Origin of the sequence: Janthinobacterium sp. NKUCC08_JDC, from assembly GCF_019345575.1 — a bacterium.
GTDB lineage: Bacteria > Pseudomonadota > Gammaproteobacteria > Burkholderiales > Burkholderiaceae_D > Janthinobacterium > Janthinobacterium aestuarii.
The window spans coordinates 1-57,671 of the sequence record NZ_JAHKQW010000004.1; the positions used below are offsets into that span (position 1 = coordinate 1).

Consider the following 57,671-nt stretch of genomic DNA (forward strand, 5'->3'; position numbering starts at 1 on the left):
CAGAACCGTTGCGATTGCAGCGGTCAGCGTGGTTTTACCGTGGTCGACGTGGCCGATGGTGCCGACGTTGACGTGCGGCTTGGTCCGTTCGAATTTACCTTTTGCCATTTTGAACTCCTAATGATTTGATTAGATTGCTCAGGCACACGCCCGACGGTCTGGTTTGAATTGCTTCTGTGCTGCCTGCTGCGAATTCTGGTGCCCTTGACGTGGATCGAACACGTGGCCTCTCCCTTACCAAGGGAGTGCTCTACCACTGAGCTACAAGGGCTGTAATTTGTTGCATGCGATGCATCAAGCATCTGAACGGAAACTGGAGCGGGTGAAGGGAATCGAACCCTCGTCGTAAGCTTGGAAGGCTTCTGCTCTACCATTGAGCTACACCCGCGAGGTATCGTTCACTTTTCTTCACTTGCTTTTTGCTACTACCCAGTTTTCCTTGCAAAAACTTGGTGGAGGGGGCTGGATTCGAACCAGCGTACTCATAGAGAACAGATTTACAGTCTGTCGCCTTTAACCACTCGGCCACCCCTCCGCGGGAACCGCAGAGTATGAAGCATCTACTCACAACTGTCAACCTTATTTACTGATGCCTGACTGCTGCATTTGCGTATAAAGAAGAAGTTGGCTGCTTCGGGGCGTGATTATAAGCTCCCGATTTGAGAATGTGCAAGGGTTGGCGCGAAAAAGTCGACTTTTTTCGCATTTTTTTTATCCATCCTACCTGTAAGCCGCATTTTCCCGTCATTCGCCCCGCATTTTCCTGTTTATCTGGCGTCAGGCGGATGCATCCAGGAGTTGCCCAGGGGCTTATATTTACGCAACAACTGCTGATGCAGGCCCGACAGCACGGGCAATTTGGGGTTGCGCGGGTCCAAACGGCGCACGCCGGCGATAAATGTCAGCGCCTGCTGGCCCATGCGCTCATCCCAGCCCTCGTGCTCCAGGCATTTCAGCACAGCCACGGCCGCATTGAAGACTACTTGCGGATTATCGGGCAGGCGCGTGACGGCCTCGCCCATCAGGTCGACGGCGCCGCGGAAATCGCCCTCTCCCGCGCGGGCGGCGCCGGCCGCCACCATGTCGGCCACTTCCTGGCGGCTTTGCCGCGCCAGCGCCTTGGCCAGCTCTTCGCGTCCCGCCTGTTCGAACACGGCCATGGCGCGCGTCATGGCGGCGCTGTCGGGCGCGTTGCGCATGACTTCGCGCATCACCTCGGCCGCGCCATCCTCGCGCCCATGCGCCAGGCAGTGGCGCGCCAGTTCGGTTTTCAGCATGTTCGAGCCGCCCACGCTGTGGCGGTTGGCGGCCAGCGCCGCGTCCAGCGATTGCTGCAGGCGCTCTTCGTTGCCCGTATGCGCATGCAGCATGGCGCTGCACAGGGCGCTGCACAGTTCCGCATTCTTTTGCCCGCCCATCGACTTGTCGAGGTCGCGGATCACGGCGCCCGCCTGCAGCGGGTCGCCCTTGCGCACCAGGGTCTGCACCAGGCGCACATGGTCTTCCGGATCGCGGAATTCCGAATACTTGGCCTTGCTGACCACCAACTTGAGGGATTTTTCCGCCATCTCGATATCGTCGGCCGCCAGGGCCGCCTCGCCCAGGCGGCGCAAGCGGCGCACGGCGTGCGGCGACAGGGCCACCGCTTCGCTCAGGGCTGCCTGCGCCAGTTCCGGCTTGCCTTGCGCCAGGTGCGTGCGCGCCAGCCAGTCATAGGCGTCGAGAAAACGCTTGTTGTTTTCCAGCAGCCCTTCCAGGGTGCCCTGCGCCGCTTCGTATTCGCCCAGCAGGAACTGCGTCTTGGCCTGCCCCAGGCGCGCCCAGCCGATGGACTTGCTCTCGTACAAGGCTGCGTAGATCGGTTCGGCGTCGGCCGCCTCGCCCAGCAGCAAATGCAATTCCGCGCGCAGGCGCAGGAAATCCGTGGCGTAGCGCGGATACAGGCTGGCGCCCTCGGCGCAGGCGGCGATCGCCGCGCGCTCGTTGCCCACGTCGATCAGTTCATACACGGGCACGAAGGCATTGCGTTTGTCCAGCGCGCGGCCGATGCGCTCGAGCATGTTGTCAGCGGTGAATGGCTTGAGGATGTAATCGGTGGGCAACAGCTCGACGGCGCTGACCACCTTGGCGAAGCTGCCTTCGCCCGTGACCATGAAGAACATGGTCGATGCGTGCATCAACTTGTGGTGGCGCAAGTCTTCCAGCATCTGCTGGCCATCCTGCCCGCCGTCGAGGTCGTATTCGCACAGGATCAGATCATACGATTTGCTGCCCAGCATGCGGATCGCCTGACCCGAGCTGGCCGCGTCGTCGATCTTCGCCAGGCCGCACAGGTTGAGCATATTGTGCAGGCTGGCGCGCATGCCCGGATGCGGTTCGATGATCAGTGCGCTGAGGCCCTTGAGTTCTTTCATGTCGTGATGTCCGAAAACTCCGCGGCGCGCCACACTGGTGCGTGGCGCCGGCCAGCATGAGGCTGCCGAGTATATGACGGCGTTGCGCGCAAGGGAATGGCGGCGGGCCGAAAAGCGCCAACGAAGTTGCTGCTCAAGCCGTGGCGTGCTCCGGATGCCACAGTTGCGGCTCGTTGTCGATCAGGTCCAGCAGTGCCGCCACTACTTCCGGATCGAACTGGCTGCCGCTGCGCTGTTCGATGTATTCGCGCACCTGCGGATACGGCCACGGCTCCTTGTAGGGCCGCTCATGCAGCAAGGCATCGAAGACGTCGACCACGGCAACGATGCGCGCGGCCACGGGGATGTCGCGCCCTTTCAGGCCATTCGGGTAGCCGGCGCCATCGAAGTGTTCGTGGTGGCCGCCGGCGATCTGCGCGCCATAGGTCAGGTAGCTGACGCCGTCGACCATGTTGGCGGCCCGCTCGAGGATGGTGCGCCCGACGCTGGCATGCAGCTGCATCTGCGTGCGCTCCTCGTCCGTATGCTTGCCTGGTTTCAATAGCACGGCGTCCGGCGTGGCCACCTTGCCCACGTCGTGCAGGATGCTGGCCAGGCCAATCATGTCGAGCAGTTGCGGGCTGAGCTCGTCGGCATACGCGCCGCGCTGCTGCATGCGCTGGGCGATGGCGTCGGACAAGAGCTGCACGCGCCGCACGTGGCCGCCCGTGTCGCTGTCGCGAAATTCGGCCAGGTCGGCCAGCGCCACGACGGTCGCTTCCTGCGCCTTGCGCAACTGGCCGAACATGTACAGGTTGTCGAAGGCGGCGGCGATGCGCTGGCAAAACACTTCCAGCAGATCGCGCTGGATCTGCGCCAGCGGCCACGGCGGTGTGACGGAGATGGCCAGTTCGCGGTTGCCTTCCGTGTGAATGAACAGCACATTGGCGGGATGCTCGAACTGGCTGCGCTTTTCCGCGAACGCCTTGTCGATGGTGGACGTGAGCGCGTGATCCGCCGGCATCGCTTCGGATTCGGCCAGCACGGCATATGTGCCCGTGGCGGCCACCACCTCGGGCCGTCCGGCGCCGCCCTGCATCAGGCACAGCACGCCATCGGCGCCCACGTCGAGGATGGCGCTGACCTGGTTGAGCACGCCGGACGCGAATTCGCGCAGCGAATGGATCTGGTACAGATTGGTGGCGCCGGCGAGGATCTTGCCCAGGCCGATGCGGCTGCGCTCGAGCATCATCAGGCTCTCGTAGGCGCGCAGGGCCGAAATGACGGTGGTAAACAGCTTCTGTGTCGTCAGTTCCGTCTTCGCCTTGTAATCGTTGATGTCGTATTCGATGATGACGCGCTGCTCGGGCGCCTGGCCCGGCTGGCCCGTGCGCAGCACGACGCGCACGATGGAGTTGTTCAGGTCGGCGCGGATGCGCTTGGCGAGGATCAGGCCTGCGTCATCCGTTTCCATCACCACGTCGAGCAGCACCAGCGCGATATCGGGCGTGTCGCGCAGGATCTCGTATCCTTCGCGGCCGCTGTAGGCGGAAAACAGTTCCAGTTCGCGGCCCTTGAAACTGACATTGCGCAGCGCCAGCCGCGTGACCGCATGCACATCGACGTCGTCATCGACGATCAGCACACGCCACAGGCGCTGGTCGGGCGCGGCCAGCCCGGAGGGACTGGCCACCGGCTCATCTTCGTCGAGCAGCCAGTTATCATCTGCATCGGCTTTGAGGTCGGTCATGAATACTCCTAAGGGATAAGTTCGATGTGGACGCTGCGTTGACGCATATCAAGCATAATCAGATTAGATGCTGCTTACAACAGGATTCTGCGTACCGCCCTCTCCCGCGGCAGGCGCTGGCGCCGGTATCGACGCGCCGCTGCGCGGGGCGCCGCCGCAGTTGTCCTGGCCTGGCCCGACGGCCTGGTAGCGCACTTCGTACTTGCCCGCGCTGAGCTGCTCCACCGTCAGCTTGTCATTGCCCAGGATGTACAGGTAGCGCACATTCGAGCGCCGCTCCTGGTCATACAGCTTGACGAAGACGGGCGCCGTGTTGCTGCTGTTATCGATGGTCAAACTCAGTTCGTCGCCTTTGTTGCCGATCGGGAAGCCATCGACATAGCCGGACCGCACCGGCCAAGGCTCGCCATTCGGCGCCACCAGCGTTGCCGACTCGGCCTGGCTGGCACCATCGCAGACGGGCCGGCTGGCTTTCAGGCTCAGCTGCGCCACGGCCAGCACGCGGATCTCGGGCGCCTTCGCTTGCGCGGGCTCGGCCGCATACGGCTTGCCTACCGCCCAGCTATCGATGGCCACGGCTTCGTTTTTTGCCGGCGGCGTGGCAACGCTATCCGCCGTTGCCGTGTCCGGGTGCGCCTTGGCGCCATCGCGGGCCAGGCCGCTCCAGGCCGAGGCCAGCGCGGCAGGCACGGGTTGCGAGGTATCGAGCATCAGCAAGGCGCCCAGCCAGCCCAGCAGCAGGCAGACAAGTAAACTCAGCCACCAGCGCCAGTTGCGCCAGATGGGCTGCAGGCCGCGCTGCGCCTTGCCCTTTGGCGGCGGCACATCCTGCGCCCAGGCGTGCTCATGCGATTGCGCATGGCCTTTCGCGCGGCCATCGCGGGTCTTGCCTTCTTCCTGGTGGGTGCTTTCCAGCCATTCGATTTCCCACTCCTCGGCGGCGATCCACTCGTCGTGTTCCTTGCGGCGTTGTGGATCGGACAAGGTTCCATAGGCGCTGTTGAGGATCGCCATGATGCGGGCGGCCTTCTCGTCGCCGGGATTCTTGTCTGGATGGTATTTCTGGCTGAGGGCTTTGTACGCGGCACGTATGACTTCCTGCGGCGCCAGGCGCGCCACTTTCAGGTTGTCATAGTGTGTATGTATCTTTCCCATCGTTCTATCTTGAAATCGGTGCGCGGCGACGGGTTCTTGCAGGATGGAACCGTGCTGTGTCGGTCATCATATACGATATGACAAGATAATAACCACCGGCGGACAGGAAATTGCAGGGCGGTACGGCCCTGCCTTGATATTGCCGGCGCTTACAGGCGGTGACTGCGGTCACTGGACAACAGCGCTTCCGGCAACTCCACGCGATGCCCCACCACCAGCACCTTGAACAATTCCCCCATCTCGGCCGGCGACACCAGCTTTTGCACGGCGCTGGCCTGCGGCAAGTACGTCTTGACCTGCTCGGGGTCGGTGCGCAGCAGCAAGTCGCCGATACCGGAGCCCAGCAGGAAGGATGCCTGGTTCATGTAGGCGAGCACGTCAAGGCCCGCATCCTGCGCCGCCACCGCCATGGCCGTAAAATCCACGTGGGCCGTGATGTCCTGCAAGCCGGGCAGATAAAACGGTTCCGCATGGGCGTGATGGCGGTAATGGCACATCAGGGTGCCCGTGGCGCGCAAGTCCAGGTAATACTCGTGTGCAGGAAAACCGTAATCGAACAGCACGGCCGCGCCGCCCTGGCCATTCGTCAGCATCTGCGCCAGCGAGCGCATGAAACCGCAGGCGACGCCATGAATCTCGCTGACATAGCCGACCGGCAAGTCATCGGCGCCGGGCACCTGGGCGGCGATCTGCGCGGCCACGTCGGCGCCGGCCGGGCGCTCGACAAACACGAACTGGCCATCGGCAATGCTGACGTCGAGTTCGCACCAGCCGGCCGGTGTCTTGCTGATCAGGTTGACGGGCATGGCGTCGAGCACTTCATTGCCGAACACGGCGCCGTCGAAACTTTCGGGAAAGCCGTCGAGCCACACCACTTGCGGGAAGGCGGCCAGCGCCAACTCCTGGCGCGCGCGCAATTCGCCGGACAATTCGACGATCGCATACTGTTCGATCGCGATGCCGGCCTGCGCCGCTTCCGTCAGGATATCGAAGGCCAGCTTGCCCGTGCCGGCGCCGAATTCGAGGATGCGCGGGGCCGTTTGCGCCATAATAGCGGCTGCCACATGGGCCAGGGTGGCGCCGAACAGGGGCGAAATCTCCGGCGCAGTTGTAAAATCGCCATCTTTACCCAGCTTGGCGGCGCCGCCGCTGTAATAGCCGAGGTCAGGCGCATACAGCGCCAGCTCCATGAAGCGGACAAAGGGAATGGCGCCGTCATTGCGCGCGATTTCGGCGGCAATCTGGTGCTGCAAGGCATGGGACGCGGCCAGCGCGTCGCTATCGGGTGCGGGAAGAGACATTCCCGCATTGTAGCGAATCGGCGGCGCATGCCGCCAGTGTGGCGTCCACCGAATATCTCAACCATAGCAAAGACATGACAGAAGCAACGACAACGCCCTTCGACAGCACTCCCCGCGTCGCCCTCGTCACGGGCGCGGCGCGCCGCATCGGCCGCGCCATCGCGCTGGGCCTGGCGCGCGACGGCTGGGATATCGCCGTCCATTACCGCGACTCGCGCGAGGAAGCGCAGAGCCTGGTGGCGGAAATCACGGCGCTGGGCCGCCGCGCGCAAGCGTTCCCCTGCGACCTGGCGCAGGAAGAGGCCGTGCGCCAGCTGTTGCCGCAGGCACAGGCGGCGCTGGGGCCAGTGACTTGCGTGGTCAACAACGCATCGTTGTTTGAATACGACAATGCGGGCGATTTTTCCTTCACCGCGCTCGACGCCCACATGCACGCCAACCTGGCCGCTCCCATCCTGCTGGCGCAAGCGCTGTACCAGGCCACCCCGGCAGGCGGGCAAGCCGTGGTCATCAACTTGCTGGATCAAAAACTGTACAATCTCAATCCTGATTTTTTGTCGTACACCCTGTCCAAGGCGGCGCTGCTGTCGGCGACCACCATGCTGGCCCAGGCGCTGGCGCCGAAAGTGCGCGTGGTGGGCATCGCCCCCGGCATCACCATGGTCTCCGGCGAGCAGACGGAAGCGAACTTTGCCAAGGCGCATGAAAACACGCCGCTGGGCCGCTCCAGCACGCCCGAGGATGTGGCCGACTGCGTCTGTTACGTGGCCGGCGCGCGCGCGCTGACGGGCACGACCCTGCTGGTCGATGGCGGCCAGCATCTGATCGGTTTGCCGCGCGACGTCATGTTTTTGACCAAATAATCAGCAGCCCTGCCAAACAACCAGCATTCCAGCATCCCCGAAAAGGTAAAACTATGTCGTCCGCCCTGTACCACCCTCGCCTGGCCGATTGCCGCCGGCTGTTCCTGCGCAATTACGAAGTCCTCATCAACATCGGCGTCTACGACTTCGAGAAAAAGGGCGAGCAGCGCGTCCTCATCAACGTCGACCTGTACATTCCCCTGGCCCTGTCGACGCCCAAGGATGACCAACTGGAAGAGGTGGTCGATTACGACTTCATGCGCGAAACCATCGCCAAGCGCATGGCGCAAGGCCACGTGCAGCTGCAGGAAAGCCTCGTCGACGACGTGCTCGCCGCCATGCTGGCGCACCCGCGCGTGCGCGCCGCGCGCGTGTCGAGCATGAAACCGGACGTGTATCCCGACTGCGAAGGCGTGGGCGTGGAAGTATTCAAAATCAAGGATGAAGTATGAGCAACATGAACGACACCGCAGTCATGGAAACCGCCGTGGAAATTCCGGCCAACGTGGAAGCGCAGAAACTGGCGCGCAAGAAGGCGGAAAAGATCGCCCTGGAAAACAACAAGCTGCACAAGCGCCTGTGCCGCCTGGTGGGGCAAGCCATCGGCGACTTCAACATGATCGAAGACGGCGACAAGGTGATGGTCTGCCTGTCGGGCGGCAAGGATAGCTATGCGCTGCTGGACATTTTGATGACCTTGCGCGAACGCGCGCCGATCCACTTCGATATCGTCGCCGTCAACCTGGATCAAAAGCAGCCGAACTTCCCGCCGGAAATCCTGCCCGCCTACCTGACGGAACTGGGCGTGGCTTTCCATATCGAAAACCAGGATACCTACAGCATCGTCAAGCGTTTGATCCCGGAAGGCAAGACGACGTGTTCGCTGTGCTCGCGCCTGCGCCGCGGCATCCTGTACCGTGTGGCCGACGAGCTGGGCGCCAACAAGATCGCCCTGGGCCACCACCGCGACGACATCCTGGAAACGTTCTTCCTGAATATGTTCTTCGGCGGCAAACTGAAAGGCATGCCGGCCAAGCTGCAATCGGACGACGGCAAGCACATCGTCATCCGCCCGATGGCGTATGTGAAGGAAGAAGACACGCAGCGCTATGCGGAAGTCAAGGGCTTCCCCATCATCCCGTGCGACCTGTGCGGTTCGCAGGAAAACCTGCAGCGCAAGCAGATCAAGGGCTTGATGCGCGACTGGGACAAGAAGTTCCCCGGCCGCGTGGAAAGCATCTTCTCGGCCCTGTCGAACGTGGCGCCATCGCATCTGATGGACCCGAAACTGTTCGGCTTCAAGGACTTGAAGGCGGACGGCGTGGCCAACCCGATGGGCGACATCGCGTTTGACGAGGAGCCATGCTCGACGCCGACGACGTTCGGCACGATCCCGCTGCAGCAAGGCTGACCCTGACGCACGGCGCCATCATGACGATGGCGCCGTTTCTGTATTAACCTGCCTTAAAACTCTTCCCAGTCGTCGCCGGCCAGCGCTTTCGCGGGAGCCGGCGGCTTCGCCTTGACGGCAATGCTGCGCGCGGCAACACGCGGCGCCGGCGCAGGACGCGCGGCTGCCGGTTGTGGCGCCGGGCGGCGCAGCAAGCCTGGCTGCTCGCGCAGCTTGAATACGCTGACCACTTGCGCCAGGCCATGCGCCTGCTCCTGCAGCGAACCGGCCGCTGCCGCCGCCTCTTCCACCAGCGCCGCATTTTGCTGCGTCACCTGGTCCATCTGGGTAATCGCCTGGTTGACTTGCCCGATGCCGTGCGTCTGCTCCTGGCTCGCGCTGGAAATCTCGCCGATGATGTCGGTCACGCGCTTGACGCTGGACACCACTTCATCCATCGTCGCGCCGGCCTGGTCGACCAGTTTGGCGCCTACGCCCACCTTGCTGACGGAATCGTCGATCAATCCCTTGATTTCCTTGGCCGCCGCTGCCGAACGCTGCGCCAGGTTGCGTACCTCGCCGGCCACGACGGCGAAACCGCGGCCCTGCTCGCCGGCCCGCGCCGCTTCCACGGCCGCGTTGAGCGCCAGGATATTCGTCTGGAAGGCGATGCCGTCGATCACGCTGATAATGTCGACGATCTTGCGCGACGATTCGTTGATCGAACCCATGGTCTCCACCACTTCGGCCACCACCGCGCCGCCGCGGCTGGCGATACCGGCCGCCGCGATGGCCAGCTGGTTGGCCTGGCGCGCATTGTCCGCGTTCTGCCTGACGGTGCTGGTCAGTTCTTCCATCGAGGAGGCGGTTTCTTCCAGCGAACCGGCCTGCTGTTCCGTGCGCGACGACAGGTCCAGGTTGCCGGCGGCGATTTCCGACGAGGCCGTGGCGATGCTGTCCGTGCCGCTGCGCACCTGGCTGACGATGCCGACCAGGTTGTTGTTCATATTGCCCAGGGCCGTCAGCAGCGCCCCCGTTTCATCCTTCGCCGTCGTGGCGACGGTCTGCGTCAGGTCACCGGCGGCCACCGTTTCGGCCAGCGCCAGCGCCTGGCGCAGCGGACGTGTGATGCCCGTCGTCAGCAGCCACGAGCACAACACGCCGAACGCCACGGCAAACAGGGTCAGCAGGCTGATGACGGTGGTGTCATGCACGGCGGAAGCGTCGATCTGCTTGGCCGTCGCATCGATGCTTTCGCGCTGCATGGTCACCAGTTCCTGCAGCAAATCCTGGTAGACCTTGGCGGCCGGGGTGAACGCGGTGTCGAGAATGTGCGCCGCGCCTTCCACGTCGCCATCGGCCTTGGCCTTGACGGCGCCATCGCGCGAGGCGCTGTACACCTTGCGCTGCTCGAGGATCTTGGCGAACAGGGCTTTTTCCTTGTCGCCCGCGACCAGCGGCTCGATCTGCTTGAGCAATTCGGCCGCCTTCTTCACGGACGCGGCCGAGTCTTCCTTGAAATACGGTCCCAGCGCCGGGTCGCTGCTCTTGACGATGGCGGCCGTGCGGCGGATCGAGGCAAAGTTCAAACCATACCAGTCGGTAATCAGGCGTTCCTTGGTCAGCGGTTCGGCCATCATGGCGCGCGTGGACGTCGCCACTTCATTGAGGCGCCACACGCCTACGGTAGCAATCAGAACGGTCATTGCCAGGATCAGGACAAAGCCGATGCTCAGGCGCTTGCCGATCTTGATATTTGCGATAAAGCCCATGGTGTCTTTTCTCTCAATAAGTGCATCGAAGATATATTTAATTCCATATGGAATTTTTTATATTGCAGATTATACATTGTTGAAATATATGTAGCTGATTTATTGATTTTGAGAAATGTTTCTGTTAAGTTAAAAGTCTCCTCAGCAATCACAGGCGCGCAGTGCGTGTCCGCCCGTCTGTCTCTCAAAGAAACCTATGAAATTTTCCGCATTCCCCCTGAAACAAATCACTTTCGCCGCCGCCCTCACCTGCGCCGGCAGCGTCCACAGCGCGGCCTTGCCACCCGCCATCGCGGCCCAGCTCGCGGCCAATTACCCGGCCGTCGAAAGCCTGTACCTGGACTTGCACCGCCATCCGGAACTGGCGTTCCAGGAAGTCGAGACGGCAAAGAAGCTGGCCGAGAAGGTCAAGGCGCTCGGTTTTGACGTGACCACAGGCGTCGGCGGCACGGGTGTCGTCGCCATCCTGCGCAACGGTCCCGGTCCCGTCGTCATGCTGCGCACGGAGATCGACGCCCTGCCCGTGCTGGAAAAAACCGGCCTGCCGTTTGCCAGCAGCGCAGTGGCCAAGAACGCGGCCGGCGAAACCGTGCCGGTGATGCATGCCTGCGGCCACGACGTGCACATGTCGGCCTGGTATGGCAGCGCCAAGCTGATGGCGGACAACCGTCAGCACTGGAGCGGCACCCTAATGCTGGTGGGCCAGCCGGCCGAAGAGCCGCTGCTGGGCGCGGCCGCCATGCTCAAGGACGGCTTGTTTACGCGCTTCCCGAAACCGGACTACGCGCTGTCCTTCCACGATGAAGCGACGCTGCCATCGGGCACGGTGGGCTACCACGCCGGCTACTTCCGCGCCGCCGCCGACACCATCGGCATTACCGTGTACGGCCAGGGCGGCCACGGCGCCGCGCCGCACGACACGCGCGACCCCGTCGTCATGGCCGCGCGCATCGTGCTGGCATTGCAAACCCTGGTCTCGCGCGAAAACAATCCGATGGACCCCGTCGTCATCACGGTGGGCAGCATCCATGGCGGCACGCAGGCCAACATCGTGCCCGACCAGGTCACCATGCAGCTGACGGTGCGCACCTTCAAGGACGCCGTGCGCAAGCGCGTGCTGGCCAGCATCGCGCGTGAAGTCAAGGGTGAAGCGTTTGCCGCCGGCGCGCCGAAAGAGCCGCTGGTGGAAGTTCGTCCCGGCACGGACGCCGTCTACAACGATCCGGACCTGACCCTGCGCATGGTGTCTACCCTGCAAAAATCGCTCGGCGCGGCCAACGTGACGGAAATGCCGGCCAAGATGACGTCGGAAGACTTCGCCAACTACGGCCAGGCCGGCGTGAAAGCCGTGCTGCTGCATATCGGCGCCGTGGAGCCAGCCAAGCTGGCGGCGGCCAAGGCCAGCGGCAAACCGCTGGCCGGCCCGCACTCGCCGCAATGGGCGCCCGAGTACCAGCCGACCATCAAGGCGGCGATCACGGCGGAAACGTCGATCCTGCTCGATTTGCTGGGCAAGAAGCAGTAAGCATGGCGTACGCGGGGAAGCCAGCCTTCCCCGCTGCCCCCAACGTCCGAAATGCTTTCCTTCATCCCCCTGCTGCAGTAAGCTCGGTGTCTGCCGCCACGCCCGTGCCGGCATCCTTTGCAACCAGACCATGAACGGATACTGTATGCCGACACCCGCGCTCAAACGCCCCGTACTGACCCTGCTGGCCCTCGGCTTTGCCCTCTCCGCCGCCTTTGCCGCTCCTGCCCCCACCGACCGCCAGGCCGACCGCTGGGATTTGACGGCGCTGTATCAAAACGATGCCGCGTTCGACGCCGACGCGAAAAAACTGTCGGCCCAGCTGCAGCAGCTGGGCGCCTGCAAGGGGCAGTTGAGCACCTCGCCGGCCCGCCTGAAAAGCTGCCTGGACTTGTACGCCGAGGCGCGCAAGCGCGTCAACACGCTCACCACCTATGCGGCGCAGTATTACGACCAGGATACGGGCGACAGCAAGGGCAACCAGCTGAATCAGCGCGCTGCCCTGCTGGGTAACGATTTCAGCCAGGCGACGACCTTTCTGCAGCCGGAAATCCTCGCCCTGGGCGCCAAACGCATCGATGCCATGCTGGCGAAGGACAAGGGCTTGCAACTATATCGTTTCCAATTGAGTAACATGCTGCGCAGCGCGCCGCATACGCTGGACGCGGCCGGCGAACAGCTGGTGGCGCAGTTCGGCCTGGCAACTGGCTCGGCCGCCAGCGTCTACCGCACCTTGGCCAATGCTGAAATCCCGTGGCCCACCGTGAAACTGTCGGACGGCAAGGAAGTGCGCCTCGACCAGGCGGCCTACACGAAATACCGGGGCGACGACCAGCGCGCCGACCGCAAGCTGGTATTCGACGCCTTCTTCGGCAAGTGGAAGGAATATGAACGCACGTTCGGCGAGACCCTGTATGGCCAGCTGAAGACGGACGCCGCATATGCGAAAGTGCGCCGCTATCCCGATTCGCAAAGCGCCGCGCTCGACGCCGACAATTTGCCGCCGGCCGTCTACCAGACCCTGATCGCGCAAACCAACGCCAACCTGCCCACCTTGCACCGCTACTTCAAGCTGCGCGCGCGCATGCTGGGTGTCAAGGACCTGGCCTACTACGACATCTATGCACCGCTGCTGAAAAGCGACCGCACGTTCCCGCTGACCGAAGGCAAGCAGATGATGCTCGACTCGGCCGCGCCGCTGGGCCCCGACTACGTCAAGGCATTGAGCGCCGCGGTGGAGGCGCGCTGGATGGATGTATATCCGCGCCCGCGCAAGGTGGCGGGCGCCTACATGAATGGCGACGCGTACGACGTGCATCCGTTCGTGCTGCTCAACTACACGGACAACTACGAAGCCGTCAGCACCCTGACGCACGAATGGGGCCACGCCATGCACTCGGTGCTGGCCAACAAGGCGCAGCCATCGATCTATGCGCCGTACAGCATCTTTGTCGCGGAAATCGCCTCGACGACGAACGAGGCACTGCTGCTCGACGCACGCCTGAAGCAGGCCAAGGATGACGACGAGCGCCTGCTGTACCTGGGCGCGGCGCTGGAAAACCTGCGCGGCACCTTCTTCCGCCAGGCCATGTTCGCCGAATTCGAGGCGGCCATCCACGGCAAGGTGGACCAGGGAGTGTCGCTGACGGGCGAAGAGATCACGGCCATCTACGCCGGCATCCTCAAGCGCTACCACGGCGAAGCGCAGGGCGTCATGACCATCGATCCCGCCTACGCGCTGGAATGGGCCTACGTGCCGCATTTCTATCACGGCTACTATGTGTTCCAGTACGCCACCTCGATCGCGGCGGCGCAGGATTTCGCGCAGCGCATCCTCGACAAGGAACCGGGCGCACTGGCCGCCTACCTGAAGATGCTCAGTGCGGGCGGCTCGGCCTACCCGTATGAGCTGGTGAAGGCGGCCGGCGTCGACCTGGCCTCGCCGAAACCGTACCAGGCGCTGGTGGCGCGCATGAACGGCATCATGGATCAGATCGAGGCGATTGAAGCGAAGCGGGGGAAGTAACCCGAAAAGCAAAGGCTGGGGTCAGACCCCCACGCGCGTTGGCGCAAGCCTCTGCGTTAGCGGTGTTGAGGGTCTGACCCCGGAATTTCAGCTTCCGCCGCCGCAAACGCCGCCGCATCGCTCTCGAACATGTCTTCCAGCTCCTCGCGCGCCTGGCGCGTGAGGGACATGACTTTTTGCTGGTCTTGGAAGTGCGGCGCCACTTCCAGCAAGGTCTTCAGGTTATGCCGGCCAAAGATGCCGGCCGCGCGCTGCGCCCGCTCCTCGCTGAAGCCCACCTGGCGCAAGGTCTGCTCGCCCAGCAGCAGGGCCGCGGCAAACGTCTCCCGCTCGATCAGGGTCACGCCCCGCTTCATCAATTCATAGTAATGCGTGACGTTGCGCGCACGCGCCAGTATCGTCAGTTCGGGCAGGCGCAGGCGCACGGCGTCGACCAGGGCCAGACTGTCGTCCACATTGTCGATGGCGATCACCAGCGCCCTGGCCTTCTCGATGCCGGCCGCCACCAATAAATCCACACGCGTTGCGTCGCCATAAAACACCTTGAAGCCGAATTTGCGCAGCAGCTCGATCTGGTCCGGGTCGTGATCGAGCACCGTCACGCCGATCTTGTTCGCCGCCAGCAGACGGCCGATGATCTGGCCGAAGCGGCCGAAGCCGGCGATGACGATGGGGTTGTCCTGCGCCTCGATATGGTCGTCGGGACGGCGCTTCTTGTCGCCCTGCAGGCGCGGCGCGACGAATTTGTCGTGCGCCAGCAGCAGCAAGGGCGTGGCCACCATCGACAGGGTCACCACCACGACCAGCAGCGCGGCCGTCTCCGGCGCAAACACGTGCGCGGCCTCGGCGGCGGCAAACACGACGAAGGCGAATTCGCCGCCCTGCGACAGCAGCAGCGCAAAGAACAGCTGCTGGCCGCGGGGAATATCGACAAACTTCGACAGCAGGTACAGCAAGGCGATCTTCACCACCAGCAGCCCCGCCACCAGGGCCAGGATCAGCAAGGGCTGGGCGCGCAGCACGCCGAAATCGACGGACATGCCCACGGCGATGAAGAACAGGCCCAGCAGCAGTCCCTTGAACGGTTCCAGGTCGCTGATCAGCTCATGCCGGTATTCGGAATCGGCCAGCAGCACGCCCGCCATGAAGGTGCCCAGTGCCATCGACAGGCCCACCGATTCCATCAGCACGCAGATGGCGATCACCAGCAGCAGGGCGAAGGCCGTGAAGATTTCACGCAAGTCCGTCCGGGCGATGAAACGCAGGATGGGGTTCACGAGGAAGCGTCCGCCGATCACCAGCGCCGCCAGCACGGCGGCCAGCTTGGCCACGCGCAGCCAGCCCGGTTCGCCGCTATGCGTGACGAGGCCGCCCAACAGCGGCACCAGCGCGATCATGGGAATGGCGGCGATATCCTGGAACAGTAGAATCGAAAAGCCGGCGGAACCGGCCGGCGTGCTCATCAATTTTCGTTCACCCAGGGTGGCCAGCACGATGGCCGTCGATGACAGCGATAGCCCCAGCGCGCCGACCAGCGCCGTGCGCCAGTCCACGCCAAACGCCATGGCCACGGCGCACAGCCCCGCGCTGACGACGCCCACCTGCGCCCCGCCCCAGCCGAAAATCGGCCGGCGCAGCAGCCACAATCGCCTCGGCTCGAGCTCCAGGCCGATCAGGAACAGCAGCAGCACCACGCCGAATTCGGAAAAGCTGAGGATCACCTCGACATTCTTGATCAGGCCCAGGCCCCACGGTCCGATGACGACGCCGGCCACCAGGTAACCCAGCACGGCGCCCATGCCCAGGCGCTTGGCCAGCGGCACCATGATGATGGCCGCGACCAGGTAAAACAGTATGTTGATGAGAAAGCTGTGGTGTTCCATGCGGATTCCGGGCAGATGTGTGGATGAGACAACATCATGCCTGAAGTGGCGCGCCAGCGTGAAGTGGCTGCCGCGCCACGCCGGCTATTTGCGCGCAGCCACCCGTGCCCGCAGGGCGTCGAACATTTTCGGGATGCTGTCACGGCTCATGCTGTCGACGATCCAGCCCAGGCCCATCGGTACCGGGCCCGGGTCCGTGTACACCTGGTACTTGACGGCGGCGCCACCCGCGTCAAACGGATCAGGCGACAACTGCCAGTAGCCGCTGGTGTCGGCGATGGTGTCTTCCACCTTCAGGCCCTCCATCGGTACCAGCTTCCAGGCCAGGCTGCAGCTGGCGTCGAGCACATTGGGCGTCATTTTCAGGCGGTACTGCTTGATTTTCCCCATCGGCAGCTTGAGCGTGGCGTCGACCAGCGAAGCGCCGCCGCCGGCGGCCGACACCTTGATCTTGTCCACGTTGGGCATGAACTGCGGATAGGCGGCGAAATCCTGGATGGCCGCGCAGACGGTGGCCACGCTGGCCGGCATGCTGGTCGCGGCGGCAAAAGTCTTGCCGGGCATGCCAGCCTTGCTGACGTCGCGCACCTCGAGCGCCGGCGCGGCCGCCACGGTGGCCAGCGGATAACAGGCGTAGCAGGCGGCCAGGGCGAACAGCAAGGTCTTCATGGTTTTTCCTGCTCGATCTGCGCGCGCAGTGCCGCCACGTCGACGCGTTTGAGGTAGCTTTCGATATTTTTCCACACGGCGTGGTAGCCGTAACCGCCGTTTTTCAGCTCGTCGATCGCCTTCTCGCGCGGCCAGCCCTGGTACAGCATGCGGTACATGGCGGCCATCATGCCCGTGCGGTCGGCGCCGTGCAGGCAATGCAGCAGCACGGGTCCCTGCTGCTCTGCGGCACGGATACTGCGCATGGTCTCGACCACGTGCTTGTCGCGGATGGCCCAGGTATTGATGGGAATGCGCACGGCGCGGATGCCGCTGCCTTCGAGCACCTGCGTATCGGAGTGGAAGGAGCGCAGGCTGATCACCGTCTTCACGCCCAGCGCCTGCAGCTGGGCCACGTCGCTGCTATCGAGCTTGGCGCTGCGGTACAGGACGGGCGTGACCTGGTGCAGGTTCGACACCTGCGGCAGCGGCGTGGCCCACTCGGCATTGCGCTCGGGCGGCAGGGGCGCCTGCGCGCCGGCGGAACCGGCCGCCAGGGCCAGGGACAACAGCAGGAGATACGGCAAGGTCATGACTTCCTCTTGTATGAAAACCACAGCAGTACGCTGGCCAGCAGCAGCGATACCCAGTAGTCGGTCGGTGCCCACCACAGCCAGTGCTTGTGCCAGGCGATGTGGGCCGGATTGAAGTGCGCCACGCCATAGGCGGGATTGAGCACGAACCACAGATAATCCTCGATGATCCAGAACAGCATGATGCAGCCGATGGCGCGGCATTCGAGCCGCAGCGACCATTGCGCCAGGAAGATCATGGGGAAATGGAAGAACAAGGCGATGAAGGGAAAGACCCAGGCATGGTAGCCGGTCATCGGCCGCCCGCCCCAGAAGATATCGAGCAGCCAATGGCTTTCGATACGCCAGGTGGGCAAGTTCGCGGCCCAGCCGGCCGCCCCTTCGATCTGGATTTCCACCTGCGCGAAAAATAATCCCAGCAAGGCCACCCAGGCCAGGGTCAGGCCGATCTGCCAGGGTTTTGCCACGGCGCCCGTCAAGCCAGCACCTGCGCCAGTACCTCCAGGGCGGCGCGCGGACGGCCCAGGGCCAGCGCTTTCGCGCGCATGGCTTGCAGCTGCTCGGGATGGTCGAGCAACAGGCGCACGCGGTATTCCAGGGTGACGGCGTCGAATGCCTTCAGGGCCACGCCCTGCTCCAGCAGATAGTCGGCATTGCGCTCTTCCTGGCCGGGAATCGGCGAGTTGACGATCATGGGCAAGCCCAGCGCCAGGCATTCGGACGTGGTCAGGCCGCCCGGCTTGGTGATCACCAGGTCGGCGCACGCCATCAGGCGCTCGACTTCACTGGTAAAGCCTTGCGCCAGCAGACGGCCCGGATACTGGCCGGCCAGCGCCTGCAGCGCCGCCAGCGCGGCGGCGTTTTTCCCTGCCAGCACGATCAGCTGGAAGTCGCCTGGCAAGGCCAGCAGGCGCGCGGCAACCGTTTCCAGGCTGCCCAGCCCCGCCCCGCCGCCCATCAGCAAGATCGTCGTGCGCCGCGGGTCGAGGCCAAACGCCTGCGCGCACTGCACGCGCTCGGGCAGCTGCGCGAACGCGGGCATGATGGGAATGCCCGTCACGTGGATGCGCTCGGCGGGAATGCCTTCGTGGCACATGCGGAACGCCACTTCGTCGGTGGCGGCGAAATAACCTTCCATCTGCTCGTGCACCCACATGCGGTGCAAGTCGAAATCCGTGACCTGCACCCACACGGGGCAAGCCAGCTGGTGCTGGCGCAGGGCGCGCGACAGCAGTTCGGCCGGCAGGAAATGCGTGCAGATGATGGCGTCGGGCTGGAAGGCGGCGATCTGCGTCATCAGCGCGCGCGTGTTGAGGCGCTCGACGGCGCGGCGCAAGCGCTGCATCGAGCTGTCGCGCGGCGCGTCGTGGGTGGCGTGATACAGATAGCCCCACAGTGCGGGCGCCTTGTTGACCAGCTTGATATAGAAATCCGTGTACAGCTTGCGGAAGGCGAGCGTGACGAAATCCATCACGTCCAGATGCAGGGCCAGCGCCGCGGGGCCGCCACCGCCATCGCGCGCCGCATACGCCTCGATGGCTTGCGCCGCGCGCATGTGGCCGGCGCCGGCCGAGACGCTCAGGAGAAGAATTTTTTTTGTCATGGAAAACCGATGCGTGAAACGGGTTGGCGCGGACGCGGAAAATTTATTGGCAGGATAACATTGCTGCAAGCGGTGCGGCTTGATCTGGCCATGCGCGCGTGCAGGCCGGCGCTAGCCAATCACGGGGATGGGCAAGGCCGACACTTTCCAGCTGCCTTTGAGCTTGCGCTCGATCAAGGCCGGCAAGGCGCTGGCGCCGGGCGCGCCTTTCTTCGTGTACACCACCGGCACCAGCAGATAAATGGTGACCTTGTCATCGTCGGCAATGTCGTCTTCCTCCGGCTCGGGATTCCAGCGCTTGTCGATGGCCAGCAGCGCATCGACGCCGTCCGGCCACGCCAGGTCCGCCAGGTACGGATCGTCGCGCCGCAGCAGCTCGCCCGCCGCCAGGCTGGCCTGGTCGAGCGTGCGCCGTCCCAGGCGTGCCAGCAGCGCCACGGGAAAGCGCCACGGGCTGTGCTCGGCGAAGCCGTTGACGGTCAGCGGCCAGCGGGCCGGCAGGCAGATGGCCAGTTCGGTCATCGGCGATTGCTGGAACAGGCCAACCGTAAACAACAGCTTGAAATCACGCTTGCCGCCAATGCAGCTGATGCCCAGCGAAAAGCGCGCGTCGCCGCTGTCCGGGCTGAACACGGCCGGCAGCACCCAGCCGGCGCTGTTGTGCATGAAGGTGCGGATAGCGTCCTGCGGCGACGCGGCCGCCTGCTGCGGCACGTCGAGTATGCTGACGCCGCCGGCAGCGGCCAGCAATTGGGCGATCGCGGGAAAGCCCCAGCCGGTGGCGATATCGACCGGCGCCTGGTTCCAGCGTGTATGCAAACGGTTCGGATTGGCGCCCCGCTGCAGCAGCAATGCGGCCACGTCCTCGTGGCCGCCAACGCAGGCGCTGTCCAGCGGCGACAGTATATTGTCCGGCAAGCCATCGACGGCAGCGCCCTGCTCGAGCAGCCAGCGGCAGGTATCGAGGTGGCCATGGCTTGCCGCCGCGTCCAGCGGCGTCAGGTTGCGGTAACCGGGCAAGGGCAGATCGACGTCCATGCCCAGCGACACGAGCAGCGCGCAGACCTCGCGGCTGCCGCCGGCCGCGGCCAGGTGCAGCAGCGATTCGCCGTCTTCCATGTTGTAGCGGCGCAAGGTCAACAGCAGCGGCGTGGCCTCGAGCAGGCTGCGCACCTGTTCCAGCTGATTCTCGCCGACGGCGTCACAGAGGCGAAAAAACGCCTCGCGGTGCTGGTTAAAGAGTGTCTTGTTGACCATGCATGTTCTCTGCTCGTGGTGGCGGCGCCATCATCGAGCGGAGAATAGCATTTTCTTTCGATTAATCTGCGCGATTTGACAACTTCGGTGTGCGCGTCGGCGGCACTGCCAGGCCGGCCGGCGCGGCATCCGTGCGCAGGACCGGATACAGGTTCAGACGCTCATCCCAGGAAGCATGGCGGCGGGCGAAGAATTCCAGGCGCGCGGCCGGGCTTTTGGCAAATGCGGGATCGCTGGCCAGCTTTGCGTGGAACTGCGCCGCCAGCGCCGGGTCGGCCGCCAGCTGCGCGCGCGCCACGTCTTCGGCCACGTATTCTTCCATGTACTCCTTGCGCTCGAAGGCCGTATTGAAACTGCCCCAGGCCAGCAGGGAATCGGGCGCGCGCGGCTCGAGCAGGGCGACGACCAGGCGCGCCTTGGCCTGGTTGACGGGCACGTACAGGTCACCGGCGCCAACCACGCGCTCCTCTTTCTGCCACTCGCCCTGCACGGCCGCCGTCTGGCGTCCCTCGAACGACTGCGCGCCGAATTTCACAGCCGTGGCGCGGAAGGTCTCGACCGGCAGCCTGCCCGGCGCGCCAGACAGCACCTGGTAGGACACGCCATGCTGGCGCAGCTTGGCCGCCACCATCTGCGCCTGCGCGGCGGGCACCAGGTAGCCGGCCTTGGGCGCTGCCTGCTGCAGGTCGGGCACGATCTCGTCGCGCAGGGGCACGTTCCAGATCTGCGGCGTGGTTTCGTCGTAGCGCGTCATCAGCGCACCCGACACTTCGGATGGCGTGCGCGTGTAGGCGTAGCCGCGAAACGCGATCATGCGGCTCTTGTCCGTCGTTTTATACGTGAGCGGCAAGGTCGTGCCGGCCAGCTGGGCGGCACGCGCGTCCGCCTCGAGCGCCGTTTGCCGCCACTGCGTGCCATGCTGCGCCACTTGCGACAGCAGCGAAACGATGGTGTTGCGCGTGATGCGCACGCGGGTCGGGTAGTCTTTCCACGAATGGGTTTCCACCAGCATGCCGAAGCGGTTGCGCAGCTGGAAATAGCCATGCGAGAAGCGTGGATTCGGCGCCGAATCGACAAAACCCGATTGCGGATTGTCGTTCTCGGCAAACGAAATATAGAACGGTTTAGGGTCCGAGCCCTGCTTGGCCAGGTCGGCCAGGACCTGATCGCGCAAGGCCGTGCCGGCCACGCGCAGGGCCGCATCGCCCGCATGCACGGGTTCGACCTGGATCGAGATATCGGGTTCGAACTGGGCGCCGTCGGTAACGTGCAGGTCGACATAGGCCAGCGGATCCCAGGCGTTCACCAGCGCCAGCATGTGCTGCATCTCGGGCGTATCGGCCTTCATGTATTCGCGGTTCAGATTGTAGTTTTGCGCCGTGCTGCGCCAGCCCATTTCCACGGGGCCACGCTGGTTCGGACGGTTCCACTGGCCGAAGCGTTCATGGCCGTCAACGTTAAACACGGGCACGAACAGCAGCACCTGCTTGTCGAGCGCGCCGGGTGCCGCCTTGCCTTCCAATACTTCGCGCAACGCGAGGAAACCCGCATCCTTGCCATCGATTTCGCCCGCATGGATGCCGCCCTGTATCAGCAGCACGGGCAGCTTGCGGCGCGCCGCTTCGGCCGGCGTCAGGGCGCCCGTATTCGAGACGGCCAGCGCCAGCATGGGGCGGTTTTCCGGCGTGCGGCCAAATTCCACGCAGCGCACCTGCTTCGGATAGCGCGATTGGAACTGGCGGCACAAGGTTTCCACTTCCGCATAGCGGCCCGTATGCAAAAAGCCCGAGCGTTCGGCCACCGTGGTCAACGGCGAGGCGGCATACGCAGGCAAGGCAAAGGTGGACAACAAGGCGGCGGACAGCAGGGCGTGGCGTAGCATGGGTCAAACTCCATCGAGAGAGAACAAGCGGGCAATTATAGGGTGGTGGCGCGTGTAAAACTGCAGCGGAAAATAAAAAAGCCGGAACAGCGTCAGCTGCTCCGGCCTTGCTCTGGCAAGCGTGAATTATGAGCCAAAGTGGTAGTTGAATTCTACCCAGCCCTGGCGTCCCTGCGGACTGTAGCTGCCCACCGGGTAGTACGGCCAGCCGCCGCTGTCGTCGCGCTTGATCTTGTCGAACACGTTGTTGACGATCAACGACAAGGTGGCGCGGTCGTTGATGCGGTACACGGTGCTGATATTGGCCAGCGCCGTCGGCGTCAGGTAGCCGGTGCCGGCGGCGTTCGGTATCTTGCTGTAGCGGCTGACCAGCAAAGTGTTCGACCAGTCGCCCGCAGCCCAGTTGACGCTCAGGTTCAGCTTGTCGCGCCAATCCGAATTGTTCAGCGATTTGAGCTCGTCGATTTCTTCGTCGCCGGCAAATTGCTGCGATTTATTGCTCAGCACCTTGGCGTAATTGGCCTTGAAGGCAAAGCGGCCATAATCCGCCGTGCGCAGCAAATACTTGACGCTGACGTCGATGCCGCTGCTGCTTTGCTTGGCCGCATTGATCGGATTGACGGTGATGGTCTTGATCTCGCCGGCGCGGTTCAGGGCATTGGCCGCGAAACGCTCGACGCGGCCCAGGGTATCGGCGCAGGTAGGCGAGTTGATGTCGAGCTTGCCCAGGCGGCAATCGGCTTCGTCGCGCAGTATCTTGTCGGCGCTCAAATTCGTCACCAGGTCGTCGATCTTGATGTTCCAGTAATCGACGGAGACGTCGAAATTCGAACTTGGCGACCAGACGGCGCCCACGCCGAACGACTTGCCCTTCTCCGACTGCAGATCCTTGCTGCCGTTCTGCACATAGTCGGCGCCCGGCGATTTATTTGCGTAGTCGCAGTCCTCGATGGCCTGTCCGGCAGCGCCGCAGCGGTAGTAATCGGTGGTACTCGAATAGTAACCGGTGCCGCGCGCCTTGTAGATGTAGTTCATGTCCGGTGCGCGGAAGCTGGTGGCGTAATTGGCGCGGAACAGCAGCTCCGGCGCGGGACGCAGTTCCAGGCCGCCGTTGTAGGTGAACTTGCCATCGCTGCGGCCGGCAAAGTTGTAGCGGTCATAGCGGCCAGCCAGGGTACCGGTCAGCTTCTCGTGCAGCGGCAGGTTGATCTCGGCACCCAGCGCATAGCGGGTACGCGTGCCGGCCGTGATATCGGATTTGGTGGCGACGTTGAAGTAACCGTCGTTCAGGCGCGCATCGGGCACATTGCTGAAGCCCTGCTTGCCCAATTCGGCAATGGTGGCGATCTTCGCCACGCCAGCGGGCAGCTGGAACAGGTCGCCATTCGTGGCCAGGCTCAGGGTATTCGTCCAGGCCTTGTCATCGCTGTCGGAATTGCCCGTGATGCTGTCGAATTCGGCCGCCGTCACGCGGCGCGACAGGCGCGCCGGGTCCGGTGCGTAGATCGGCACGCCGGCGGTGTCGGTACCCAGTTTAGGGCCCAGGAAGAAGCTGTCGATATTGGCCAGCGCGCGCGGCGTATGGCTTTCGCTCTTGTACACCGAGGCGTTGTAGTTCGCTTCATACTGCCACGACGACGTGCCGGGAATGCGGCCCTTGGCGCCCAGCGAGATGGCCGTGGCCAGGTCGTCCCACTTGCGGTTGTAGCGCTCCACGCCGCCCATTTCCTCGGGCGAGATATAGCGCGTCCACGCTTCGTAGCGGTTCGTATTCTGGTTGCGGAAATAGCTGCTGCCCGTCGACGACGACGTCCACGTCGGGCCACGCGTATTGTTCTCGGTCGAGTTCTTGCCGATCAGGAAGTCGGCGAACAGCGTCGTTTCCGGCGACAGCTCATAGTTGGCGCTGCCAAAGACGTTCTGGCTGCGGTTCTTGGTTTGCGTGGTCCAGTAAGTGGGACCGACTTTCGGGCTGGCGCAATAGCTGCCGTTCTTCGCCTGGTACTTGACGACGCTGCCGCCGAACAGGTCGCCGAACTGGTTGCAGGTGTCGCCCAGGTCCACGTAGCTGCCGGAGGTGCCCGCTTGTACCACGCGGCGCGAGGCGATATTCGTCGGCGTGCCCGAGCGCGTGGCCATGAAATCGCGCTGCAGGCTCGACAGCGGATCGCGCTGGCTCAGCTCCACGCTGAACAGGGTATGCAGCTTGTCGAAATTGCCGCCGCCCGTCAGCTGCACGCGCTGGTTGCCGGCGCCGCCGCGCGAGGTGCCGCCCGCCTTGACGTTGATATCGAAACCTTCCGTCTGCTTTTTCAGGATGACGTTGACCACGCCGGCGATCGCGTCGGAACCATAGATGGCCGAGGCGCCACCGTTGAGGATCTCGATGCGGTCGACTATGCTCGACGGGATATTCGCCAGATTGGTGAAGTTGACCGTGCCTTCGTAGGCGACGGGGAAGTCGGCCAGGCGGCGGCCATTAAGCAGGATCAAGGTGTGGTTCGGGCCCAGGCCGCGCAGGCTGATGGTATTGGCCGAAGGCGTGAACGTATTGCCGAAGTCCTCGCCTTGCGTAAAGCCGCTGTTCTGTACCTGGTTGGTCAGCGCATCGAAGACATTCTTGTACCCTTGCTTGGTGATTTCATCCCCCGTCAGGATGGTGACGGACGATGGTCCTTCCAGGCTGGCGCGGGGAATCCGCGAACCGGTGACCACGACGGCTGGCGGGGTGGCCGCCGGCTGCTGATCCGCTGCGGGCGCTTGCGTTTGCGCGTGCGCCTGCCATGCGGAACCGCCCAGGATGGCCAGTACGGCGACAGTGAGCGGTGGTAACTTGAATTGTATAGGCATCTTTGCGCTTCTCAAGGTTAGGGAGAAGGCGAAAGATATCAAAATGCCAGTAATTGCAGAACGAATGGATTCATCTTTCTATATATCAAAATTGTTATATAGAAATATTTCTGAGCAGAAATCTCCCCCTCCTTCGCCCAGGAAGGGGAGCAAAATGGGGCTTTAGCGTTTCAATACAGCAATTTCCTTGTAGGCCGGGCGCAGCAGCCGCGTGGCCGTGTCGGACGGGTTTTCCATCGAACTCAACAGCCTGAGCGCACCCGTGGCCGGGCTACAGCTGCCGCTGCTGCGGTAACGCAGCGCCGCCGCCAGCATGCCTTCGGCCGGGTCGCCCAGCGGGTTCCGGTAATCATCGGCCACATCGCAGGTCGGCGCCATGCCATCGGCGAAGTCGCCAAAGCCCTTGGCGTTGACGCCCTGGAACTGCACGGCGAAATACGTGGTGCCGCAATTGGGCGTGGGATAGAAACCGTAGGGCTTGCCGCACGTCGTGCCGCCGATCAGATTGACCTGCACGTCCACGCCGCGCAAGCCGTTGATGATCGCTTCGCTGGCCGAGCAGGTATTGCCCGTCGTTAGCAAAGTCACGCGCTTGAGGCCCAGCGAGGGCAGCGGCGTGCCCTTGGGCAGAGGGTTCGGCCCGGCAAAGCCCAGGCTTTGCGCATGGAATGGCACGGGTGCCGCCGGCCGCGTCTTGTCATTGGCCAGCACCTGCTCGAAGGTCTTGCCGGTGGTGACTTGCGGACCGGCAATCATGTAGGCAAGCTCGCTGGCGACATCGAGGTAGCCGCCGCCGTTGTAGCGCACGTCGAGCACCAGGTCGCTGATGCCGGCCGCCTGGAAGCGGCCCATGGTCTCGGCCAGCTGGCGCTCGGACACGTTGTTGTGGGTGTTGAAGGTCAGATAGCCCACCTTGCCCGTGGGCGTGTCGATGATGCGCTCGTTTTGCACGGAACTCGTGCTGACATCCACCGCCTGCAGGCTCGCGGAGATGGGCGCGCCGTTGCGGCTGAACGCCAGCGTGTGCGTGCCTTGCGCCGAAGGGAACAGGCCCGCGTTGATGATACCCACGCTGGCAGTGTCGGGGGCATTGACGAAATCGACGCCATCGACGGTTTGCAGCTCATCGCCGCGCCGCAAGCCCGCCAGTGCCGCCGGCGAGCCTGGCTCGACGATCGTGACCACGGCCTTGCGCGGCGGCGTGGTGCGCGTCAGCGCCAGCAGCATGCCGTAGCCCAGTTCCACGCCATTGAGCGAGGCTTCCCATTCGGCCGTCGTATACGTGAAATGGAACTGGTCCTTCGGCTTGCCGGACGCCGTCGTGGCTGTTGTCTTGAGCACATCGAAATACGCCTTCGCCGTGGCAAAGCTTTGCGGCAGGTAGGTGGTCGGCACTTCGCGGTACCACAGATACGTTTCATCGATCCAGCTGCGCACCCATGTCTGCTCATCGAGCAAGGTGCCCGGCTTGTCGATGCTGCTGCCGCTGCGCGGTGCCTCGCAACGGTTCGCCACCGTGGAGGAAGCGACCAGCGCCGTCGGCCCGGTCGGCCCGGTTGGCGTCAAGGGCGGCACGACGGGCGCGCTGTCGCTGCTGCTACCTCCTCCTCCTCCGCCGCAGGCACTCAACACGAATCCGAGGGAAACAACGAGGCAACGCAGGCGCAGGGAATGCATGAGAAACTTTCCAAGAAGAAATTATCGAAAAATTATAATGCGTTTTGCCAGCAAGCGTTGTTTTCTTTGACACAAAAAAATGGCGCCCGCAGGCGCCATTGCTACAAGATCATGCGCAAACCGTTACGCCACGGTGGCCGCCACAGGTGCTGCCACGACGGGCGGCAGCGGCGTCGGCGCGTTGAAGGCGATCAGCAGACTCGCTTCCTTCTCTTTCGCCGCCTTCAAATGACGCTCCTTCACGTGGCCATAGCCGCGGATGTCTTCCGGTATGCTGGCGATGGCCACGGCTTGCGCCAGCTTGGCCGTCGTCAGTTTCGGCAGCAAGCCGCGCACCGTCGCGCGGTATTCAAGAATCAGCGCGCGCTCCATCTTGCGCTCGGCCGTGTGGCCGAAGATGTCAAACGCCGTGCCGCGCAAGCCCTTGAACTTGGCCAGCACGCCGAACGCCTTCATCATCCACGGGCCGAATTCCTTCTTCACCAGATGGCCCTGGGCATCCGTTTTCGCCATGATGGGCGGCGCCAGGTGGAACTTGAGCTTGATGTCGCCTTCGAACATGGACGCGATCTTTGCCTGGAAGGCGCCGTCCGTGTACAGGCGCGCCACTTCGTACTCGTCCTTGTACGCCATCAGCTTGTAGAAGTAGCGGGCCACGGCTTCCGTCAGGCGCAAGTGCGGGCCATTCAGGGCGCTTTCGGCGGCGCGTACCTGGCCGACGAAATCGATGTACTGCTGCGCATAGGCGCGGTCCTGGTAAGCCGTCAGCAGGGCCACGCGCTTTTCGATGATGTCGTCGAGCGTGTCGATGCGCTTGAATTCCACCACCTTGGCCGGTGTTGTCATGCGTACCAGGCTGGCCGCGTCATGCGCACCGGCGCGGCCCCAGTTGAAGGCCGCCTTGTTGAACGCCACCGAGACGTTGTTCAAATCGATGGCCTTCATGATGGCAGCTTCCGACAGCGGCACTTTGCCCTTTTGCCATGCGTAGCCGAGCATGAACATGTTCGTCGCGATCGAGTCACCCATCAGCGCCGTGGCGATCTGGCCCGCGTCGATGAAGTCCACGTGGTCGCTGCCGCACGCCTTTTCGATTTCCATGCGCGCGGAAGCGCCGGGAAATTGCCAGTCCGGGTTCTTCACGAACGCGGCCGTCGACGAGCTGGTCGAGTTGATCATGGCCCAGCTACGCCCTTCTCCCATGCGCGACAGGGCGTCGCGGCTGGCCGTGACGATCAGGTCGCAGCCAATCACGAGATCGGCCGCACCCGTGCCGACGCGCGTCGAGTGGATATCTTCCTGGCGGTCCGCCAGACGCACGTGCGACATGACGGGGCCGCCCTTTTGCGCCAGGCCGCTCATGTCCAGCACGGAACAGCCCTTGCCTTCCACGTGGGCCGCCATGGCCAGGATCTGACCGACGGTGACGACGCCCGTGCCGCCGATGCCGGTGACCAGGATGCCGAACGGCTCGGCCGTCGAAGGAATCTGCGGTGTCGGCAAGGCCGGCGCGGCTGGCGCGTCCTTGTCGGCGGCAGCCGCCTTCTTCGGCTTTTTCAAGCCGCCGCCTTCCACCGTCACGAAACTGGGGCAGAAACCCGTCGTGCACGAGAAATCCTTGTTGCAGGACGACTGGTTGATCTGGCGCTTGCGCCCCAGTTCCGTTTCCAGCGGTTCCACGGACAGGCAGTTCGATTGCACGGAGCAGTCGCCGCAGCCTTCGCACACGGCTTCGTTGATGACGGCGCGCTTGGCCGGGTCCGGGTATTCATTGCGTTTCCGGCGGCGGCGTTTTTCCGAGGCGCAGGTCTGATCGTAGATCATGGCCGACACACCGGGCATGTCGCGCAGTTCGCGCTGCACGTCCATCAGTTCCGAACGGTGGCGCACGGTGACGCCTTCCGCCCAGGCGTAATCGTCCGGGTATTTTTCCGGTTCGTCCGTGACGACGATGATGGGACCGACGCCTTCGGCGGCGATCTGGCGAGAGATAATGGCTGGCGATAGCGGACCGTCGAATTCCTGGCCGCCCGTCATGGCCACCGCATCGTTGAACAGAATTTTATACGTGATGTTCACCTTGGCCGAGACGGCCGCGCGGATGGCCAGGATGCCCGAGTGGAAATACGTGCCGTCGCCGAGGTTGGTAAACACGTGCTTCTCGTTCGTGAACGGCGCCTGCCCCACCCAAGTCACGCCTTCGGCGCCCATGTGGGTAAACGTCGACGTTTCGCGGTCCATCCATAGCACCATGTAATGGCAGCCGATGCCGGCCAGCGCGCGCGAGCCTTCCGGCACTTTCGTGGAACTGTTGTGCGGGCAGCCGGAGCAGAAGAACGGCGTGCGGTCCTTCTGCGGATCGGGTTTCACGCTGATCGCTTTGAGCACATTCTCTTTGGCTTCCAGGTAGGCGATGCGTTCCTTCACGCGCTGCTCGACCGGATGGCCTGCGTAGTAGCGCGAGATGCGGCTGGCAATGGCGCGGGCGATCATGGCCGGGTTCAGCTCATACGTAGCCGGCAGCAGCCAGTCGCCGTGACCGGTACCCTTCTGGTTGCTCCATTCGCCCGTATCGTCGAACTTGCCGACCACGCGCGGACGCTCGCCATCCTTCAGGTTGTACAGTTCTTCCTTCAGCGCGTATTCGAGGATTTGCCGCTTTTCTTCCACCACGAGGATCTCGTCGAGGCCCTTGGCAAATTCGTGCACGCCATCGGCTTCCAGCGGCCAGGTCATGCCGATCTTGTACAGGCGGATGCCGATGTCGGACGCCGTCTGCTCGTCGATGCCGAGGTCGGCCAGCGCCTGGCGCGTATCGAGATACGATTTGCCGGCCGTGATGATGCCGATGCGCGCCTTCGGGCTGTCCCAGATGATCTTATTGAGCTTGTTGGCACGCGCATACGCCAGCGCCGCATACCATTTGTAGCTGTTCATGCGCACTTCTTGTTCCAGCACCGTGTCGGGCCAGCGGATGTTCAAGCCACCGGCCGGCATCTCGAAGTCGGTCGGCAAGGTGATCTGCACACGGTCCGGGTCGAAATCGACGGCGGCGCCCGATTCGATGATGTCGGTCACGCATTTCATCGACACCCACAAACCCGTGTAGCGGCTCATGGCCCACGCATGCAAGCCGTAGTCGATATATTCTTGCACCGACGACGGATACAGCACGGGGATGCCGCAGGCGTTCAGGATATGGTCGGACTGGTGCGCCGTGGACGAGGATTTGGCCGCATGGTCGTCGCCGGCCAGCACCAGCACGCCGCCGTGCTTGGCGGAACCGGCGTTGTTCGCGTGCTTGAACACATCGCCGCAGCGGTCGACGCCGGGGCCCTTGCCGTACCACATGCCGAACACGCCATCGTATTTCGCGTCTTCGAACAGATTCGTTTGCTGCGTGCCCCAGACGGCCGTGGCGGCCAGGTCTTCGTTCAGGCCCGGGTGGAATTTGACGTGGTGTTCATCGAGATATTTTTTGGCCTTGATCGCCGTCATGTCGACGGACGTCACAGGCGAACCGCGGTAACCGGTGATGTAACCGGCCGTATTCAGGCCAGCCTTCAGATCGCGCTCGCGCTGCAGCATGGGCAGGCGGATCAGCGCTTGCGTGCCCGTCATGAAGGCGCGGCCACGCTCGAGCGTGTATTTGTCGTTCAGGGAAATCTCGGACGCGTGCGCGCCCGGCTCAAGACTCGAGCCCTTGATTGGTGCATTCATTACTTGTCTCCATTATTCTCTGTGCTACGCGTGCAAAGTCGGTTGAACTCACACGTACCGGCCGCGCTTTGTGGGCAATGCCGGTGCGGAAAAATGACTTGTTTGTCGTAGACTACCACAGGAAGGCGCACAGTTCTTTTGCTGCACTGCACTCCTGCGTTCGTACCTTTTGCTGCTTTTTAGTGCTTCTTTTTGCGGCATGTCGGGTTACGCCATTCTGGCTAACCCGACCTACATTACTGGCACCAGTTGTAGGTCGGATTAGCGCAGCGTAATCCGACATCCCGGGTATAAGTCAGCTTACGCCGCGCTCGTATCTTTCAATACGCCGCGCTTGATCTGGTCCAGCTCGATCGATTCGAACAGGGCGCGGAAATTGCCTTCGCCAAAGCCCTGGTCGCCCTTGCGCTGGATGATCTCGAAGAAGATCGGGCCGATCACCGTCTGCGTGAAGATTTGCAGCAGCAATTCGCGTTCGGTTTCCGTGCTGTGGCCATCGATCAGGATGCGCAAACGGCGCAGTTCTTCCAGCTGCTCGCCGTGGTTCGGCAGACGGCGGTTGACCAGCTCATAGTAAGTTTCAATCGTGTCCTGGAAATCGATACCCGTATCGCGCATGCCTTGCACGGAAGCGTAGATATTGTCCGTGCCCAAGGCGATGTGCTGGATGCCTTCGCCGTGGTACTGGTCCAGGTATTCGGCGATCTGCGACTTGTCATCCGACGATTCATTGATCGGGATGCGGATCTTGCCGCATGGCGAAGTCATGGCTTTCGACTTCAGACCCGTATGCTTGCCTTCGATATCGAAGTAGCGCACTTCGCGGAAGTTAAACAGGTTTTCATAGAAACCGGCCCATTCCTTCATGCGGCCACGATGCACATTGTGCGTCAGGTGGTCGATATAGGTCAGGCCATGGCCGACCGGGTTGGCGACGGCGCCGGGAATGGCGACGAAGTCGACGTCATAGATGCTGATGTCGCCGATGCCGCCTGGAGCGGCCGCGTCCGGCTTGTCAGCGCCCTTGCCGCGCCAGCGGTCAACGAAATACAGCAGCGAATCGCCCACACCCTTGATGGCGGGGATATTCAGTTCCATCGGGCCTGTTTTATTGTCGAAACCCCAGGCGCCCAGTTCCAGCGCGCGGCGGTAGACGAAAGCAGCGTCATCGACACGGATGGCGATGGCGCACACGGACGGGCCGTGATGGCGGGCAAAACGCTGCGCGAACGAATCTTGTTCGGCATTGATGATGAAATTGATGTCGCCCTGACGGTACAGGGTCACATCCTTGTGGCGGTGGCGCGCGATGGCCGTGAATCCCATGTTCTCGAACAGCTTGCCCAATGCTTTTGGGTCTGGTGCTGCATACTCGACGAACTCGAAACCATCGGTACCCATCGGGTTATCCCAAGGCTGAAATTGCATGATGTCTCCTCCAAGAAGTAGCGCACAGTATAGGCGCGGTCTGTGGGCATTAAATGCCAAAGATCTCCCGAACAATCATGATTTGCGCAATAATATTGCGTGAAACACGAACCACCGGAGGAAGCATGAGCAAAATTACGCTGGATAAAACGGACCGCAAAATCCTCGCCGTCCTGCAGGCCGATGGCCGCCTGTCGAATCAGGACGTGGCCGAGCAAGTCAGCCTGTCGCCGTCGCCATGCTTGCGCCGCGTCAAACGGCTGGAAGAAGCGGGCGTGATCCGCCAATACGTGGCCCTGCTGGACCCGGAAAAGATCGGCCTGGGGCTATTGGCTTATGTCAACGTGCGACTGGAAAAGCACAGCGACGCCACCGCGCACAGTACGGCAAGAGTGCTGGCGCCGAATCTGGTGACGAACACGTCGCCGCGCGCCGACTTCGCCGTGGCCGTCGCGCAATGGCCGGAAGTGGTGGCTTGCTATGCGATGACGGGGGAAATGGATTACCTGCTGCGCGTGCACGTGGAAGACATGGAGCACTTTTCACGCTTCATGATGGCGACCCTGCTGCGCCACCCGGCCGTGCTGGATGTGAAATCAAGCTTTGCCTTGCAGCGCATCAAGGATACGACGGCCCTGCCCTTACTGTGACGGCGGTGATGGCGGCCCGGGCTTCTTCTTGCGCCCTGGCAAGCGGTCCCACAGTTTGAACGCGGCGCGCGCGTTGGCCTTGAACGTGTAGTCGAACATGGCGAACTGCTCCTGCACGGCTTCCTGCAGCATGCTGCTCGGGTTCGGCGGCAACAGTTTCAGATATGCATCGGCTTCGCCATAGTCGCGCTGGATTTCCATGCCCGCCTTCTTGGCGATATGCATCATCGTCTTGTTTGACGACAAACAATGCATGTACAGGGTATCGACATCGTTGTTGCGGCAGTGGATCGCCGCCCGCTCGAACAGTTTTGACCCGACCCCCATGCCGCGCATGGATTTCGATACGGACACGCCAAACTCGGCCACCTGCTCCTTGTCCGTCACGACGCTTTTCGCCGGCGACGTGTCCTTCGGCGCGAACGCCAGATGCCCCACGCCCACCAGCTTGAACAGGCTGTTGTAGACGCCGTAGACCATGTCGCGCGAGAAATCCATCTTTTGCACGTACTGGGCGACGAGCTCATCGGGCAAGGCGCTGCCGAAGCGCAGCAGGCGGTCGCTTTTCTCCAGATTCAGGAAATGCTTCATCATGCGGCGCCGGTCGCGCTCATGCAATTGCTTGACGAGCACGGTCGGACGCCCGCCGCCGCTACGGCTGAGCCAGCGGCGAAACGGGTTCTGGAACAATTTGGGCAGGGTCATGGCAGCTCCGTGCTGCTGATCGCGTTCGTGACGGCTTCGACCCGCGCCGCATGGATGAGCTCGGGAATGCGCTTCGGTTCGTGTGCGCAAGCTTGTGCCAGCGCGCCCGCATCGACGCCGCGCACGGCCACCAGCATGGCTTGCAGCCAGGCGGACTGCGAGAACACCGGATTCTGGGTCTGCACGTCGCAGGCGATGGCGTCCAGCATCTGCACGAAGCGCTGCGGCTTGCGCAGTCCGTCGCAGCGTTCGCACAAGCGCACCAGTTCCTCGGCGCTCAAGGCCAGCGCACCGGCAACGGCAGCCTGCTCGCGCGCCGCCATCACGGCCAGCTCGCGGCAATCGTTGGGCACGCGCAGGCGCTCGCTGAGCGCATTGATCTGCTCAAGCGGCACGGCCAGCATCAGCACGGCAAAGCGCACGCACAGTGCGTGGCCCGCGCCCGCCGCCCTGTCGATCACGCGCAGCAGATGGTCGTTGATTGCCAATTCCGGCAGGATGCGCGCCAAGGCGCCGCACTCGTGCAACACCGTCAGCATGCGCGACGGCCGCGCTTCCATCAATCCTTTCGCCACTTCCTGCCACACGCGCTCGGCCACCAGGGCGTCGACTTCGCCGTCCAGCACCATTTGACGCATGAGGGCCATCGTGGCCGGCGCCACCGTAAAAGTATCGAAACGGGCGGCAAAGCGGGCCAGGCGCAAGATGCGCACGGGGTCTTCGCCGAACGCATCGGAGACGTGGCGGAACACTTTGTTTTGAATATCGTCAATGCCGCCGAACGGGTCGGTCAGGCTACCGTCCTCGGCCTGCGCGATGGCGTTGATGGTCAGATCACGGCGCACCAGGTCTTCTTCCAGGGTGACGTCGGGCGCCGTGTGGAAGACAAAGCCCCGGTAGCCGGGGGCAGTCTTGCGTTCCGTGCGGGCCAGCGCGTACTCTTCCTGCGTCTTCGGGTGCAGGAAGACGGGGAAATCCTTGCCCACGGGCCGGAAGCCCCGACGCAGCATGTCGTCCGGCGTGGCGCCGACGACGACGTGGTCGTGGTCTTTCACGGGCAAGCCCAGCAGTTGGTCGCGCACCGCGCCACCGACCGTGTATATCTTCATAACACTCTTTTCTTAGTCAGGCAGTTCCGCGTCGTGCTTGGGCGCCGTTTCCGTTTCCGCCAGCGCTTCCGCGATCCAGCGGGCCACGGCCGGGTGCGCCTGCACGCGCTCGCAATACGCGTTCAGGGCCGGCGCCAGGCTCACGCCATACGTGCGGAAGCGCATGACGACGGGCGCGAAATACGAATCGGCGATGGAAAAGTCGCCGAACAGGAACTGGTGATGGCCAAAGCGCAATAAACACTCTTCCCAGATTTCGCTGATGCGGCCGATGTCCGCCTGCGCGGCGGCCGTACGGCCACGCCCCGGCAACTTGGCCTTGATATTCATCGACATGTCCGTACGCAAGCCCGTGAAGCCGGAATGCATTTCCGCGCAGACACAGCGCGCCATAGCGCGCGCGGCCACGTCTTGCGGCCACATGTGTTTGTCAGGGAACTGCTCGGCCAGGTATTCGCAGATGGCCAGGCTGTCCCAGATCGTGATCTCGCCCGCCAGCAGCACGGGAACCCGGCCGCAGGCCGAATACTCGGCGATTTTGGTGGCCGTGTCGCTCTGGTCGAGCAGCACGCGCACTTCCTGGAATGGAATGCCGAACGCCGTCATGGCCACCCACGGGCGCATCGACCACGATGAATAATTCTTGTTGCCGATGATGAGGGTCAAACCTGGCTCGCGCGCGGCGGCCAGGGTTTGCGTCAGGCTGGGATCAAGGATGGTCGTTTGCATGGTCGGCTATCTTTAGTTGGATGATGGCAAGTCGGCCGCGATGGCGCTGTTTTTTGGGCCGACGGTACCCAGGCGCGCTTTCAGCGATTGCGGGCTCTTCTCGAACAGGGCCGCGTAATACGTGGCGTTGGCCATCACGTTTTTCACGTAGCCGCGCGTTTCCGTGTACGGAATGATCTCGGCGAAGACGGCGCCTTCCAGCGGACGCGTCATGGTGGCGCGCCAGATGCGCAAGCGCCCCGGCCCCGCGTTGTAGGCGGCGCTGGCCAGCACTTGCGAACCGTCGAGACCGCCAAGCACCATGTTCAGGTAATTCGTGCCCAGCAAGACGTTGGTGCGCACATCGCTCAAGGTTTCCGTGACAAAATCCGTCAAACCGATCTTCTTGGCCACATAGCGGGCCGTCGACGGCATCACCTGCATCAGGCCGGACGCGCCCACGTGCGACTGCGCATCCATGATGAAGCGCGATTCCTGGCGGATCAGGCCATATACCCAGGCTTTGTCGAGACCCAGGGTTTGCGTGGCCGGGTGCATGACGTCGTCGTGCGGCGTCGGGTAGCGCTGCGTATAGTCCACTTCCAGGCGCGTGCGGTCCGAGGTGTTGACCATGCGGTCGAGCACATTATTCTGGCGCGCAAATTCCGCGGCCGCCAGATGCTGGCGGTCCGTCATCGAGCGCAATTCCCAGTTCCATTCGCGCGTGCCTTCGAAGCGCAAGCGCATGTTGAAGAATTTCAAGGCGCGTTGCAAGCCTGGATTGGCGGCCATGGCGGCGATTTCCGCCGGCGTGATGGGCTGGCCAGGCGGCGGCAGCACCAGGTGGTTGCCCAGCTCTTCATTGGCCAGCAAGCCATAGAAATTCGATTGTTCACTGATCGTGCGGTACAGGGCATCCGCTTGCGCGTTCGGGCGGCCCGGCGTTTCCGCCTGCTGCGCGCGCGCCAGCCAGTAGACCCAGGTAGGATCGGCGCGCAAGGACGCCGGCATGGCCTGGATGGACGCCTTCACCACGGGCCAGTTGCCTTCACGCAAGGCGATACGCGCCTTCCACTGCATCTGTTCCAGGGTCAATGGCGCGCCATTGGTTTTTTGCCAATATTCGAACGCTTCCGGCGCCAGCGAATACGACGCTTGCAGGGCCAGGCTGGCCCAGCCGATGGCCTGTTCCTGCGCCGTCAGCTGCGCACTCGCCTTTTGCAGGGCGACGACGCCCAGCTTCAAGGTGCTTTTCGCCATGCGGCCGACAGCCACCAGATACATCTCGTGGTCGGCGCGACTTAGACCCGCGCCCTTGGCCAGCACCAGCGCCGGCAAGTCGATCGCTTGCGCCATCTTCGCGTCGGACGCGCCCAGCAGCAGCGCGATGCGGCGCGCCGGGCCCGTGGCGTTGGTCTGGCCCGCCAGGCGGATCTGCGCCCACAGGTCGTTCGTGTCGAACTGGCCGTTTTGCGCCAATGCCGCGATCAGGCTGCCGCACGCTTCGCCATAGCCGGGCGGCGAGACGAGCAAGTTGCGCGCCTCGGACGCCACGTTCTGGCCCTTGGCTGCGCGCGACATCAGCGCGTAGCACTTGAGCTGGGTGTCGTCGTCGAGGGCGAATTGCGGGTATTGTTCATCGAACACGACCCAGTCGCGCTTGCGGCCCAGTTCCAGCAGCCAGTCGTTGCGAAAACGGTCGGCGATGGCGCTGCCCTTGTAGCGGTTCAGGTAATCGCGAAATTGCGCCTCGGTCAGCAGTTTGATGCGCGGTTTCAGCCGATAATAGTCAACATACGATGGAATCTGGTAATTCGTCAGGCGCCCCGCATAAAAGTCGGCTTTTTCGACGTCATCCTTGCGCGCGGCGTCGCGCAGCAAGAGGAAGGCATCGTCCTCGCTGCGCGTGTCGGGGGCGGCTGGGGATACGGTGGTGGAAACCTGGGCCAGGGCGGCCAGGGGAGACAAGGCCGATGCAACACACAGCATCGTGCCGGCAATCCATTTCAGTGGGGAAATCAATGTACGACTCTCAATCTTAACTTGATGGTGATATGAATAGCGACCCTAGAATAACATGCGATCCGGCTACACGGCCACCCATTGCGCCACAGGAAAAAGCCGGCTTGCGCAAAGCCTTGCTGGCGGCCCGGCGCGCCCTGCCCGACGCCACGCGCGCGGGGTGGGATGCGGCCATCGCGCAGCGCCTGCTGGACTGGTGCGCACAGGAAAACGTCAAGGAACTGGGCGTGTACTGGCCCCTGCACGGCGAGCCGGACTTGCACGGCGCGTATGCGCAGCTGGCCGCGCGCGGCGTGGCGCTCAGTCTGCCCGTGGTGCTGGAAAAACATGCGCCGCTGGCCTTTTCCGCCTGGACGCCGGGCGAGCCCATGGTCAAGGATGGCATGGGCGTGGCCGTGCCTGCGCGGCTGCGCCTGCGCCCGGCGCCCGCCACCCTGCTCGTGCCCTGCCTGGGATTCAATGAGCAACGGTACCGGCTCGGCTATGGCGGCGGCTATTACGACCGCACCCTGGCGGCCACGCCGCGTCCACGCACGCTCGGTATCGCCTATGCGTGCCTGGCGGCCAGCTTTCCCAACGGCGAATACGACATCGCCCTCGATTACGTCGTAACCGAGGGCGATCTGTACTGACGAGTCAGGACGGTTTATTTCACCAGGCGCTGCCACAAGGCCGTAGTGGGCGCCGCCTGGTTCATGCTATAGAAATGCAAGCCTGGCGCGCCGCCTTCCAGCAAACGCTCGCACAAGCCCGTCACCACGTCCAGGCCAAAGGCCTTGATGGACGCGCTGTCGTCGCCGAAGCTGGCCAGTTTCAGACGCACCCAGCGTGGAATTTCCGCACCGCACATGTCCGAAAAGCGCATCAGCTGCGTGTAGTTCGTGATCGGCATGATGCCGGCCACGATGGGCACGTTGATGCCCATCTTCTGCGTCTGCTCGACAAACTGGAAATACGCGTCGGCATTATAGAAGTACTGGGTGATGGCCGCATTCGCGCCAGCCTGCACCTTGCGCGCGAACGCGTTCAAGTCGTCCTGCGGCGAACGGGCTTGCGGGTGCACTTCCGGATAGGCGGCCACTTCGATATGGAAATGGTCGCCCGTCTCGGCGCGGATGAATTCCACCAGCTCGTTGGCGTAGCGGAACTCGCCCGAAGCGCCATAGCCGCTGGGCAAATCGCCGCGCAAGGCGACGATACGCTTCACGCCAGCCGCCTTGAAGTCGGCCAGTACGGCGCGGATCGATTCGCGCGAACCACCGACGCACGACAGATGCGGTGCGGCCTGTTCGCCGGCCGCCAGGATCTCGCGCACGGTGTCCAGGGTACCCTGCTGCGTGGTGCCGCCAGCGCCAAACGTCACCGAGAAATACTTCGGGTGCAATTCAGACAACTTGACACGCGTGGCGCGCAGCTTTTCCGCCCCTTCCGGGGTTTTCGGCGGGAAAAACTCAATACTGAAATTATGCTTTTCCATCGTCATTACTCAAAAGTAAGGTCGACAGGGCCCAGGAAATGACGCTGTACAGCAATGCACCACCCACGGCCGACCAGAAACTGGCGACATGGAAACCATCGATCACCTGCGCCACCAGCCAGAACATGAAGCCATTGATGATAAAAATGAACAGGCCCAGCGACAAGAACGTCACAGGCAGGGTCAGCAAGATCAGCAAAGGACGGATCAGCGCATTGACCAGCCCCAGCACGGCAGCGGCCAGCAGCGCGGTCCAGCCGCTGCTCATCGTCACCGAGTGCATCAAATAAGGGACGGCAAACAGGGCTGCCGCATTGATAAACCAAATCAGTAGCAAGCGCATTTCTCTAGCCTGTCAAAGAAAGTCAGGCCGGCAACAGCCGGCACAAAAGATATACCGATCAGTCTTGTTGCCTCAGGAACCGTAGCGAGCGGATGCGCGGCGTGGCCGAGAAGCGCAGCTGTGCTTTAGCACAGTGAGCATCGCCGGCCGCGCCCCGCGCCGCGCCGTAGGTTCATGAGGCAACCATCTTAATAACGGTAGTGCTCTGGTTTGTATGGACCTTCCGTGCGCACGCCAATGTAGTCGGCTTGCTCTTGCGTCAGTTCCGTCAGCTGCGCATTCAACTTTTTGAGTTGCAGGCGGGCGACTTTTTCGTCCAGGTGTTTTGGCAGGGTGTACACGCCGACCGGATAGTTGGCCGTGTTCGCGTACAGTTCGATCTGAGCGATCGTCTGGTTGGCGAACGACGAGCTCATCACGTACGACGGGTGGCCCGTGCCGCAACCGAGGTTGACCAGGCGGCCTTCGGCCAGCAGGATGATGCGGCGGCCCGACGGGAAGATGATGTGGTCGACTTGCGGCTTGATGTTTTCCCACTCGTATTGCTTCAGCGAAGCGACGTCGATTTCATTGTCGAAGTGACCAATGTTGCAGACGATGGCCTGGTCTTTCATGCGCGTCAGGTGATCGTGCGTGAGGATGTGATAGTTGCCCGTGCAGGTGACAAAGATGTCGCCGTGTTCGCAGGCGTAATCCATGGTCACGACGCGGTAGCCTTCCATCGCCGCCTGCAGTGCGCAGATCGGATCGACTTCCGTCACCCATACTTGCGCCGACAGGGCGCGCATGGCTTGGGCCGAACCCTTGCCGACATCACCGTAACCGGCGATAACGGCGACTTTGCCGGCGATCATCACGTCGGTGGCGCGCTTGATGCCGTCGACCAGGGATTCGCGGCAGCCATACAGGTTGTCGAATTTCGATTTCGTGACGGAATCGTTCACGTTGATCGCAGGGAAAGCCAGCTTGCCTTCCTTGTGCATCTGATACAGACGGTGCACGCCGGTCGTCGTTTCTTCCGTCACGCCGAGGATTTCCGGCAGACGCTTCGAATACCAGGTCGGGTCCGCCAGCAAGTGTTTCTTGATCGAGTTGAACAGGCAGATTTCTTCGTCCGAACCAGGGTTGGCCAGCACCGACAGGTCGGTTTCCGCGCGCACGCCCAGGTGCAGCAGCAGGGTGGCATCGCCGCCATCGTCGAGGATCATGTTCGAGTAGACCGCCTTGCCGTCCACACTAGGCCATTCGAAGATGCGGTGCGTGTATTCCCAGTAGTCGTCGAGCGACTCGCCCTTGACGGCGAACACAGGCGTGCCGGCGGCGGCGATAGCGGCGGCGGCGTGATCTTGCGTCGAGTAAATGTTGCACGATGCCCAACGCACCTGCGCGCCCAGTGCTTCCAGGGTCTGGATCAGCACGGCGGTCTGGATGGTCATGTGGATGGAACCGGTGATGCGCGCGCCTTTCAGAGGCTGCGCTGCCGCGAATTCTTCGCGGATGGCCATCAGGCCAGGCATTTCCGTTTCAGCAATCTTGATTTCTTTGTCGCCCCATGCGGCCAAGGTGATATCGGCGATGGTGTAGTCGTGTTGCGATTTGAGTACGGCGTTCATCACGCCCTCCTTTCAGTTGAAAAAGGTACGTGAGCGCAGTTGCAGGATATTCCGAGCCTGGCGAATTTCTTCGTCGCAACGCTCCTCGGACGGGGGATTTTAACATTGTCAAGGCCGGTACGCCAGCTTGTTCGCCATACATTGCCATGTAACAACACATAAAAAAAGCGCCCGCGGCCAGAAGGCCGGGGCGCTTTTCTTGCAATTTTGACTAGATTACTTCAGGCCGGCGGCGTCGCGCAGCAGGGCGACCTTGTCCGTACGCTCCCACGTGAATTCCGGCTCTTCGCGGCCGAAATGGCCGTAGGCGGCGCTCTTCTGGTAGATCGGGCGCAGCAGGTCGAGCATTTGCACGATGCCTTTTGGACGCAAATCGAAGTGCGCCAGCACCAGCTTGGCGATTTCCGCGTCGGGAATCACGCCCGTGCCTTCCGTGTAGACGGTGATGTTGATCGGCTTGGCCACGCCGATGGCGTAGCTGACCTGCACCTGGCATTGGCGCGCCAGACCGGCCGCAACGATGTTCTTCGCCACGTAGCGGGCCGCGTAGGCTGCCGAACGGTCGACTTTCGATGGGTCCTTGCCCGAAAACGCGCCGCCGCCGTGCGGGGCTGCGCCGCCGTAGGTGTCGACGATGATCTTGCGGCCGGTCAAGCCGCAATCGCCTTGCGGACCGCCGATGACGAAACGGCCCGTCGGGTTGACGAGGAATTTGGTCTCCGTCAGCCATTCGCGCGGCAGGATCGGCTTGATGATTTCTTCGATGACGGCTTCTTCGATCTGCTTGTGCGAGATTTCCGGCGCATGCTGGGTCGACAGCACGACCGTGTGCACGCCGACGGGGCGGCCATCGACGTAGCGCAGGGTCACTTGCGATTTCGCATCCGGACGCAGCCATGGCAAACGGCCATCCTTGCGCAGCTGCGACTGGCGCTCGACCAGGCGGTGCGCATAGTGGATGGCGGCGGGCATCAGCTCGGCCGTTTCATCGCAGGCGTAGCCGAACATCAAGCCCTGATCGCCAGCGCCTTGATCCAGGTCAATGCCTGCACCTTCATCGACGCCTTGCGCGATGTCCGGCGACTGCTTGTCATAGGCCACCAGCACGGCGCAACCTTTGTAGTCGATGCCGTATTCCGTGTTGTCGTAGCCGATGCGTTTGATGGTTTCGCGCGCAACTTGAATATAATCAACATTGGCGTGCGTGGTAATCTCGCCAGCCAGCACCACCAGGCCCGTGTTGCACAGGGTTTCGGCAGCCACGCGGGCGGCTGGATCCTGGGTCAGGATGGCGTCAAGGATGGCGTCGGAAATTTGATCGGCAACCTTGTCGGGATGGCCTTCCGAAACGGATTCGGAAGTGAAGAGATAGTCGTTTGACATTGCAAGCTCCTGTTTACTATGTGAATGTTCTGTCGCAGTAAAGAGGATTTTGCCTGCGACGCTTTAGCGATATTTATATTCCGCTTCGCAAGTTGTCTATTAACTCAGCGGTTACTGCATACGTGGTATTTTACGCTTCTTAAAAAATTTTGGCACAGCAACACGCCATTCCTGGAAACCGCTTATACATGTTAGTCCCAATTTTTCGCTTCTTGTCCGTCTTTCCCCTGCCCGTCCTGCATGGCCTGGGCGCTGCGCTCGGCTGGGTGATTTACGCCATTTCGCCGTCCTACCGCCGCCGCATGCGCGAGAACATGCAGGGTGCGGGGTTTTCGCAACACTTGCACACGGCCGTGGCCGAAGCGGGCAAGAGCGTGCTGGAATTACCGTTCATCTGGTGCGCGCCGGCCGAGCGCGTGGCGCGCCATGCAACGGTGGAAAACTGGGAACTGGTGGAAAAAGCGCTGCAGCATGGCCGCGGCATTGTCTTCCTGACACCGCACCTGGGCTGCTTTGAAATCGTCGCCCAGCAAATCGCGCTGCGCACGCCGCTCACCGTGATGTACCGCCCGCCCAAGCGCGCCGCCCTGAAACCGCTGATCGAAGGGGCCCGCGCGCGCGAAAACCTGATGCTGGCGCCGGCCAATATGTCGGGTGTGCGCATCTTTGCCAAATGCCTGAAAAAGGGGCAACCGATCGGCCTGCTGCCCGACCAGGTGCCGCAGGAGGGCGAAGGCGTGTGGGCCGACTTCTTCGGTCGTCCCGCCTACACCATGACCCTGCCGGCCAAGCTGGCACAGATGGGCGGCGCCGAAGTCATCATCACCTACGCGGAACGCCTGCCGGGCGGGCGCGGTTATGTCGTGCATTTCGTGCCGTTCACCGAATCGCTCGACAGCACCTCGGCCGAGCAGGCGCGCACCATCAATGCGGCCATGGAGCAATTGATCGCGCGCAGCCCGGCGCAATACCTGTGGAGCTACAACCGCTATAAAGTGCCGCGCGGCGCACCGCCGCCCACGCCGGCCACGTCCGATGCCGCCGGGGAGCAGGCATGAGATTGCTGATCGCCTTCATGTGGCTGCTGCACTGGCTGCCTTTACCCATTCTCGGCCGCTTCGGCGTGGCCGTCGGCAGCGTGCTGTTCATCGCCATGCCCACGCGGCGCAAGATCGCCCTGACGAATCTGCGCCTGTGCATGCCGGAATTGACGGAACAACAGCGCGTGGCGCTGGCGCGCCAGCATTTCCAGGCCTATTCGCGCAGCGTGTGGGAACGCAGCATCCTGTGGTGGTCGTCGGAAGCGCGCCTGAACCGTCTGATCAAGAAGGTGCCCGCCTTCCCGGGCCAGCAGATTGCGGCCAAGCCCACGATTTTGCTGTGTCCGCACTTCGTCTGCCTCGACGTGGCCGGCGCCGCCACGGCCATGGAAATTTCCGCCTCGTCGATGTATGTGCAGCAAAAGAACGCCGCCTTCGACCAGGCCTTGCGCAACGGCCGCTCGCGCTTCAAGCCGCCCAAGCTGTTTACGCGCCAGGACGGCATCAAGACGATTTTGCGCGCGCTGCGCGACGGCTTGCCGTATTTCATGCTGCCGGACATGGATTTCGGCGAAAAGGATGCGGAATTCGTGCCCTTCTTCGGCGTGCCCGCCGCCACCCTGACGGCCACGGCGCGTCTGGCGCTGGCCGCCAAGGCGCAGGTGATTCCCGTCATCGCCACCTTCCTGCCCAACTACCAGGGCTGGCAAGTGACCTACTATCCGGCCTGGGACGACTATCCGGGCGATGACATCACGGCCGCCACGCGCCGCATGAACGAATTCATCGAGGAGCGCGTGCGCGAAGCGCCGGCCGAGTATTTCTGGACGCATAAACGCTTCAAGACGCGTCCGGAAGGCGAAGCGTCGTTCTATAACCAGCACAAGTGATACGGCAGACCATGAAACTCCACTTTACCAAGATGCATGGCGCCGGCAATGACTTCATCGTCATCGACGCCATCAACCAGGATATCGATTTCACGCCGGCCCAGTGGCAGCGTTTGGCCGACCGCCGTTTCGGCATCGGCGCCGACCAGATTCTCGTCGTGGAAAAGCCGCGCCTGCCCGGCTGCGACTTCCGCTACCGCATCTATAACAACGATGGCGGCGAAGTCGAGCAATGCGGCAACGGCGCGCGCGCCTTCGTCAAGTTCGTCAGCGAAAAAGGGTTATCGAACAAGGCCAGCATCCGCGTGGAAACCATGGCCGGCGTCATCGCGCCGCGCCTGGAACTCGACGGCAGCATCACGGTCGACATGGGCGCGCCCGTGCTCGAACCGGCGCTGGTGCCGTTCGATGCGGCTGGCTTGACGGGCGTGGCCGAAGGCGCCGATCTGCTGTGGCCGCTGGACCTGGCTTTGCCGGGCCAAACCTCTCCTGTGCTGGTGTCCGTCGTCTCGATGGGCAACCCGCATGCCGTGCAAGTGGTCGACGATGTCGACGCCCAAGACCTGGAAGTGACAGGGCCGCGCATCGAGCACCATCCGCGCTTTCCCCGCAGGGTCAACGCCGGCTACATGCAGGTCGTCAACCGCCAGCACGTGAAACTGCGCGTGTTTGAGCGGGGCGCCGGTGAAACACTGGCGTGCGGCACGGGCGCCTGCGCGGCCGCCGTGGCCGGCATCCGCCGCGGCTTGCTCGATTCCCCCGTGCGCATCAGCGCGCGCGGCGGCGAACTGTCGATCGCCTGGCAAGGCCCCGGCCATCCCGTCCTGATGACGGGCCCGGCCGTAACCGTGTTCGAAGGCACGATCGAGCTGTAATCAACGCTGCATCATGCCGCCAGGAACTGCTGTTCCTGCGTGGCATCGAGCTCGGCCAGGTAGCACTTCAGGCGGTACAGACGCTGCCGGTAATTGCCTTCCGGCCCCGCCACGCTACAATCGACGCGCTCGAACAGCCGTACCACCTGATCGAGCAACTGGCGTTCCTGCGCCGTGCGGATCAGCACGAGGCGCCGCTTGCCGCGCCCATGCGTGGCACTGATATCGATCAACAGGCAATGCCCCTGGTCGGCCGCATGGATATCGAGCAACAGCGCCTCGGCACGCGACAGATGAAAGCAGCGTGCCAGCGCCAGGCGCGCCGCCAGCAGGGGGTGGCTCTGGCCCAGCTGGCGCAAATGTTCATCGGCGTGCATGGCGGCGCACTGGCCCCAGTCGCCGGGCTCGCCTTGCGGCGCGATTTTCGCCAGCGCCGCTTCCGCTTCACTGCTGCCTTGCGCCTGCGCCTGCAGCAGCCAATACGCGGCACGTACATCATTGTTGACACCGTCGCGGCGGTTACGCCACGCATGCATGCCGCATTCGAGCTGCGCCGGGCCATGCCCCAGGTCGGCAGCACGCTCCAGGCAGAAATGGGCTTCGACCACATTGCGCTGGGAAAATTCCGGTTTCGTATAGATGCGCGACAGCACGAACCAGGCTTCGGCCAGTCCCTGCTCGCCCGCCTGCGTCAGCCAGCGCACGGCACGCTTGAAATTGGCCGCGCCATTGCGCGTGGCCAGGCGCCGGCCATGCGCATCCATGCGCGCATAGCCGAGCCCCAGTTCCAGCTGCGCCGTGCGGTCGCCGCCATGCGCGGCCAGCTCGCAGCACTGCCAGCCCTCGGCATCGCCGCCAGGCGCCAATGCCTGGGCGCAACGCGACAGCAACAACACCTGCTGCGCGTCGAGGGCGATCGTGCGCGTACCGGCCGCCGCCTGGCGCTGCAGCAGCTCGCGCGCCAGCGGCAAGCCTTGTGACAGGAAGCCCGCATGGTTGCCCTGGCTCCACGCCTGCTCCAGCCAGGCGTGCAGCGGCGCGTCGCCATCGATGGCTTGCTCGCCAGCGGCGCTGGCGTCCTGTCCGGGCGCCGCCGATGATCTTTCTTGCAGGGACAACAACCATTGCGCATCGGGCAAGCCGGCGCGTACGGCGGCGTCCAGCGCCACGCGTGCCTTGGCGCGCAAGGCTTCACTGCTGCTGGCGGCGTTGCCCAGCACCAGTTGCGCCAGCACCAGGCCCGCCTGTACCAGACCCGCATCGAACGCTTGCGCGTAATACGGGATCAGCGCCTTGGCTGCGGGTTGCGCCACTTCGAAAGGCACGTGCGTGCCGATCAGCAAGCAGGCTTCCTGGCTATCTTCCTGGGCCGCCCGCGCCAGCCAGTGCAAGGCGGTCGGCAAGCTTTGCGGCACTCCCTGCCCAAACAGGTACACCCGTCCCAACGCCAGCTGGCAAGCCACATCGCCAGCACGTGCGCCCTTGATCAATCCTAATGTTTCGCGATTTGCCATCGATTCTCGATATTGAGTCAATGATTCTAATAATAGTGAGCCATCTCCAGACCCATCCTTGCAGGCCATCCCTTAGTGTAACGTCCTTGTGTCGTAAATCCGCCAAAGCGGCCTCAAGAACTTGATTCAACGCAACAATGTCCTGTTCCCAACATGCCAAGATGACACGGCGCCGCGACGGTGGCGATGGGAAAACGCCGGCCATCGGCGCAGGACTGGCAGAAACCGCGCGTTACAAAAATACAACAGGGGTATGCAGTTATGCCGCTTTTCACCAATCTTTTCACGCATATTTGACCAATCCCGCACGTCTTGCGCGCCGACGAATTAAGGTTCATTCATCGAAACGCGACAGTTAGCGCATTTCAATCTGCTCGGATCTCGGACGGAACTCACTTTTAATAGGGAATAAGACATGAAAAAATCACTCGTTGCCCTCGCACTCTTCGGCGCCTTTGCCGCAACCGCACAAGCGCAGTCGTCCGTCCAAATCTACGGCACGATCGATGCAGGCCTGGGCAAAGCGACTGGTTCGACCACCGCCGTCACCAAGCGCGACAACAACAAACTGGGTTTCAAGGGCACGGAAGATCTGGGCAATGGCTTGAAAGCTATTTTCCAACTGGAAATTCGCTATGAATCCGACACCGGCACGCTGGAAAGCAATGGCGCCCGTCCGCTGTTCCAGGGTCAAAGCCGCGTCGGCCTGCAAGGCGACTTCGGTACCGTACGTCTGGGCCGTGGCCTGACCGCGTTCCAGGAAACGAGCACCGGTTTCGAACCATGGTCGGGCATGCCTACGCCAGCCGGTTTCCAGACCGACCTGACCGTCGCCGGCTACACCAGCGATCCGCTGAGCCCAGCTGGCAACTCGCGTAACCGCTTCTCGAATGCCGTGTTCTACAACTCGCCAGTCATCAGCGGCTTCCAGTTCAACGCCACCGTGGCCGCCAAGGAAGCGAACAACAACGCCGCCGTTGCAGCGTCCGTGCGCAACCTGACGACGAATGCCTCCGGTAACTACTTCGTGCCAGGCAATGTGGCGCCGGCATCGAATCCATACTCGGTATCCGTGACGTACTCCTCGCCAGGCTTTGCCGCCATGGCCGCCTACGAGCGCAATGGCCTGCAAGCCAAGCTGTGGTCGGTCGGTGCGTCGGTCAATCCGATTCCTGAGCTGAAAGTCATGCTGTCGATCCAGCACCAGAACGATGAAGAATTCAAGATCGTCAATACCGGCACCAAATCGTGGGTGCTGGGCGCCAACTACGACGTCGGCCCAGGCAAGATCCGCGCTGGCTACGGTCAAAAAACGCCGGATGGCGTAGTCAAAACCAAGCAAGCATCGCTGGGCTATGACTACAATCTGTCGAAACGTACCTATGTGTACGCAGATATTTCGAACAAGAAAGCTGCCAGCACGACCAACTACAACGTTTCGAGCACGACCAACTACATCGGCGTCGGCGTACACCACAACTTCTAATGGCCCGCCTGTCACCCTCCGCGGGTGACAGCTGACCAGGAAGACAAGGCGGCATGGGCAACCATGCCGCTTTTTTTATGGGCGTGCGGAAAATGCACGGGCGCCGCGCCCTTTGCGCCTATGCCGCCGCACTCTCGGTTAGAATGAAGCGTTCAACTTTCACTGACAGATATTCTCAATGACCGCCACACTCGATTCCAGCACCGTCGCCCAGTACCTGAGCGAGCATCCGAATTTCTTCGAAGAGCATACCGCCCTGCTCGGTGAGGTCAAGCTGAGCAGCCCGCTGACGGGACGCACCATCTCGCTGCAGGAGCGGCAGATGGAAGTGATGCGCGACAAGTACAAGGCGCTCGAGCTGCGCATGTCCAAGCTGAGCCGCGTGGCCGAGGAAAATGGCGATATCGCCAGCAAGTTCCACGGCTGGAACCAGGCCATGCTGCAAGTGCGCAACGATGCGGACATGCCGCGCGTGCTGGTCGATGCCTTGCAAAGCAATTTCGACGTGCCCTACGTCAGCCTGCGCCTGTGGCAAGTGCTGCCGGAACACGCCGACGGCTGGTTCACGGAAGACGTGACGGCCGACGTGCGCATGTTCGCCAACAGCCTGCAAACGCCGTACTGCGGCAGCAACCGCGATTTCGAAGCCGTGCACTGGTTGCAAGCTGACAAGATCGAATCGACCGTCATGATCGCCCTGCGCGCCCCGAACACCACGGGCACCTTCGGCTTGCTGGTGCTCGGTTCGCCCGACAGCGAACGCTTTACGTCAAGCATGGGCACGGACTTCCTCGTGCATATCGGCGCCACGGCCAGCGCCGCCCTGGCCGCGCTGCGCGCCGGCTCGCCTGCCTGAATACGCCATGAATGCGGCGCGCGGCAAGGCCGAGTGGCTTGACGCCTACCTGGCGCAGCTGGCCACGCAGCGCAAGCTGTCGCCCCATACCTTGGACGCCTACGGGCGCGACTTGCGCGCCTTGCTGGAACTGAGCGGCGATACGCCGTGGACGGCGCTCGCGCACAACGAAGTACGCCGCTACACGGCCAAGCTGCACGCTGGCGGCCTCGATCCGCGCTCAATCGCGCGCAAGCTGTCGTCGTGGCGGGGCTTTTTCAACTGGCTCAGCGGCGAGACCCAGCTCGACGCCAATCCCGTCGACGGCATCCGCGCCCCCAAGCGGGCCAAAACCTTACCCAAAGCCTTGTCGGTGGACGACGCCGTGCGCCTCGTGGCACCCGCGCAACACCAGCAAGGCGCCGCCGAGCCGGAGCAGCTGTGCAACCGCGCCATGTTCGAACTGCTGTATTCGAGCGGCTTGCGCGTGTCCGAACTGACCAGCCTGGACACCCATTACTGCAAGGCCGAGAACGGCCGCGACGCCTCGCTGGGCTGGCTCGACATGGCCAGCTTCGAAGTCATCGTCACGGGCAAGGGCAACAAGATGCGCAAGGTGCCGGTCGGCAAGGCAGCCCTCGTGGCCCTGACCGCCTGGCTGGCCGTGCGTCCGCCGGCGGCCGATGGCAGCGCCGCCCTGTTTCTCAGCACGCGCGCCACGCGCATCTCGCCGCGCGTGCTGCAGTTGCGCCTGAAGGCGCACGCGCTGGCCACGGACATTCCCGCGAACGTGCATCCGCACGTGCTGCGCCACTCGTTCGCTTCGCACGTGCTGCAATCGTCGGGCGACTTGCGCGCCGTGCAGGAAATGCTGGGCCATTCCAGCATCACCTCGACCCAGGTCTACACGGCCCTCGATTTCCAGCACCTGGCGCACGTGTACGACCAGGCGCACCCGCGCGCCAAGGTCAAGTAGGCAGCCGCGCCCGTTGGCCAGCCTGATCCATATCAAGCGGATCGGCGCGCATTTGCAAGCTTTTGCAAAATTCCGGCATAATCGTCCGCATTCTTCCGCTTGCGCGGCGGCACCACCGATTACAGCATAGGCATCTTCATGGCACTGATTCCAACCACCATCCTCACCGGCTTCCTGGGCGCAGGCAAAACCACCTTGCTCAACCGCATACTGCAGGAAGACCATGGCATGCGCATCGCCGTGATCGAAAACGAGTTTGGCCAGGAAAACATCGACAATGAAATCCTGGTGCAGGATAGCAACGAACACATCATCGAGATGAACAACGGCTGCATCTGCTGCACCGTGCGCGGCGACCTGATCGTGGGCTTGACGGAACTGGCGCGCAAGCGCGACGCCGGCCTGCTGGCATTCGACCGCGTCGTCATCGAAACGACGGGCCTGGCCAATCCCGGTCCCGTGGCGCAAACCTTCTTTGTCGACGAGGAAGTGGGCAGCCACTACATGCTCGACGCCATCATCACGGTGGTCGATGCCCGCCATGCAATGAAGCAACTCGATGAATACGAGGAAGCCCAGCGGCAAGTGGGCTTTGCCGACAAGCTGCTGCTGTCGAAAACCGACCTCGTCAGTGAAGACGACGTGGCCGCCCTGACGCGCCGCCTGAAGCGCATCAATCCCCGCGCACCGATCGCCAAGGTCGATTTCGGCCGTGCGCCACTGGCCGAAGTACTCGACATCCGCGGCTTCAACCTGAATGAAAAGCTGGAACTGGACCCGGATTTCCTCGCCACGGAAACGGCGCACGTGCACGATCATGACCATGCGCACGACCACGATCACGCACATGAACATGGCCATGAGCACAAGCATGAGCACGCACATGAGCACACCGAAGCCTGCGCCACCGATTGCGGCCATGCCGACCACCACCACGCGCAGCACAGCGACGATATCGCCGCCTTTGTTTTCAAGAGCACGCAACCGTTCGACAGCGCCAAGCTCGACGAGTTCCTCGGCGGCCTGGTGCAAGTGTATGGCCCGCGCATGCTGCGCTACAAGGGCGTACTGCTGATGCAGGGCGCCGAGCGCAAGGTGGTCTTCCAGGGCGTGCACCAGTTGATGGGCAGCGACCTGGGCGCCAAATGGGGCGACAACGAAGTGCGTGGCAGCAAAATGGTGTTTATTGGCAAAAATCTACCAAAAGACATTTTTATTCGCGGACTCGAACAATGTTTGGTATAAACTAGCCGGGTTTTGCAAAGTACCCGTTGCAAAGCAGAAACAAAAGGGAAAGTTAAGCACGCTTTCCCGCTGTCCGACACCCATCTTGCTGGTATAAACCAACAAGTAGCCGTCTCTGATCGGCTAGTCAACAAATCGGGATGGCAATATAAAGCAAAGCGTGCCAAAATCAGCGACGAAAACGGCCCATGTCGTTAGCCTGTCATGAAATGCTGGCAAACTGCCGCTGGCCGCATGCCAGGCATGCAACCGATCCACCCAACACGCCTGTTGACGCGCGCATAGCGCGACTGGCATAGAGCGGTAAAAAGTTATCAACATGGCACCTTAGCCGGCCGGTAATCCTGGCTTACGCCGGCAAGCCAAGGTCGCACGCAGTACAGCGGGACAGCAATGCCAAGCGGAACCTGTACAGTTGCTCGGTATCGCCGCATCAACTGATCAATTTGAAAACTCTGTCGTATCGAAGGTAAGCGAAGTTATGACCAAAACTAATAAATCGACCCCGGCCGCCAACCAAGACATCCCTCTCATCAGCGAAGATCAAATTCGCGCCATGAGCGAAGATGACTACATGAATCCGGCACAACTGGCATTCTTCAAGGCGCGCCTGCAGCAGCTCGAAAAAGACCTGCTGAAAAACGCCGGCGAAACCACGGAACACTTGCGTGAAACCGTGCTCGTACCGGACCCTGCCGACCGCGCTACGATCGAGGAAGAGCATGCGCTGGAACTGCGCACGCGCGACCGCGAGCGCAAATTGCTGAAGAAAGTACAGCAATCGATCGCCAGCATCGACGCCGGCGACTATGGCTGGTGCGAAGAAACGGGCGAGCCTATCGGCATCCCGCGCCTGATCGCCCGTCCGACCGCCACCCTGTCGCTGGAAGCCCAGCAACGGCGCGAACTGAAGCAAAAACTCTACGGCGACTGATCGCCCCCTCCCCTTGCGCGGCCGCCCTGGCGGCCCCGTGATGGCGATAGAAAAAGCACACAACCCCGGTTGCGTGCTTTTTTTTCGTTCCGCGCCGACTACACTGAAGCAAGCACGGCAGCGGCAAGTGCCGCTTGCAATTGCCTTTTCCATCCCCACTTTTGAAGCATGGGCGCGCAATCGCATGGCCTTGCACGCATCGGCACGAATCTTTTGAGGTCACTATGGAACAATTTCACGGCACCACCATCCTCTGCGTCCGGCGCGGCAAGCAAGTCGCCCTGGGCGGCGACGGCCAGGTAACGCTCGGCAACATCGTCATGAAAGGCACGGCCCGCAAAGTGCGTAAGTTGTATCAGGGCAAAGTCCTGGTCGGCTTTGCCGGCGGCACCGCCGACGCTTTTACCTTGCTCGACCGTTTTGAAGGCAAGCTGGAAAAACACCAGGGCAATCTGCTGCGCGCCTCCGTCGAACTGGCAAAGGACTGGCGCACCGACCGCGTGCTGCGCCGCCTGGAAGCGATGCTGCTGGTAGCCGACAGCGAATCGACCCTGGTCATCACGGGCAATGGCGACGTGCTGGAACCGGAAGACGGCATCGGCGCCATCGGCTCGGGCGGCACCTACGCCCAGTCCGCCGCCAAGGCGCTGCAGGAAAACACGGACTTGTCGCCGGCCGACGTGGTCAAGAAATCGCTGACCATCGCCGCCGAGCTGTGCATCTACACCAACATGTCCCACATCATCGAAACCCTAGACTAAGAGTCCCCGAGAAAACGCCCATGGCTGCGTTGCATGGCCTGGGCGTACAAAAACGTACTGCCTGCGGCCACGCGCCTTGCCCTGAACGTTTTTCGGGAACTCTACGCAAAGAAGACAGAAAGCCAATTATGATCATGAACATGACCCCGTCGGAAATCGTCACTGAACTCGACAAGCACGTGGTGGGCCAGGCCAAGGCCAAGCGCGCCGTCGCCATCGCCCTGCGCAACCGCTGGCGCCGCCAGCAGGTGGCCGAGCCCCTGCGCCATGAAATCACGCCAAAAAATATCCTCATGATCGGCCCCACGGGCGTCGGCAAGACGGAAATCGCGCGCCGCCTGGCCAAGCTGGCCGAGGCGCCGTTCATCAAGATCGAAGCCACCAAATTTACGGAAGTCGGTTATGTGGGCCGCGACGTCGACACCATCATCCGCGACCTGATCGACATCGGCATCAAGCAGACGCGCGCGCTGGAAATGAAGAAGGTGCGCGCACGCGCCGAAGATGCGGCCGAAGACCGCGTGATCGACATCCTCGTACCGCCGGCGCGCGACTTCGGCTTCACGCCGAATACGGCCGCGGCCGTGGACACGGGCAGCGGCGACAGCACGCGCCAGACCTTCCGCAAGCGCTTGCGCCAGGGCGAGCTCGATGACAAGGAAATCGAGATCGAACTGGCCGAGGCGGGCCCGCAGATGGAAATCATGGCGCCGCCGGGCATGGAAGAAATGACGGAGCAGATCAAGTCCATGTTCTCGGGCGTGGGCGCGCAGCGCAAGAAGGCGCGCAAGGTCAAGATCAAGGAAGCCTTGAAACTGCTGGTCGAGGAAGAAGCGGCCAAGCTGCTCAACGAAGATGAGCTGAAACAGAAGGCCATCCAGAACGTCGAGCAGAACGGCATCGTCTTCCTCGATGAAATCGACAAGATCGCCTCGCGCTCGGAGTCGGGCGGCGCCGACGTTTCGCGCGCGGGCGTGCAGCGCGACCTGCTGCCGCTGGTCGAAGGCACGACCGTCAACACCAAGTACGGCATGATACGCACGGACCATATCCTGTTCATCGCCTCGGGCGCGTTCCACCTGTCTAAACCGTCGGACCTGATTCCGGAACTGCAGGGGCGCTTCCCCATCCGCGTGGAGCTGGAATCGCTGTCGATCTCGGACTTCGAGCGCATCTTGACGAGCACCGACGCCTGCCTGACGATGCAGTATGAAGCCTTGCTGGCGACGGAAAACCTGAAACTGCAGTTCGCGCCGGAAGGCATCACGCGCCTGGCGGAAATCGCCTATTCGGTTAACGAGCGCACGGAAAATATCGGCGCGCGCCGCCTGCACACGGTGATGGAAAAGCTGCTGGAAGAAGTGTCGTTTACGGCCAGCGAAGGCAGCAGCAGCTCGGAAAACCTGCTGGTGATCGATGCCGCGTATGTCAACGAACGCCTGGAAGCGCTGTCGGTCAACGAGGACCTGTCGCGCTACGTGCTGTAAGAAAGAAGGGGGAAACCGATGGCAAACAAGGCATTGGCGACGCGGCAGAAAATGCAGTTCCGCGTCGAACCCTCGCAAAAACCGCGCAACCCGGTCGCCACTGCAGCCCTGCAGCGCGCTGCCGGGGCGCACGTGAAAACCGTATCAGGCCAGCGCCAGCAGGAAAAACGCCTGCTGGCGAAACTGCTGTTGAAAGTAGAAACGGACAAATAGGCCGCCCGCGGACACCCCTTTTTACAGGGCGTCCGCCATCAGGCCACTCTCTGCCGCGGCAGCATCCCCTTAGAAGCGGTAGGACGCGCCCAGCGAAAACATGTCGACCTTGGTCGTTTGCTTGCTGTTGTACTTGACGGGCACGCGGTCCCAGTCGAGGTGCAGCGACCAGTTCTTGTTCAGCGCATACGCCGCGCCAAGGCCGTAGGTCAGGCCGATCTTGCTCTTCTTGTCCGAACCGCCACCCAGATAATCGACCTTGCCCTGCGTGTAGGCCGCACCGGCGCGGCCACTCAATGTAAACGCGTCAAACTGGTAACCGAGCACGCCCTGCATGCCGAGGCCCGTGAACTTGCCGCGGCCAGCGCGCTTGCCCGCGTCCGTGTCGAAGCCGGACTTGACCTCGCCACCCATGTACCCCACCAGTTCAATCGAAGGCACGGCCACGCCGCCCTGAAACGGCAGCGCGTCGAAACTGTAACCCAGGTAGGCCTTTCCATTGCGCTTGCTGCTTTTGTCGCAATCGCTTTGTCCGGCGATGCAATCGAGGCCGCTACTGGCGCGAAAGCCATAGCTGGCGCCCGCATAGAAGGGTCCTGGTGCAGGCTCGGCTGCGGTGGCATGCAGGGGAGCGATGGTGGCCAGCGCCAGCAGCGCTGCGGGAAAACGGAAAGATGGGAACATGGATAACCTCTACAAGTGGATGGATTGCCTGGTTGTAGCGCGCTGCGCGAGCCACAAGCGGGAGTGTCATCGCTTTTGCCGAAAAGTACTATCACCTTGTGCAAAGTGCCATTAACGGCTACATTCGGTACCGTCACCCGCTACCAAACTTGTAAAAAAGGATATCCCGTGAGTTCACCTGAACTGGTTTTGCGCGTGCTGCGCACCCAACTGCGCGCCGCCGGCATCACGTACAAGGTACTGGCCGAACGCATCGGCATGAGCGAGTCGAGCGTCAAGCGCATGTTTGGCCAGCACGACATGTCGCTGTCGCGCCTGGCCCTGATCTGCAAGGCCTCGGGCATCGCCATGGAAGATGTGCTGCGCGGCGCGGCCGACATCACGCCGCATGCCGACACGCTCACCCTGGTACAGGAAAAGTCGCTGGTGGCGCATCCGCGCCTGCTGCTGGTGGCGATCTGCTGCCTCGGCCACTGGAGCCTGGAGCAGGTGGTGGAAACGTATGCGCTGACGCAGGCCGAATGCATCGGCTGCCTGGCCGAACTGGACCGACTGGGCTTGATCGAACTCAAGCCGCTGAACCGCTACAGCCTGCGCGTCTCGAACGCCTTCCACTGGCTGGCCGACGGCCCGGTGCAGCAGTACTTCCGCGAACACGTGGTGGCCGATTATTTCAGCGGGCATTTCGACGGCGCCGGCGAGACCCTGATGTGCATCCCGGCGCGCCTGTCGCTGTCGAGTGCGCAGGAGCTGGTGCAAAAGATCCGCCAGCTGGCCGAGGAACTGGCGCGGTTGCACCAGAACGACCGGCGCCTGGCACCCGCCGAGCGCGATGGCTTTACCCTGCTGCTGGGTTTCCGCTCATGGGAATTTGCCGCCTTCACGGCCCTGCGCCGCAGCTCGGCGTCGGCCGCTCCGGCGGCGCCCTACCAGACGGGCCCCAGGAACAGATAAAACGTGCTCTCGCCGCCCTTCGATGCGCCCGAGGCCACGTACACGGGACCGAAGCGCGTATCGACGGAAATAAAGGCGCTGCTCGCTTGCGTGAACTTGGTCGATTTCCAGCGCTCGCTCTGATCGAAGCCGCCGCCCATCTCCAGCGAAAAGCCGGCCCGCACGGCGCCGCCCAGGGTACTGGGCAGGGAACCGATGCGGCGCGCCATCACGAAGCGCGCCAGGGCCACGCTGCGTCCCGTCACCGATTCGAACTGCGTGCCGGACAGGCGCAGGAAGCCACCCAGGCTGAGCGGCGCCTCTCCGCGCTGCGCGCGCGCCCATTCGCCATACACATGGCCGGCCCAGTTGCCGCGGCTAAAAGCCTGCATGCCGGTGATGGAAGAGCGGCCCAGGGCCGCTTCGCCTGACCCCGTGCTCGAATCGCGCGTCCAGGTGGCATCCACCAGCATGCCGCGCGTGGGGAAACCCGGTGAATCGAGCGTATCGACGCGCAGCTGCACAAACTGCGTGGTGCCCAGTGCGCGCGATTCCGGCAGCGTAGGGTCGGCCGGAATCGCCAGCCTGCCCTTGACCTCCGTGCGCGTGACGCCAAACCGCAGATCGCCCCAGGTACCAAACTGGCGTCCCAGTACCAGCGCCGCCGTCTGGCCGTTATATGTCACGCGGGAGCTGCGCCGGCCCTTGTCGAACAAATCCATCGCCGACGAGCTGTACTGCAGTTCCGGCGCGATATACCACGGGTTGCCGGCCCCCAGCGGCTGCCAGAACTGCACGCCATAACCGCGCTCATTGCCGATCTGCGCCATGCTGCGCAATTCGCCGCCCCAGCTGTTCAGGTTCGAGCGCACGTGCAGCAGCTTCAGGGCAAAGGTATTGCTGTCCCTGAAATCGCTGGCCATTTCCAGGCCCACGCGCAGCCGGTTGCTGGCCCACGGCGCTTCGACCGCCTTGATGTTGACCGTGCGCTGGTCGCCCGCGTCGACCACTTCCGTCTCCACGCGCGCCACGTCGCCACGGCCATACAGCCTGGCGGCCGCCTTGAGCACATCTTCCTGACTGACCGGCTGCCCTTCCACCAGGCCCGATTGGGCCTGCAGGATGCGCGGATTGATATCGCCTTCGCTCTCCACGGCCAGGCGCGTGAGCGGCAGGGCCACGTCCAGCAGGGCCGGCGCCGCCAGGCGCAGCTGCTCGCGCGCCGCATACTGTTCCGGCGGCAGGGCCAGCGGCGCCAGGCGGGCGGCCAATGCCTGCGCCGCCTGTTCGCCGGCGCGCATGGCACGTGCATAGTTTTCAAAGTCGAGGAAACTCACGCCCGTCAGGTCGGGCGCCACGAGGATATCCTGCGATTGCAGCTCCTTGAGCGAGCGCTGCACGTTCTGCTCCGTGAGTATCTGCAGCATCTGCTGCGCCACGCCGATGGCGCTGCCCAGCTCTTTTTCCGGCGCCAGCGGCGTGCCCACGTTGACGGCGATGATGACGTCCGCGCCCATGGCGCGCGCCATGTCGACGGGCAGGTTGCGCACCAGGCCCCCATCGACCACCAGCCGGTTATTCACGCGCACGGGCGCGAACACGCCCGGCACGGCCAGCGAGGCGCGCATCGACAGGAACAACGGCGTGTCGACCAGTTCCACCAGTTCGCCATTGACCAGGTCCGACGCCACCGAGCGGAAGGGCAAGGGCAGCTGGCTGGCCGGGCGGTCGCGCATGCCGGCCGGCAACAGCCGGTTCAGGGCCATTTCCAGCGCCGCATTGCTGGCCGCCGCCGGCGGCGTGGAAATGCCGTTGCGGCTGGTACCAAACTCGATGCGCGACGGCAGCAGCAAATCTTCCTCGCGGCGGCGGAACGCCAGTTCGTCGCGCGGCGGCCGGTCGGCCACCACGCGCGCCCAGTTGGTGTCGCGCGCCATCTTTTCCAGGTCCGCCACGGAAGCGCCGGCCGCATACGCGCCGCCGACCACGCCGCCCATGCTGGTGCCCACCACCATGTCGATCGGCACGTGCAGCTCCTGCAGCACTTTCAAGACGCCGATATGCGCAAGGCC

The 57,671-nt window shown here is 62.9% G+C and carries 47 protein-coding genes, 3 tRNA genes and 1 riboswitch (1 of these 51 running past the window's edge); of the genes, 19 read left to right on the forward strand and 31 right to left on the reverse strand.

The annotated features are described in order from the left end of the window. From KO538_RS12285 to KO538_RS12320, 8 genes are all read right to left on the reverse strand, one after another. Nucleotides 1-108 (reverse strand): GTP-binding protein (locus tag KO538_RS12285; RefSeq protein WP_038204084.1); only part of this gene is annotated, 108 nt, incomplete at its 3' end. Nucleotides 109-196: 88 nt separating this feature from the next. Beyond that, nucleotides 197-271, reverse strand: a tRNA-Thr gene (locus KO538_RS12290). A gap of 43 nt (nt 272-314) precedes the next feature. Next, a tRNA-Gly gene (locus tag KO538_RS12295) sits at nt 315-388 on the reverse strand. A gap of 62 nt (nt 389-450) precedes the next feature. Further along, nucleotides 451-535 (reverse strand) — tRNA-Tyr (locus tag KO538_RS12300). Nucleotides 536-767: 232 nt separating this feature from the next. Further along, on the reverse strand, nt 768-2,414 hold the full coding sequence (locus KO538_RS12305; RefSeq protein ID WP_034753121.1) for a tetratricopeptide repeat-containing response regulator: 1,647 nt from the start codon (nt 2,412-2,414) through the stop codon (nt 768-770). A 133-nt stretch (nt 2,415-2,547) separates the two neighbouring features. After that, the gene (locus KO538_RS12310) at nt 2,548-4,143 is read right to left on the reverse strand and encodes a DUF3369 domain-containing protein (protein WP_219328472.1); all 1,596 of its coding nucleotides are present in this window, start codon (nt 4,141-4,143) and stop codon (nt 2,548-2,550) included. Nucleotides 4,144-4,206: 63 nt separating this feature from the next. Further along, entirely contained in the window at nt 4,207-5,298 is a 1,092-nt protein-coding gene (locus KO538_RS12315) for a J domain-containing protein (protein WP_219328473.1), read from the reverse strand. 149 nt (nt 5,299-5,447) lie between these two features. Beyond that, nucleotides 5,448-6,599: a class I SAM-dependent methyltransferase gene (locus KO538_RS12320; RefSeq protein ID WP_070304553.1), complete on the reverse strand. Its 1,152-nt coding sequence runs from the start codon at nt 6,597-6,599 to the stop codon at nt 5,448-5,450. Nucleotides 6,600-6,673: 74 nt separating this feature from the next. Between KO538_RS12320 and KO538_RS12325 the strand changes: the two genes are divergently transcribed. Genes KO538_RS12325 through ttcA form a run of 3 tightly spaced genes read left to right on the forward strand, consistent with a single transcriptional unit; the run spans nt 6,674 to nt 8,873 of the window. Continuing rightward, on the forward strand, nt 6,674-7,462 hold the full coding sequence (locus tag KO538_RS12325; protein WP_219328474.1) for an SDR family oxidoreductase: 789 nt from the start codon (nt 6,674-6,676) through the stop codon (nt 7,460-7,462). 53 nt (nt 7,463-7,515) lie between these two features. Then, a complete protein-coding gene (locus tag KO538_RS12330; protein ID WP_070304550.1) occupies nt 7,516-7,914 on the forward strand; it encodes a dihydroneopterin aldolase in 399 nt (132 codons plus the stop codon). Between the two features lie 5 nt (nt 7,915-7,919). Beyond that, a complete protein-coding gene (ttcA, locus tag KO538_RS12335) occupies nt 7,920-8,873 on the forward strand; it encodes a tRNA 2-thiocytidine(32) synthetase TtcA (protein ID WP_034753620.1) in 954 nt (317 codons plus the stop codon). 53 nt (nt 8,874-8,926) lie between these two features. On the opposite strand, the gene KO538_RS12340 is transcribed toward ttcA, so the two are convergent. Continuing rightward, nucleotides 8,927-10,624 carry a methyl-accepting chemotaxis protein gene (locus KO538_RS12340; RefSeq protein ID WP_034753109.1) on the reverse strand — a complete coding sequence of 566 codons (1,698 nt, stop codon included), beginning with the start codon at nt 10,622-10,624 and terminating at the stop codon, nt 8,927-8,929. A gap of 196 nt (nt 10,625-10,820) precedes the next feature. On the opposite strand from KO538_RS12340, the gene KO538_RS12345 reads away from it, so the two are divergent. Both KO538_RS12345 and pepF read left to right on the forward strand, forming a co-directional pair. After that, on the forward strand, nt 10,821-12,149 hold the full coding sequence (locus tag KO538_RS12345; protein ID WP_219328475.1) for an amidohydrolase: 1,329 nt from the start codon (nt 10,821-10,823) through the stop codon (nt 12,147-12,149). Nucleotides 12,150-12,294: 145 nt separating this feature from the next. Beyond that, nucleotides 12,295-14,175 (forward strand): oligoendopeptidase F, encoded by a 1,881-nt coding sequence (gene pepF, locus KO538_RS12350; RefSeq protein ID WP_219328476.1) that lies wholly within the window; start codon nt 12,295-12,297, stop codon nt 14,173-14,175. Between the two features lie 56 nt (nt 14,176-14,231). On the opposite strand, the gene kefC is transcribed toward pepF, so the two are convergent. The 11 genes from kefC to hppD form a co-directional block, all read right to left on the reverse strand. Next, entirely contained in the window at nt 14,232-16,058 is a 1,827-nt protein-coding gene (gene kefC / locus KO538_RS12355) for a glutathione-regulated potassium-efflux system protein KefC (protein ID WP_219328477.1), read from the reverse strand. An 84-nt stretch (nt 16,059-16,142) separates the two neighbouring features. After that, nucleotides 16,143-16,727, reverse strand: coding sequence for an SRPBCC family protein (locus tag KO538_RS12360; RefSeq protein WP_219328478.1), 585 nt, complete (start codon nt 16,725-16,727; stop codon nt 16,143-16,145). Beyond that, a complete protein-coding gene (locus KO538_RS12365) occupies nt 16,724-17,299 on the reverse strand; it encodes a dual specificity protein phosphatase family protein (RefSeq protein ID WP_072455775.1) in 576 nt (191 codons plus the stop codon). Before KO538_RS12365 ends, KO538_RS12360 begins: the two co-directional genes overlap by 4 nt. Next, nucleotides 17,296-17,766: a hypothetical protein gene (locus KO538_RS12370; RefSeq protein WP_139248446.1), complete on the reverse strand. Its 471-nt coding sequence runs from the start codon at nt 17,764-17,766 to the stop codon at nt 17,296-17,298. The genes KO538_RS12365 and KO538_RS12370 overlap by 4 nt, the downstream gene beginning before the upstream one ends. A gap of 8 nt (nt 17,767-17,774) precedes the next feature. Then, the gene (locus KO538_RS12375; RefSeq protein WP_257620326.1) at nt 17,775-18,902 is read right to left on the reverse strand and encodes a glycosyltransferase; all 1,128 of its coding nucleotides are present in this window, start codon (nt 18,900-18,902) and stop codon (nt 17,775-17,777) included. Nucleotides 18,903-19,013: 111 nt separating this feature from the next. Next, nucleotides 19,014-20,159: an ankyrin repeat domain-containing protein gene (locus KO538_RS12380; RefSeq protein ID WP_219328479.1), complete on the reverse strand. Its 1,146-nt coding sequence runs from the start codon at nt 20,157-20,159 to the stop codon at nt 19,014-19,016. Nucleotides 20,160-20,220: 61 nt separating this feature from the next. Then, nucleotides 20,221-22,041 (reverse strand): M14 family metallopeptidase, encoded by a 1,821-nt coding sequence (locus KO538_RS12385; protein ID WP_219328480.1) that lies wholly within the window; start codon nt 22,039-22,041, stop codon nt 20,221-20,223. Nucleotides 22,042-22,167: 126 nt separating this feature from the next. After that, nucleotides 22,168-24,891 (reverse strand): TonB-dependent siderophore receptor, encoded by a 2,724-nt coding sequence (locus tag KO538_RS12390; RefSeq protein WP_219328481.1) that lies wholly within the window; start codon nt 24,889-24,891, stop codon nt 22,168-22,170. Between the two features lie 162 nt (nt 24,892-25,053). Next, nucleotides 25,054-26,568: a S41 family peptidase gene (locus tag KO538_RS12395; protein ID WP_219328482.1), complete on the reverse strand. Its 1,515-nt coding sequence runs from the start codon at nt 26,566-26,568 to the stop codon at nt 25,054-25,056. Between the two features lie 123 nt (nt 26,569-26,691). Further along, the gene (locus tag KO538_RS12400) at nt 26,692-30,288 is read right to left on the reverse strand and encodes an indolepyruvate ferredoxin oxidoreductase family protein (RefSeq protein ID WP_219328483.1); all 3,597 of its coding nucleotides are present in this window, start codon (nt 30,286-30,288) and stop codon (nt 26,692-26,694) included. 300 nt (nt 30,289-30,588) lie between these two features. Beyond that, on the reverse strand, nt 30,589-31,716 hold the full coding sequence (hppD, locus tag KO538_RS12405; protein ID WP_219328484.1) for a 4-hydroxyphenylpyruvate dioxygenase: 1,128 nt from the start codon (nt 31,714-31,716) through the stop codon (nt 30,589-30,591). 125 nt (nt 31,717-31,841) lie between these two features. Here hppD and KO538_RS12410 point away from each other — a divergent pair, with 125 nt between their 5' ends. Continuing rightward, nucleotides 31,842-32,366 (forward strand): Lrp/AsnC family transcriptional regulator, encoded by a 525-nt coding sequence (locus KO538_RS12410; protein WP_034753092.1) that lies wholly within the window; start codon nt 31,842-31,844, stop codon nt 32,364-32,366. On the opposite strand, the gene KO538_RS12415 is transcribed toward KO538_RS12410, so the two are convergent. Genes KO538_RS12415 through KO538_RS12430 form a run of 4 tightly spaced genes read right to left on the reverse strand, consistent with a single transcriptional unit; the run spans nt 32,358 to nt 36,910 of the window. Further along, complete coding sequence (locus KO538_RS12415; protein WP_034753090.1) at nt 32,358-33,071, reverse strand: GNAT family N-acetyltransferase; 714 nt, start codon at nt 33,069-33,071, stop codon at nt 32,358-32,360. The two genes, KO538_RS12410 and KO538_RS12415, sit on opposite strands and share 9 nt — an antisense overlap. Continuing rightward, a complete protein-coding gene (locus tag KO538_RS12420; RefSeq protein WP_219328485.1) occupies nt 33,068-34,180 on the reverse strand; it encodes a multifunctional CCA tRNA nucleotidyl transferase/2'3'-cyclic phosphodiesterase/2'nucleotidase/phosphatase in 1,113 nt (370 codons plus the stop codon). The genes KO538_RS12415 and KO538_RS12420 overlap by 4 nt, the downstream gene beginning before the upstream one ends. Nucleotides 34,181-34,192: 12 nt before the next feature. After that, nucleotides 34,193-34,909 (reverse strand): glutathione S-transferase family protein, encoded by a 717-nt coding sequence (locus KO538_RS12425; RefSeq protein WP_219328486.1) that lies wholly within the window; start codon nt 34,907-34,909, stop codon nt 34,193-34,195. Between the two features lie 12 nt (nt 34,910-34,921). Beyond that, the gene (locus KO538_RS12430; protein ID WP_219328487.1) at nt 34,922-36,910 is read right to left on the reverse strand and encodes a lytic transglycosylase domain-containing protein; all 1,989 of its coding nucleotides are present in this window, start codon (nt 36,908-36,910) and stop codon (nt 34,922-34,924) included. 104 nt (nt 36,911-37,014) lie between these two features. On the opposite strand from KO538_RS12430, the gene KO538_RS12435 reads away from it, so the two are divergent. Beyond that, nucleotides 37,015-37,542 (forward strand): 5-formyltetrahydrofolate cyclo-ligase, encoded by a 528-nt coding sequence (locus KO538_RS12435; RefSeq protein WP_257620327.1) that lies wholly within the window; start codon nt 37,015-37,017, stop codon nt 37,540-37,542. Between the two features lie 14 nt (nt 37,543-37,556). Here KO538_RS12435 and metF read toward each other — a convergent pair whose 3' ends face one another. The 4 genes from metF to metK form a co-directional block, all read right to left on the reverse strand. Further along, nucleotides 37,557-38,387, reverse strand: a complete 831-nt coding sequence (metF, locus tag KO538_RS12440; RefSeq protein WP_034753084.1) for a methylenetetrahydrofolate reductase [NAD(P)H] — start codon at nt 38,385-38,387, stop codon at nt 37,557-37,559. Beyond that, entirely contained in the window at nt 38,374-38,730 is a 357-nt protein-coding gene (locus KO538_RS12445) for a phage holin family protein (RefSeq protein WP_034753082.1), read from the reverse strand. Before KO538_RS12445 ends, metF begins: the two co-directional genes overlap by 14 nt. A 188-nt stretch (nt 38,731-38,918) precedes the next feature. Continuing rightward, nucleotides 38,919-40,343 carry an adenosylhomocysteinase gene (ahcY, locus tag KO538_RS12450; RefSeq protein ID WP_070304529.1) on the reverse strand — a complete coding sequence of 475 codons (1,425 nt, stop codon included), beginning with the start codon at nt 40,341-40,343 and terminating at the stop codon, nt 38,919-38,921. A 24-nt stretch (nt 40,344-40,367) separates the two neighbouring features. Then, nucleotides 40,368-40,436, reverse strand: a riboswitch (S-adenosyl-L-homocysteine riboswitch). A gap of 123 nt (nt 40,437-40,559) precedes the next feature. Further along, nucleotides 40,560-41,726, reverse strand: coding sequence for a methionine adenosyltransferase (gene metK / locus KO538_RS12455; RefSeq protein WP_034783537.1), 1,167 nt, complete (start codon nt 41,724-41,726; stop codon nt 40,560-40,562). A 188-nt stretch (nt 41,727-41,914) separates the two neighbouring features. Here metK and KO538_RS12460 point away from each other — a divergent pair, with 188 nt between their 5' ends. The 3 genes from KO538_RS12460 to dapF are packed head-to-tail and all read left to right on the forward strand — an operon-like array spanning nt 41,915 to nt 44,531. Then, nucleotides 41,915-42,784, forward strand: a complete 870-nt coding sequence (locus KO538_RS12460) for a lysophospholipid acyltransferase family protein (RefSeq protein WP_070304528.1) — start codon at nt 41,915-41,917, stop codon at nt 42,782-42,784. Next, on the forward strand, nt 42,781-43,656 hold the full coding sequence (locus tag KO538_RS12465) for a lipid A biosynthesis acyltransferase (protein ID WP_034753075.1): 876 nt from the start codon (nt 42,781-42,783) through the stop codon (nt 43,654-43,656). The genes KO538_RS12460 and KO538_RS12465 overlap by 4 nt, the downstream gene beginning before the upstream one ends. Before the next feature lie 11 nt (nt 43,657-43,667). After that, nucleotides 43,668-44,531, forward strand: coding sequence for a diaminopimelate epimerase (gene dapF / locus KO538_RS12470; RefSeq protein WP_219328489.1), 864 nt, complete (start codon nt 43,668-43,670; stop codon nt 44,529-44,531). An 11-nt stretch (nt 44,532-44,542) separates the two neighbouring features. Here the strand turns inward: dapF and KO538_RS12475 are convergent, their stop codons facing one another. Further along, nucleotides 44,543-46,045, reverse strand: a complete 1,503-nt coding sequence (locus KO538_RS12475; protein ID WP_219328490.1) for an SEL1-like repeat protein — start codon at nt 46,043-46,045, stop codon at nt 44,543-44,545. A 415-nt stretch (nt 46,046-46,460) separates the two neighbouring features. Here KO538_RS12475 and KO538_RS12480 point away from each other — a divergent pair, with 415 nt between their 5' ends. From KO538_RS12480 to KO538_RS12515, 8 genes are all read left to right on the forward strand, one after another. Continuing rightward, the gene (locus KO538_RS12480) at nt 46,461-47,531 is read left to right on the forward strand and encodes a porin (RefSeq protein WP_034753069.1); all 1,071 of its coding nucleotides are present in this window, start codon (nt 46,461-46,463) and stop codon (nt 47,529-47,531) included. A gap of 178 nt (nt 47,532-47,709) precedes the next feature. After that, on the forward strand, nt 47,710-48,387 hold the full coding sequence (locus tag KO538_RS12485; protein ID WP_035823876.1) for a DUF484 family protein: 678 nt from the start codon (nt 47,710-47,712) through the stop codon (nt 48,385-48,387). Between the two features lie 7 nt (nt 48,388-48,394). After that, entirely contained in the window at nt 48,395-49,342 is a 948-nt protein-coding gene (locus KO538_RS12490) for a tyrosine recombinase XerC (protein WP_219328491.1), read from the forward strand. Nucleotides 49,343-49,480: 138 nt separating this feature from the next. Continuing rightward, nucleotides 49,481-50,587, forward strand: coding sequence for a GTP-binding protein (locus KO538_RS12495; RefSeq protein WP_070304593.1), 1,107 nt, complete (start codon nt 49,481-49,483; stop codon nt 50,585-50,587). Between the two features lie 481 nt (nt 50,588-51,068). Next, a complete protein-coding gene (gene dksA, locus KO538_RS12500) occupies nt 51,069-51,521 on the forward strand; it encodes an RNA polymerase-binding protein DksA (RefSeq protein WP_034753066.1) in 453 nt (150 codons plus the stop codon). A gap of 224 nt (nt 51,522-51,745) precedes the next feature. Further along, complete coding sequence (hslV, locus tag KO538_RS12505) at nt 51,746-52,282, forward strand: ATP-dependent protease subunit HslV (RefSeq protein ID WP_034753065.1); 537 nt, start codon at nt 51,746-51,748, stop codon at nt 52,280-52,282. Between the two features lie 134 nt (nt 52,283-52,416). Continuing rightward, a complete protein-coding gene (gene hslU, locus KO538_RS12510) occupies nt 52,417-53,769 on the forward strand; it encodes an ATP-dependent protease ATPase subunit HslU (protein ID WP_034753607.1) in 1,353 nt (450 codons plus the stop codon). An 18-nt stretch (nt 53,770-53,787) separates the two neighbouring features. Further along, nucleotides 53,788-53,982, forward strand: coding sequence for a hypothetical protein (locus tag KO538_RS12515; RefSeq protein ID WP_034753063.1), 195 nt, complete (start codon nt 53,788-53,790; stop codon nt 53,980-53,982). 69 nt (nt 53,983-54,051) lie between these two features. On the opposite strand, the gene KO538_RS12520 is transcribed toward KO538_RS12515, so the two are convergent. Next, nucleotides 54,052-54,666, reverse strand: a complete 615-nt coding sequence (locus tag KO538_RS12520; RefSeq protein ID WP_219328492.1) for an outer membrane protein — start codon at nt 54,664-54,666, stop codon at nt 54,052-54,054. A 168-nt stretch (nt 54,667-54,834) separates the two neighbouring features. Between KO538_RS12520 and KO538_RS12525 the strand changes: the two genes are divergently transcribed. Continuing rightward, on the forward strand, nt 54,835-55,620 hold the full coding sequence (locus tag KO538_RS12525) for a helix-turn-helix transcriptional regulator (protein WP_072455805.1): 786 nt from the start codon (nt 54,835-54,837) through the stop codon (nt 55,618-55,620). Here KO538_RS12525 and KO538_RS12530 read toward each other — a convergent pair. Beyond that, nucleotides 55,593-57,671 carry the 3' portion of a patatin-like phospholipase family protein gene (locus tag KO538_RS12530; RefSeq protein WP_072455807.1) on the reverse strand. Its footprint extends 180 nt past the window's final position, so 2,079 of the gene's 2,259 nt are visible here — the last part of the coding sequence; the start codon falls outside the window, past its right edge; its stop codon occupies nt 55,593-55,595. The genes KO538_RS12525 and KO538_RS12530 overlap by 28 nt on opposite strands.

Excerpts from the sequence above, each read along its gene's own strand:
- KO538_RS12305 (WP_034753121.1), bottom strand. The coding sequence starts at position 2,414 with ATGAAAGAACTCAAGGGCCTCAGCGCACTGATCATCGAACCGCATCCG.
- KO538_RS12310 (WP_219328472.1), bottom strand. The coding sequence starts at position 4,143 with ATGACCGACCTCAAAGCCGATGCAGATGATAACTGGCTGCTCGACGAA.
- KO538_RS12315 (WP_219328473.1), bottom strand. The coding sequence starts at position 5,298 with ATGGGAAAGATACATACACACTATGACAACCTGAAAGTGGCGCGCCTG.
- KO538_RS12320 (WP_070304553.1), bottom strand. The coding sequence starts at position 6,599 with ATGTCTCTTCCCGCACCCGATAGCGACGCGCTGGCCGCGTCCCATGCC.
- KO538_RS12325 (WP_219328474.1), top strand. The coding sequence starts at position 6,674 with ATGACAGAAGCAACGACAACGCCCTTCGACAGCACTCCCCGCGTCGCC.
- KO538_RS12330 (WP_070304550.1), top strand. The coding sequence starts at position 7,516 with ATGTCGTCCGCCCTGTACCACCCTCGCCTGGCCGATTGCCGCCGGCTG.
- ttcA (WP_034753620.1), top strand. The coding sequence starts at position 7,920 with ATGAACGACACCGCAGTCATGGAAACCGCCGTGGAAATTCCGGCCAAC.
- KO538_RS12340 (WP_034753109.1), bottom strand. The coding sequence starts at position 10,624 with ATGGGCTTTATCGCAAATATCAAGATCGGCAAGCGCCTGAGCATCGGC.
- KO538_RS12345 (WP_219328475.1), top strand. The coding sequence starts at position 10,821 with ATGAAATTTTCCGCATTCCCCCTGAAACAAATCACTTTCGCCGCCGCC.
- pepF (WP_219328476.1), top strand. The coding sequence starts at position 12,295 with ATGCCGACACCCGCGCTCAAACGCCCCGTACTGACCCTGCTGGCCCTC.
- kefC (WP_219328477.1), bottom strand. The coding sequence starts at position 16,058 with ATGGAACACCACAGCTTTCTCATCAACATACTGTTTTACCTGGTCGCG.
- KO538_RS12360 (WP_219328478.1), bottom strand. The coding sequence starts at position 16,727 with ATGAAGACCTTGCTGTTCGCCCTGGCCGCCTGCTACGCCTGTTATCCG.
- KO538_RS12365 (WP_072455775.1), bottom strand. The coding sequence starts at position 17,299 with ATGACCTTGCCGTATCTCCTGCTGTTGTCCCTGGCCCTGGCGGCCGGT.
- KO538_RS12375 (WP_257620326.1), bottom strand. The coding sequence starts at position 18,902 with ATGACAAAAAAAATTCTTCTCCTGAGCGTCTCGGCCGGCGCCGGCCAC.
- KO538_RS12380 (WP_219328479.1), bottom strand. The coding sequence starts at position 20,159 with ATGGTCAACAAGACACTCTTTAACCAGCACCGCGAGGCGTTTTTTCGC.
- KO538_RS12385 (WP_219328480.1), bottom strand. The coding sequence starts at position 22,041 with ATGCTACGCCACGCCCTGCTGTCCGCCGCCTTGTTGTCCACCTTTGCC.
- KO538_RS12390 (WP_219328481.1), bottom strand. The coding sequence starts at position 24,891 with ATGCCTATACAATTCAAGTTACCACCGCTCACTGTCGCCGTACTGGCC.
- KO538_RS12395 (WP_219328482.1), bottom strand. The coding sequence starts at position 26,568 with ATGCATTCCCTGCGCCTGCGTTGCCTCGTTGTTTCCCTCGGATTCGTG.
- KO538_RS12400 (WP_219328483.1), bottom strand. The coding sequence starts at position 30,288 with ATGAATGCACCAATCAAGGGCTCGAGTCTTGAGCCGGGCGCGCACGCG.
- hppD (WP_219328484.1), bottom strand. The coding sequence starts at position 31,716 with ATGCAATTTCAGCCTTGGGATAACCCGATGGGTACCGATGGTTTCGAG.
- KO538_RS12410 (WP_034753092.1), top strand. The coding sequence starts at position 31,842 with ATGAGCAAAATTACGCTGGATAAAACGGACCGCAAAATCCTCGCCGTC.
- KO538_RS12415 (WP_034753090.1), bottom strand. The coding sequence starts at position 33,071 with ATGACCCTGCCCAAATTGTTCCAGAACCCGTTTCGCCGCTGGCTCAGC.
- KO538_RS12420 (WP_219328485.1), bottom strand. The coding sequence starts at position 34,180 with ATGAAGATATACACGGTCGGTGGCGCGGTGCGCGACCAACTGCTGGGC.
- KO538_RS12425 (WP_219328486.1), bottom strand. The coding sequence starts at position 34,909 with ATGCAAACGACCATCCTTGATCCCAGCCTGACGCAAACCCTGGCCGCC.
- metF (WP_034753084.1), bottom strand. The coding sequence starts at position 38,387 with ATGGAAAAGCATAATTTCAGTATTGAGTTTTTCCCGCCGAAAACCCCG.
- KO538_RS12445 (WP_034753082.1), bottom strand. The coding sequence starts at position 38,730 with ATGCGCTTGCTACTGATTTGGTTTATCAATGCGGCAGCCCTGTTTGCC.
- ahcY (WP_070304529.1), bottom strand. The coding sequence starts at position 40,343 with ATGAACGCCGTACTCAAATCGCAACACGACTACACCATCGCCGATATC.
- metK (WP_034783537.1), bottom strand. The coding sequence starts at position 41,726 with ATGTCAAACGACTATCTCTTCACTTCCGAATCCGTTTCGGAAGGCCAT.
- KO538_RS12460 (WP_070304528.1), top strand. The coding sequence starts at position 41,915 with ATGTTAGTCCCAATTTTTCGCTTCTTGTCCGTCTTTCCCCTGCCCGTC.
- KO538_RS12465 (WP_034753075.1), top strand. The coding sequence starts at position 42,781 with ATGAGATTGCTGATCGCCTTCATGTGGCTGCTGCACTGGCTGCCTTTA.
- dapF (WP_219328489.1), top strand. The coding sequence starts at position 43,668 with ATGAAACTCCACTTTACCAAGATGCATGGCGCCGGCAATGACTTCATC.
- KO538_RS12475 (WP_219328490.1), bottom strand. The coding sequence starts at position 46,045 with ATGGCAAATCGCGAAACATTAGGATTGATCAAGGGCGCACGTGCTGGC.
- KO538_RS12480 (WP_034753069.1), top strand. The coding sequence starts at position 46,461 with ATGAAAAAATCACTCGTTGCCCTCGCACTCTTCGGCGCCTTTGCCGCA.
- KO538_RS12485 (WP_035823876.1), top strand. The coding sequence starts at position 47,710 with ATGACCGCCACACTCGATTCCAGCACCGTCGCCCAGTACCTGAGCGAG.
- KO538_RS12490 (WP_219328491.1), top strand. The coding sequence starts at position 48,395 with ATGAATGCGGCGCGCGGCAAGGCCGAGTGGCTTGACGCCTACCTGGCG.
- KO538_RS12495 (WP_070304593.1), top strand. The coding sequence starts at position 49,481 with ATGGCACTGATTCCAACCACCATCCTCACCGGCTTCCTGGGCGCAGGC.
- dksA (WP_034753066.1), top strand. The coding sequence starts at position 51,069 with ATGACCAAAACTAATAAATCGACCCCGGCCGCCAACCAAGACATCCCT.
- hslV (WP_034753065.1), top strand. The coding sequence starts at position 51,746 with ATGGAACAATTTCACGGCACCACCATCCTCTGCGTCCGGCGCGGCAAG.
- hslU (WP_034753607.1), top strand. The coding sequence starts at position 52,417 with ATGAACATGACCCCGTCGGAAATCGTCACTGAACTCGACAAGCACGTG.
- KO538_RS12515 (WP_034753063.1), top strand. The coding sequence starts at position 53,788 with ATGGCAAACAAGGCATTGGCGACGCGGCAGAAAATGCAGTTCCGCGTC.
- KO538_RS12520 (WP_219328492.1), bottom strand. The coding sequence starts at position 54,666 with ATGTTCCCATCTTTCCGTTTTCCCGCAGCGCTGCTGGCGCTGGCCACC.